This window comes from Halomonas sp. KM072 (genome assembly GCF_050710315.1).
GTDB lineage: Bacteria > Pseudomonadota > Gammaproteobacteria > Pseudomonadales > Halomonadaceae > Vreelandella > Vreelandella hamiltonii.
Genome location: NZ_CP136132.1, coordinates 3,072,493 through 3,129,294 on the forward strand (window position 1 = coordinate 3,072,493; position 56,802 = coordinate 3,129,294).

Genomic DNA, 56,802 nt, shown 5'->3' on the forward strand with positions numbered 1-56,802 from the left:
ATGGCGATCTGCACGTCGTACTTTTCCGCCACGCTCAGGCAGTTATCGATAGAGGCCGGGGTAGTCCCCCAGTCTTCGTGGAGTTTGAGGCCCATGGCACCGGCTTCCAACTGCGCTTCGAGCCCTTCCGGCAGGCTGGCGTTGCCCTTGCCGAGCAGGCCGATGTTCATGGGCAGATCGTCCACCGCCTGGAGCATCTTGCCAATGTGCCACTCACCGGGGGTGCAGGTGGTGGCGTTGGAGCCGGTGGCAGGGCCGGTGCCGCCGCCGAGCATGGTGGTGACGCCGCTCATCAGCGCTTCTTCCACCTGCTGGGGGCAGATGAAGTGGATATGCGCGTCGATGCCGCCTGCAGTGAGAATTTTGCCTTCGCCCGCAATCACTTCGGTGCCGGGGCCAATGACGATCTCGACATCGGGCTGGGTGTCGGGGTTGCCAGCTTTGCCGATGGCGGCGATGCGGCCGTTTTGCAGCCCCACATCGGCTTTGACGATGCCCCACCAGTCCAGAATCAGCGCGTTAGTGATCACGGTGTCCATCACCGAGGCATCCTGGCGCTGGCTTTGGCCCATGCCATCGCGGATCACCTTGCCGCCGCCGAACTTCACTTCTTCACCGTAGTGGGTGGCGTCTTTTTCGACTTGGATCCAGAGTTCGGTGTCGCCTAGGCGCACGCGGTCGCCTACCGTGGGGCCGTACATATCGGCGTAGGCTTGCCGACTGATCTTGTTTACCGATTTCATATTTGCCTCTGCCTCAAGCGTTGAGTCCAGTGCTGGGCGGTCATCGGCTGTGTGACACGCTGTGAATACGTCCTTGTACGCTTGACTGCGCCATCCATGGCGCAGACAGTCACCCAGCCGATGCCCGCCCTACCGACGGTTGTTCTTTATTAATCCGTTGGCTAATCGAGCGGCCCCATCACATCGCCACGGAAGCCGTAGATTTCCCGCTTGCCGACGAACGGTATCAGCGTGACGTCGCGGGTTTGACCGGGCTCGAAGCGGATGGCGGTGCCGGCGGCGACGTCCAGGCGGTAGCCACGGGTTTTATCGCGGTCGAACACCAGCGCCGGATTGGCTTCAGCAAAGTGGTAGTGGGAGCCAAGCTGAATGGGCCGGTCGCCGGTGTTGGCCACCTCCACGCTGATACGCTCGCGACCCGCGCACAGCTCGATATCACCCTCTTGTAACTGATACTGTCCTGGAATCATGGCGCTCTCCTAACGGCAGATGATTAGTTGATCGGCGTGTGGACGGTGACCAGCTTGGTGCCGTCGGGGAAGGTGGCTTCCACCTGTACTTCATCGACCATCTCCGCCACGCCTTCCATCACGTCGTCTCGGGTGAGGATTTCGCGGCCGTAACTCATCAGGTCGGCGACGCTGCGGCCGTCTCGTGCGCCTTCCATGATTTCAAAACTAATCAGCGCCACCGCCTCGGGGTAGTTGAGTTTCAGGCCACGCGCCTTGCGCCGCTCGGCGAGCTGGGCGGCGGTGAACAGCATCAGCTTGTCTTTATCTCTTGGGGTCAGTTCCATGGAGTGTCTCCAGCATCATCGAGGTGTTGCCAATCAGGTTAGCCAAATACGCGGGGTATGCGCATCGCGTTCGATCCAACGGGGCCGCAGTAGGTGCCAGGCCTGCTCACACAGCGCCCAGGCCTCATTTCGGGATGCACCTAAATAGCGCAATAGCAGTACGCCATGGCGAACGGTCACCGCCCAGCGGGAGTTGCTCGGCAGCGCTTCACGCAGTGCTTCAATAGCCGCAGCGGCATCGTCGATGCCCACCGCCCAGAGCGTGGCCTGCACCGTTGCGCCGCCTTGGCCCCAGCGGCCCACAAAGCGTGGGTGCCCGGGGTCGAGCGGCTGGCGTTCAAGCCATAGCGGTTTGCCATCCAGGGTCAAGCGAAAGTGCTGCTCGATGCGCCCGGAGACATAGGGCAACTCGCTTGCTGGGCGGCCGAGGGCCATTACCTCCCAGCCTAAGCAGCGGGCACTGCCCTGTAGAGCTATATGGGTGCGCTGAGTGCCCTTTGAGCCATCGAACGCGATGGTTTCCTGGGGCAGCCACTCCAAGGCGCCGCCCTCTTCGACCGTCAGCTCGGTGTGCTGGGTCCAGGCGACCCCTTGGCTGTCGGCTTTGTAGAGCTTGTTGGCAGCGGGGGTGGTGAGCAGCGCGTGCGCGCCGCGCTCGACATGGGCACGAATGGTCAGCGCATCGCCGCTCACCAGCCCCCCGGGCGGGTGTAGTACGTAAACGTGGCACGCCTCATGGCTGCCCTCTGGATAGAACGGGCGCTGCACCCGTAACGGTCCTTGGTGGCGCGCCTGCGCTAGCCGGGTAACACCATCGCGATGGGCAAAGCGTAGCGCCAGCGAGGCGGCCCAGCGGCGCTCGGCATCGAAACGGTGGCCTGAATCGGCGGCGGGTGGGGCAAGTTCGCTCAGCATCATGGGGCGCTATCGCTTCCTTGTGGATACATCATTGCCTTACGAATGCAAAGAGTGCGCCAAAATGGTGAAGGCGCCGCCATAGCCCTTGCCATAGCCCCTGTCATAGCCCTTGTCTCGGCATAGGCTCTTTGCTGGCAGCCCCTCCCACCAGGGAAACCAGTCGCCTTTTGCACCAAAAAAGCACATAAAAAAGCGCAGCGCTTTAAGTACGCACCAAAAAAAGGCATGCCAAGGCTTGCGCGACACCGTGACGCAATGAGCTAACCGTATTGTGTTCAGCGCGAACCCTGTAAACTGTGCGGGCGTGGCTTGCGGGTACAGCACTCTCACGGCCAGCTTCGTGTCATGCCAAGCTCGTGGCATGACATCATTTGCCCTGACAACGTTCATCAGTGTGGTAGGGATGCATCCATTTCGGTCTGCCGACTCTCTCTGGTATCGCGCAGCGCTTTATCTGGCGTTCGTCGCGATCTACCTGCTGTTTGCCGGGCCGCTGCTCTCCCAACTGCAGGCATCTCACGCGTCAGGTCATGCCCACCATGACGAGCATGCCTTGTGTCTCAGCCACTCCGACCCTACCCCCTCCTCTTCCCACGCACTGGAGCACTGGCACCACCAGTGTGATTACTGCGGTGTCTGGCAGCAGTCACCCTCGGCACCCAACCACCTTCCCGCCATTGGCAGCTGGGCGTTTATCGACGCATCGCCATTGCCAAATACGTTCTACCAGCGGACGGTGGTGTGGCTCGATTACCCCCACGCGTGCCCTCGTGCTCCCCCCTTGCTGCAGGCCAGTTAATTCCATGACTGCGCGGGGCAGGCACGCTTAGTTCCTTGCCCACTTGTTACCCAGTGGTGGCGCCTCCTCAGGGGGGGCGCTGCTCACCGCTATGCAGCGGCTCTGGAGCACTCACATGTCGACTATTTCCGCATCTCCCCCGGCGCGCAAAGCCGCGCTGGATCTGTATCGCGCCGTCTGGCGATGGCACTTCTATGCCGGGCTGCTGGTACTGCCCTTTCTGATCACCCTCTCCCTGACAGGCGCCCTGTACCTGTTTCGTGACGAGCTGGATGCCGTGATTCACGCCGACCTCAAACGCGTAGCAGTACAGGAGGCCACCCAGCCCCCTGCCGCGCAGGTCAGTGCAGCACTGCAGGACTACCCAGGCACGGCGGTGAAATACACGTCCCCCGCCACGCCCGACAGCTCGGCAGAGATCACCGTCAACACGCTGTCTGGCGAACGCCTGGCGGTCTATGTGAACCCTTATACCGCCGAGGTACTGGGCTCGCTGGACGACCGGGGCACGGTGATGTGGACCGTGCGCTACTTGCATAGCTTCAAGTTCTTCGGACAAACCCCGCGCAAGCTGATCGAGATAGCGGCGGGCTGGTCGATCCTGCTGGTCGCTACCGGGATTTACCTCTGGTGGCCACGCCAGGGCAGCGGCGGCGTAGTGAGCGTGCGCGGCAAACCCAAAAGCCGGGTGTTCTGGCGTGATCTGCATGCGGTGCTGGGGATCTTTATCGGTGGGTTTATCGTGTTTCTGGCCATTACCGGCATGCCGTGGTCGGGCGTCTGGGGTGGGCAGGTCAACCAGTGGGCCAATGGCAACAACTTCGGCTACCCCTCGGGGGTGCGCGTGGAAGTGCCCATGTCCAATGCTTACCTGAGCGATCAAGGCACCACCAGCTGGTCGCTGGAGCAGGCCCAGGTGCCGGAGTCCACCCCACCGGCGGCGCCCACGCCCCGCCTTGGGCTGAACAGCATCGTGGCCATTCTGGATGAGCTGGGGCTACAGCAGGGCTATGTCGTCAACCTGCCCACGACGGCAGCAGGGGTCTACACCGGCTCCATCTATCCGGATGACCTGGCCCAACAGCGGGTAATCCATCTCGACCAGTACAGCGGCGAGCCGCTGATCGACATGAGCTACGCCGATTACGGCCCCTTGGGCCGCTGGCTGGAGTTCGGCATCAACGTCCACCTGGGTCAGGAGTTTGGCCTGGCCAATCAGCTGTTCCTGCTGGCCGTCTGCCTGGCCATCATCGTGATGAGCGTGGCGGCAGGTGTGATGTGGTGGAAACGCCGTCCCTCGGGCGCCATGGGCGTACCGCCCCTGCCTGCCGACACGCGGGTGTTCCGCGGGCTCATCGCCCTGCTGGTCATCGGCGGGCTGCTGTTTCCGCTGGTTGGCGCGTCGCTGTTGGTGATGCTGGTCATCGACTGGTGCATCGTGCGGCCGTTGCAGGCCCGGCGTCTCGCTGGCGCTGGCTAGCGAGACGCCCGTTTCCAGCACCTAGTGGGTGTGGGAATGCGAGTGTGTGTGGCCATCCCCGTGGTGGCCACCTTCCGGCGATTCACCTGCCGGGAACACCTCGAGCGTGATGTCCACTGGCTCGGCATGGAGGAACTCCAGTGTCACAGGAATCGCCTGCCCTTCGACGATGGGTGACGCGAGTTCCATGAACATCAGGTGCAGACCACCCGGCGCCAGGGTGACGGTTTCACCGGCCGGAATTTCAATGCCACCAGGCAGGTGTGCCATGCGCATGACATCGCCATCCATCTCCATGGTGTGTATTTCCACCCGCTCGGTCAGCGGGCTGGAAGCACTTACCAGAGTATCGTCGGCATTGCCCTGATTGGTGATCGTCACGAAACCTCCCCCAGCCCCCGCCCCTGGCGGCGTTGCCCGACTCCATGGCTGGCTGACCACCATATCCGGTGCATGCCCAGGAGCCACTTCGTGGTGTTCACCACCGTGGTGCGCCGCAAGCAGAGGGGCTTGCAGCATGATCATGGCACTCGCCAACGCGGTACCCAAGGTCAAACGGCGTATCATTGGATGAACTCCCTGTTTTCAATTGACGCATACCACACGGTTTCGTCCACTGCGTTTTGCCTGATAGAGCGCCTGGTCGGCGCGCTGCATGGAATACTGGTAATCCGGATGGCCGTCGTGCAACGTGAGCCCTACGCTCACGGTAACGCTCAGCAGTGTATCCGCCGTCGCCAGCATCGGCTCTTTGGCCACGGCCTGGCGTAGCCGCTCGGCGAACAGGCGGCTTCCATCCGGGTCCGTATCCACCAGAACAATCAAGAACTCTTCACCGCCCATCCGAAACACGTAATCGCCGCCTCGGGTAGAGCGATCCAGAATGCTGGCGACCTGTTGCAGCACGTTATCGCCCGCATCATGGCCATGGGTATCGTTGATCGACTTGAAGTGATCGATGTCCACCATGAGCAAGGCAAAACACTTCTCCGAGCGCCGAGCCAGCTCGATTTCACGGTTCAGCACCACCGACAGAAACTTACGGTTCAGCAAGCGAGTGAGGCTATCGCGGCCCGCTTCGAGCCCCGAGGCACGATCCAGAATATCGTCCAGCAGCATCAGGATCGTGCGCGCCGCATCCCGAATATGGCTCAGCGCGGCCAGGCGCAGTGCGCTGTCGGCATCCGTCAACTGCGCCATCCATTGGTCGTCTACCAGATGGATATGTCGCGAAATGACGGCAATCTCCGGCGCGCCTTCGAAAGCATGGCACGCCTTGTGCAAATACCACAGGCCAAATTCGGAGCTGGCCAGGCGGGGCAAGGCGCTGGTCTCCTGCTGCGCCGCCACGGCAAACATCAGCGCATTTTCCCAGTTGAGCAGCGCCGCCCGCTGCCGTTCACGCTCATCGCCGATACTCTGGGTGAGCGAAAAAAGCTTGTAGGCTTCTTCGGTGCGCGCATGGCGATTATTGGCCACCGAATAGGCATGGCTCATGATCTCCATGGCCATGTCGATATGGTCAGAGACGTACACGGCCGCCTCGCCCGCCGACAGCGGCGCCTGGATCGAGCGGTTGATCTGTTCGTAAAACACCTGCTTCAGCTGCCGGGCACCGCTCAGCACCAGGTTTACCGGGATGTCGATGCGCGCATGTATCTGGCCTATTTTCTCCTGGTGCTCTACCAGCGCCTCGAGATCCGCGTGCTCGACGGCAAACATGACACTGAGCCAACGCTGCATGGAAGGATGCAAGCGTTTTTCGACCTGCTCGTTGGAGAGAAACAGCGAGGCATGGGGGTCATCCAGCATGACCCGGTAAAAGTGCTCGGCAAACGGCGCCTGGTGGGCATGGGCCAGCTGCTCGACGGCTTGGCGCAGCGCCACCGGCGTACGCTCCAACAGCGTCAGCCACTCGGCAGCCAGCTGATGTTTATCCTTGTAGCGCATACCCCACCCGATGAACTTTGCGGAAAACGACCATGTTACACATAAACAAGGCGAGTCAATACGCACCCAAAGCAGGGTTTTGGGCCTTTTGGTGCGGTTTGTGGCGCTAACTTCATCGTGCACTCACCCAGAGTCAAGCGCTGCCTTGACGCGGAGACCAACCTCGAATATACCATTTGATATAGAGACAACATATCAACAGGAACTCCCGATGACCGCTACCTTCTCCCAATATCAACCCACCAAAGCCGTGGCCTCCGGCTATTGGCAGCAAATTGGCCTGCCTGCGCGAGGGCGTAAACTGCATGAGCTGCTGCATGAGGGGGTGGAGTACCGGGTCTACCCAAGGCTTGCCAAGGTATCTGGTATCGAGCAGAAGGCGCTGGCGCGCTATGTGGATATCCCTTCCGCCACACTGAGCCGCCGCGCCAAGTCAGGCCGCTTCAAGATGGCGGAAAGCGACCGGCTGTATCGCTTTGCCGAGCTTTTCAAAGCGGCGCTGGACCTGTTCGAGGGTGACGCGGAGGGTGCCCGCGCCTGGCTGCTCAAACCCAATGCCGGGCTAGGCGGACGTCGCCCCGTCGAAATGAGCGCCACCTCGGCGGAGTACCAGACGGTGCTGAACCTGATCGGGCGGTTGGAGCACGGGGTTTCGGTATGAGCGAGGTCACCGCTTACCGGTTGGTGAAGCGCAAGTTTCAAGAGAGCGCGTTTGATGGCGAGGGCGCACGGCTTTACGGCGGGCGCTGGAACAGCCCAGGCAATGCCTGTGTGTACGTAGCCAGCTCAGAGTCGTTGGCGCTGCTGGAAATCATGGTGCATCTGGAAAGCTATCGGCTGCTCAATGCCTATGCGCTGCTGCGACTGACGCTGCCCAATCAGAGCATTTTGAGCGTTGGAACGGAAGATTTACCCGAAAACTGGCGGGAAGCGCCAGCACCTGCGGAAACCGCCGACCTGGGCGATGGCTGGCTAGCCTCCGGCCAGAGCCTGGCGCTGGCCCTGCCCAGCGTGGTGGTGCCGAGAGAGCTGAATTACATGCTCAACCCGGCCCACCCCTTGTTCGAGCACGCCGTTGCCAGCGCCGAGGAACTGCCGTTTCAACCCGATCCACGGCTGTAAACCGGGTGTGGATAACTCAAACCGTCAAATGCTGTTTGATCAGCTCGTTGGAGAGTTCGCTGATATCGCCTTTGGCCACCGGGCGGCCGCGGTCCATGATCACGAAGCGGTCGGCGTATTTGCGGGCGAAGGGTAGCTTCTGCTCGACCAGCAGCACCGTCAGGCCGTCCTCTTTGATCAGTTGGCGAATCACCTGACCAATCTGGGCGACGATATTGGGCTGAATGCCCTCGCCGGGCTCGTCCAGAATCAGCAGTTTCGGTTCGATGACCAGCGCGCGGCCAATGGCGAGCTGCTGCTGTTGCCCACCAGACAAATCGCCGCCACGGCGGTGTTTCATCTCCTTGAGCACCGGAAACAGCTCGTAAATGCGCTCGGGAATTTTCTTCAGCCCGTCGCCTCGGGCGGCCAGCCCAGTGCGCAGGTTCTCCTCCACCGTCAGCAGCGGGAAAATCTGCCGCCCCTGGGGCACGAAACCGATGCCCAGGCGCGAACGCGCCTCCACGGCTTTTTTGGTGAGTTCGATCTCGCCATCATTGCCCTGGTAGCGCAGCTGGCCGCTCTTCACCGCCACTTCCCCCATGATGGCTTTCATCAGGGTGGTTTTACCCACCCCGTTGCGGCCCATCACGCAGGTGCACTGCCCGGCGGGCACGTCCAGGTCCAGATCCCACAGGGTGTGGCTTTCGCCGTAGAACTGGTTCAACTTGTCGACGGTCAGCATCAGGCCATCTCCTCCTCGTCCGCGCCCAGGTACACTTCGACCACTTTCGGGTCATTGGAGACCTGATCCATGCTGCCTTCGGCCAGCACGCTGCCCTGGTGCAGCACGGTCACCTTGCGCGCAATCGAGCGTACAAAGCCCATGTCGTGCTCCACCACCACCACCGACTGTTTGCCAGCCAGCCCCGTAAGCAGCTCGGCAGTGCGCTCCATCTCCTGCTCGGTCATCCCGGCCACCGGCTCGTCCACCAGCAGCAGGCGCGGGCGCTGCATCAGCAGCATGCCGATCTCCAGCCACTGCTTCTGGCCGTGGGAGAGAATCCCGGCGGGCTGGAAGCGCAGCGCGGTCAGGCCGATGGTGTCCAGCACGTCGTCGATGCGGTCGCTGATCTCGCTGGTCATGCAGGCGGTCAGCGTGGGAAAGATGCGCTTGTCGGCGGCCATGGCCAGCTCCAGATTGTCGAACACGCTGAGCGCTTCGAACACCGTGGGCTTCTGGAACTTGCGGCCAATGCCGAGGCTGGCGATTTCCGGCTCGTTCATTTGCAGCAGGTTATGGCGGCTGCCGAACCAGACGCTGCCCTGGTTGGGGCGGGTCTTGCCGGTGATGATGTCCATCATGGTGGTTTTACCGGCCCCGTTGGGGCCAATGATGCAGCGCAACTCGCCGTCGTCGATGGTCAGGTTGAGGTTATTGATGGCCTTGAAGCCATCGAAGCTCACCGTCACGTCTTCCATGTACAGAATCGGGCCGTGGCGAACGTCCACCGGCGAGGCTTCCCCCGCCATGAAGTCGAACACTCGGTCGCGTGCTTTCAGCGATTGTATCAGGCTCATGCTGCAGCCTCCGTAGGCGGTTGTTCGGCTTTGCGACGGTGCTTCACGTGACTCAAAAGGCCCGCGACGCCCTTGGGCAGGAAGACCGTGACCAGTACGAACAGCGCGCCCAGGGCAAATAGCCAGGCATCCGGCATGACCCCGGTAAATACCGTTTTGGCGTAGTTGACCAGAATCGCCCCAATGACGGCACCGTACAGCGTGGCTCGCCCACCCAGTGCGACCCAGAGCACGATCTCGATGGAGAACAGCGGCGAGAATTCGCTGGGGTTGATGATGCCTACCTGAGGCACATAAAGCGCCCCCGCCAGGCCCGCCAGCATGGCCGAGACCACGAACACGAAGAGCTGGAAGCGTTCGACCCGGTAGCCGATGAAACGCGTACGCGCTTCGGCATCGCGGGTGGCCACACATACCCGGCCCAGCTTACTGGTGACGATTGCCCGGCAGAGGATATAGCCCAGCGCCAGCGATACGCCGGTGGCGATAAACAGTCCCAAGCGCGTGGCATCGCTACGCAGGTTAAAGCCCAGCAGCTCGCGGAAGTCGGTCAGGCCGTTATTGCCGCCAAAACCCATCTCGTTGCGGAAGAAGGCTAGCATCAAGGCAAACGTGAGCGCCTGGGTAATAATCGAGAGATACACCCCGGTTACCCGCGAGCGGAAGGCCAAAAAGCCGAACACCAGCGCCAGCAGCCCCGGTGCCAGTAGCACCATGGCAAAGGCGAACCAGGCCATATCGAAGCCGTGCCAGTACCAAGGCAGGCTGTCCCAGTTCAGAAACACCATAAAGTCCGGCAGTACCGGGTGGCCATAGGTGCCACGGTCGCCAATCTGGCGCATCAGGTACATGCCCATGGCGTAGCCACCAATGGCGAAGAACGCCCCGTGGCCCAGGCTCAGAATGCCCAGATAGCCCCACACCAGGTCCACCGCCACGGCCAGCAGCGCATAGCTCAGGTACTTGCCGAACAGGTTCACGGTGTAGGCGTTGACATGCAGCGGATGCCCTTGCGGCACTGCCACGTGCAGCACGGTGACCAGCACCAGGGCGGCCAGCAGCACGCCGAGAAAGAGCTGGGTGGCCCGTTCGCCGAACGGGCGGAGCAGCCAGAACCGTTGAGAAGATGATGTCATCATGATGGGTTAGCCCTCTGCAGCCCGGCCCTTCTGCGGGAAGAGTCCACGCGGGCGTTTTTGAATGAACAGGATGATGAACACCAGCACGATGATCTTGGCCAGCACGGCACCCGCCCAGGGCTCCAGCACCTGGTTGATGATGCCCAGTGAAAGCCCCGCCACCAGCGTGCCCCACAGGTTACCCACGCCACCGAACACCACCACCATGAACGAGTCGATGATGTAGTTCTGGCCCAGGTTGGGGCCGACGTTGGTGAGCTGCGACAGCGCCACACCGGCCAGCCCCGCCACGCCGGAACCCAGCGCAAAGGTCATGATGTCCACCCGAGTGGCCCGAATACCCATGGCGCGTGCCATGGCGCGGTTCTGGGTCACGGCGCGCACTTCTAGACCTAAGCGGGTGCGGCGCATAATCAGCATCAGCGCGGCAAACACCACCAGCGCAAAGCCAAGCACGTACATACGGTTGAGGGTCAGCGAGAGCGCGTCATTGATGACCAGCGAGCCGCTCATCCACTCGGGCGTCACCACGGTGCGGTTGAGCGGTGAAATCACCGTGCGCACCAGTTGCTGAAGAATCAGGCTGATGCCGAACGTGGCCAGCAGCGTTTCCAGCGGACGGCCCTTGAGGAACTGGATCACGCCCCGTTCGATGGCAATGCCCACCAGGGCAGCCACCATGAAGCCCGCCGGAATGGAAAGAATCAGCGCCAGCCCCGGCTGGCCCGGCAGCAGTTGCTGCATCATCCAGGTGGTATAGGCGCCCAGCATCATCAGCTCGCCGTGGGCCATGTTGATCACGCCCATGACGCCAAAGGTGATGGCCAGGCCGATGGCCGCCAGCACCAGTACCGACCCCAGGCTCAGGCCAAAGTAGAGCGTTTCGAGGCCACGATTGAGCTTGAGGTTTTGCTCGATGCTGAGGAGCGCCTCTCTGGCCGCGTCGGCGACCACCAGGTCATCGCCATTGGCCGCGCGATTGAGCGCCACACGGGCACGCGGATGCAGGCTGCCACGCAGCGCTTCCACGCCTTCCAGCTGGCCCGCTTCGGTTTGATAAATGGCCAGTGCCTGCGCTAACCGGCGCTGCACCTGGCTATCCTCTTCTTCGGCAATCAGCGCTTCCAGAGGCTCGGCCAGCGTCTCGTCCACTTCGCCCAGCAGACGCTCGGCGGAGGTACGGCGGCGTTCCACGCTGGGGGAGTAGAGGTCGACCACGGCGATGGCGCTGCGCAGTTGGTTGCGCAGGGCGTTGTTGATGCCGATGCGGTTGAGGTCGCGGCGGGACATCTCGCCTAGCGGCTCTTCGGTCAAGGCATCGGCCACGGGCCAGTCACGCCCGGTGTTGTTCAACACCACGACGAAGCGACCCTCGCTGGTGCGCTGCAGGCGGCCATCGAGCAAGGCTTGCAGCCAATCTCGGGCGCGCTCGTCGTCGCTTTGCAAAATGGCCGTAATCGCGTCGCCTTTGGCGCGGAAGTTCTCCACGTCCAGCGCGGTCAACAGCGCGAGTGCGGCTTGGTCATCGGGAGTCGAGGAGCTGCTTTGTGCCTGCGCCGACACGGCGGTGCCGAGTAGCATCAGGCACAGTAGCCCCAAGGAAAGGAAACGCCTCATGGGGTTCTTCCTTTGGTGATCAAATGGGAGAGGTAGCGTGCTCCCCTACTGCGCCATTGCGCTGGCGCAGTAGGGGACGAAAGTTACTCGGCGAGTGCCGCTTCGGCTTCTTCTGCTGCGGTGCTGCCACCGCACGAACCGTTGGCGACGTTGAAGTTGCCGCAGCGCATCGGTGCACGCCAGTCAGCAATCAGGTCGCGAGAGCCCGGCAGGTAATCCGACCACGCATCACCGGCCACGGTGGACGGCGTTTGCCAGACGATGTCGAACTGGCCGTTGTCCTGCACTTCACCGATCAACACCGGCTTGGTGATGTGGTGGTTGGGCATCATGGCGGCATAGCCACCGGAAAGGTTAGGCACGGTCACGCCGATGATCGCATCTTTCACCGCGTCCACATCGGTGGTGCCTGCCTTGCGCACCGCTTCGGCCCACATGTTGAAGCCGATGTAGTGGGCTTCCATGGGGTCGTTGGTGACCGCTTCTTCATCGCCCGTCCAGTCGATCCAGGCGTCGATGAAGTCGTAGTTGGCGTCGGTGTCCACGCTCATGAAGTAGTTCCAGGCGGCCAAGTGGCCCACCAGCGGCCCGGTATCGATACCGGACAGCTCCTGCTCACCCACCGAGAAGGCGATGACGGGAATATCCGCGGCATCGATCCCCTGGTTGGCCAGCTCACGATAGAACGGCACGTTGGCATCGCCATTGATGGTGGAGACCACCGCCGTGGGTTTGCCCTCTTCACCAAAACGACGGATTTCAGAGACGATGTTCTGCCAGTCCGAATGGCCGAACGGGGTGTAGTTGACCATGATGTCTTCTTCGGCCACCCCGTGCTCATCCTTCAGGAAGGCTTCCAGAATCCGGTTGGTGGTACGCGGGTAGACGTAGTCGGTGCCGATCAGCGCGAAACGCTCGATCCCGACTTCGTTGATCAGGTACTCCACCGCAGGAATGGCCTGCTGATTGGGTGCCGCGCCGGTGTAGAAGACGTTCTCGGAAGACTCTTCCCCTTCGTACTGTACCGGGTAGAACAGCAGGCCGTTCAGCTCTTCGAACACCGGCAGTACCGCCTTGCGGGATACCGAGGTCCAGTTACCGAACACCACGTCTACCTCATGCTGGGCCAGCAGCTCGCGGGCGCGCTCGGCAAACAGCGGCCAGTTGGAAGCGGGGTCAACCACCACGGCTTCTAGCTGACGGCCAAGCAGGCCACCGGCTTCGTTCTGCTGCTCGATGAGCATTTCCACGGTGTCTTTCAGGGTCGATTCACTGATGGCCATGGTGCCGGAGAGCGAGTGCAGAATACCGACTTTGATGGGGTCGTCGTCTTGGGCAACCGCTTGCACGCTGGCGCCCATCACAGCGGCGGTGACCAGGGCAGTGGCGAAACGGCTAAGGGTACGTGGGTGTGTCTTGCGCTGCAGTGTGGTCACTTGAACCTCCTTGCGCCCCTTATGGTTGGGGCTCGTGTTTGGGGTATCGCGACCAAGCGTTGTCGTTATTAATGCGACGGGGGCACTTGGTGCGTCCACTCGTGGGTAGCGAGCCATGGCTCGTTATTCACACGTCGCTATTCATTCTGCAAGGGGTGCGCCAGATTAAAGCAAAGACTATTAATAAAAATAGAATCAAATACTTAGCAGTTTTCAAAAAACACTATTTTATGCCGCGCGCACAAATATGACGCAATTAGTAAGCCGTCATGCACGCTTGTTATGCACCAATAGGATGCCTTGCACCACAAGAGGGTATTGTCACCGCCAATAAAAAAGCGCCCTAGGAGACCTAGAGCGCCAAGGAGTAAAGCGTTGGCGTTTAGTTAGCCGCCGCAGCCGCCTTGCTACGCCGCTTTTTAAGCAGCGGCAGGCCCAGGGAGAGCACCGCGATGACTAGTAGCGCCAGCGAGATCGGCTTATCGATAAAGGTGGTCCAGTCGCCACCAGATATCTGCAGCGCCCGGCGCATGGACTCTTCCATAATGTTACCCAGGATCAGCGCCAGAATCAGCGGCGCCGTGGGGAAGCCAAACAGGCGCATGCCCAAGCCCAACAGGCCAAAGCCCAACAGCAGCAGCAGGTCGAAGACGCTAAAGCTCATGCCGTAAACGCCGATCATGCAGAAGATCAGAATCATCGACAGCAGCAGCGGGCGCGGCAGGTCGAGGATTTTAGCGATCAGCGGGATCAGCGGCAGGTTGAGTACCAGCAGGAAGATGTTGCCGATATACATACTGGCAATCACGCCCCAAAACACATCCGGGCGCTGCTCCAGCATCATCGGGCCAGGGGTGACGCCCATTACCAGCAGCGCGCCCAGCAGTACCGCCGTGGTGCCGGAACCCGGTACACCTAGGGTTAAAAGCGGCACGAAAGAGCCGGTACACGCGGCATTGTTGGCCGCTTCCGGCGCGGCCACGCCTTTGATGTTGCCTTGGCCAAAGGTGTCGCCATCTTTCGCTAGGCGCTTCTCCATGCTATAGCCCAGGAAAGAGCCAATGGTGGCGCCCGCCCCCGGCAATACGCCGGTAAAGAAGCCCAGTACGGAGCTGCGGCTGATGGGGCCAGCAATCTTCTTCACTTCGCCACGGCTCAGCTTCAGCGAGCCGATGGCATTGCGCGGAGCTTCCTTGCCACCGCCCCCACGCAGCAGCATGTAGAACACTTCCGCCAGGGCGAAGATACCCAGCGCCACCACCAGAAAGTCGATACCGTCGAGCAGTTGAATCGAGTTGAAGGTAAAGCGCTCGGTACCGGTTTGCATGTCGATCCCCACAATCGAGATCATCACACCCACTACCGCCGCAATCAGGCCTTTTACCAAGGATTTATCCGACAGTGACACCACCGCCGTCAAGCCCAGCACCATCAGTGCAAAGTACTCAGCAGGGCCAAAGCTTACCGCCACTTTGGAGAGCAGCGGTGCCACCAGCATCAAAAAGATCACCGATACCGTACCGCCGATAAACGAGGCATACGCCGCAATGGCCAGTGCCTTACCCGCCATGCCCTGCTTGGCCATCGGGTAGCCGTCAAAGGAGGTTGCCACCGTGCCCGCCACGCCGGGGGCGTTGAGCAGAATGGATGAGGTCGAGCCGCCGAAAATAGCGCCGTAATAGACCCCTGCCATCAGAATCAAACCGGAGGAGGGCTCCATGGCAAAGGTAATCGGAATCATCAGCGCCAGCGCGCTGATCGGCCCTAGGCCTGGCAGCATACCGATAATGGTACCGGCAAACACACCGGCGAAAACGTAAGCGATATTGATTGGCTCAAGCGCGATGCCAAAGCCATACATCAGATTGTTCAAGGCATCCATGGGAGTGTCTCGCGTTAAAACCCGCTAAGCGTGCGTCAGCACGCCCTGCTTAGAACGGCAGTACGCCGGTGGGTAGGTAAACATCCATTACCCGTGTCATGGTCAGGTAAAGGGCCAGCACCACACCCAGCGATGCCGCCAGGTTGACGCCGTGGCGGCGATAGCCGTAGTAGGCGGTTAAACCAACGCTTAAGAGCGTGGAAGCCAAGACAAAGCCCAGCGGCACCAGCAAAAACGCATAGGCGGCGATGGCTAACGAGGTCACGATGACACGCGCCCAGGGGGTGAACAGCAGCGGGCCGTTGGTAGCCTCATGGTCGATCTCATCGGCCCCGGCAATAGCGCTCGGCTTTTCAAAAAATAGCAGCGCCGCCAGCAGCAGCAGAGACACGCCCAATACTTTGGGGAACAGGTCGGAATCCACCGGACGCGGTAAGGGGAACGTCGGGATTTGCCAAGCCATGGCTAAATAAGCAGCCGCCACCAGCGCCAGTACAAGCGCTAGCCACTGGTTGATATTCAATCGGGTCATTGGGATTTCTCCGAAGGAGCCAGCGCGGATGCGCTGGCCCTCGCGGTAACAGACAGAAGATCCCAGCGGCGTGGCGCCACCGGGGAATCTCTAACAGGTGCTGGCGCTTACTGGCGCAGCAGGCCCAGATCGGTCAGCACGCTGCTGAACTGCTCTTGCTGATCGTCCAGGAAGGCACCAAACGTTTCGCTATCCTGGTAGGCATCGATCCAGCCCAGCTGGTCGCTGGCTTCGCGCCATGCGTCGGTTTCGAGCATTTCAGCGAATAGCGTTTCGTAGTACTCCACCGCTTCTTCCGGCATTTCCGGCGCGCCCATCACGCCACGCCAGATATCGAAGGTGTAGTCGTAGCCCTGCTCTTGGTAGGTGGGCACGTCGGCCAAACCGCCGCCCAGACGCTCTTCAGAAGAGACACCCAGCGCGCGCAGCTGGCTGCCTTCGCCAAGCTGGCCCACCGCTTCACCAGCACCACCGATCACCGCTTCAATGTGGCCGCCCATCAGGTTGGTCATGGCATCGCCACCGCCGGAGAACGGGATATAGTTCACTGCCGAGGGCTCCATTCCCGCCGCCGAGGCCAAGCCCGCCATCGAGATGTGGTCCATGGAGCCAGGCGCACTGCCGCCGCCTACGCTCAGGCCGGGGTTGGCTTTGAGTGCTTCGAACAGGTCATCAAGGGTTTGGTATTCGGAATCCGCCGCGACCAGAATAATCGAGTAGTCGGTGTTGATACGCGCAATCGGCGTAAAATCGGTGTGGTCGTAGCGGGAAGCGCCTGCCAGCGGCACCAGAATCATCGGCGGGCTGGTGGCAAACAGTTTGTGGGGGTTGCCGCTATCGCGGGCGACCTGGGCCCACGCCACGGCACCGCCGCCGCCAGGTACGTTGATGGCCGCGAAGCTTTCGTCTGCCAGAGACTCCTGCTGAATCACGCGGGACATGGTGCGTACCAGCGTATCCCAACCGCCGCCGGGGTTGGCGGGGGCGATGAATTCGATGGACTTGCTCGGCGTCCACTCCTGCGCTTGGGCAGCGGTCGTCATGGCCAGGGCCGCCATCGGCAGGGCCAGCACGGCGATGCGCTTCAAGGAAAGCGTAGTCATTGGCGTTCTCCACGTTTTTGTTCAGGCGTTATTGTTCAAACGGTGTTTTGGTGGGCGCGGTTTGTTGTGTGCGCCGAACGAACCAAAAGCACGGCTAACCAGCAGCGCTTGGCACTCGATGATTAGCTTTGTGTGGTTACGCCCTGAACGTTAGAAGAGTGCCACCCTCCTCGACAAGCTTATGGCCATTAACGACATACTGTTCTTTTTGTGCGTTTTGTTCATTTTGTTCACGCAGACATGCTCATAGCGTTTCCAGCCATCCTTTGGCGGCGCTCAATAGCCGATAGCGCCGCTCGGGACGGCCTACATCGCCATAGCCCAGCTCGGCACTGACGGCCTGCTCGGCGACCAAAAACTCCAAATAGCGACGCGCCGTCGAGCGGCTCGCCCCCATGATGCGCGCCACCTGCATGGCCGTGAGCGAATCGGACTCGCAGGCCAGCGCGTCTATGACCCGACGCAGCGTCAAGCGGTCGATACCTTTGGGCAGCGTTCGGCTTGCCGTGCGCGTGGGCTCGCTGGGCGTCATCCGGGACAGCACGTGATCCAGTTCGTCCTGGCTCATTTCCGCGCGATTGGCCAGCGCCTCACGCTCACGGCGAAAGCGGGTCAACATCTGGTTCATGCGGGCCGCTTCAATGGGTTTGATCAGATAATCGAACACGCCGCCGCGCAGCGCTTCGCTGATGGTCTCCACCTCCTTGGCGGCGGTCACCATCACAATATCCACATGAACATGATCCCGTCGGATGGCCCAGAGTAGTTCGAGCCCCTCCACGTCGGGCAAGTAGGCATCGAGCAAAATGAGCTGAATATCGGCGGCGTGCTGGGCCATCAGCGCCTTGGCTTCACTGCCGTTGCGCGCCATGCCGACCACATAGAACCCGTCGCTCTGCTCGATGAAGGCGCGGTGGATATCGGCGATGCGAAAATCGTCTTCGACGACCAAAATGCCGTATTGCGTCGCAGACATGGTGTTTCCTCTTATTCATTAGCGTCGTCATTATTCGTGTCGTTATGAGGGCGCAGGCTCGGTGGCGGCCTCGGCGCATAGCGAGCGGTCCAGCACGGCAATGAAACAGGCGCCCCCCAGCTCGCTCTCTTCCAGGGTGATCGCGCCACCGTGCTGGCGACACAGCCGTTCCACCAGCGCAAGACCGATGCCCCGATGCTTGCCGGTTTTGGTGGAAAATCCTTCGGCAAAAATCGACTCCGCATGCTCGGCGGGCACCCCGGCACCATTATCTTCCACTTCAATAAGTAGCTGCTCGCCCAGGTCGGTGAAAAACAGCCGCACAGTGGGCTGGTCGCCATGAGGGCCGTTGAGCGCGGCGTGGCAGGCGTTATCCAGTAAGTTACCCACCACGCTCATCATGACCTCTTGGCCGGTGGGCGTTAGCGGGCAGGAGAGCGAGCTTTGTTCGTCGATTTCCAGCGCCACACCCAGTTCACGGGCGCGGGTCAGCTTGCCCAGCAGCGTGCCGCTCAGCACCGCATCGGCCACATGGCGCATCAGGAAGTTCATCTGCGCCTGGGCACGCTCGGTTTCCTGATGAATCAGGGCCAGCGCTTCCTCGATGCGCTGCAACTGCAGCAGCCCGGAAATGGTGTAGAGCTTGTTGGAGAACTCGTGGGCCTGGGCGCGCAGCATGTCCACGTCGCGGCTGGCCTGGGTCAGCGCCTGGGAGAGGTCGATGATTTCTCGGCGGCTACGGAAGGTGGCCACGGCGCCTTCGATTTCGCCCTCGTGAATAATGGGCACGCGGTTGACCACCACCGGGTGATCCCCCAGCCACATCTCCTGGTCAAACTCCTGCTCGCCATGCTTCAAGACTTCCAACAGCCGCGAATTGGGCACCACCTCACGGATCGGCTGACCCAACAGCACATGCTCGTCGGGCAGCTCCAGAAAGCGGCGTGCTTGCTGGTTCACCAGGGTAATGTGGCCATCCCGGTTCACCGCCAGAATGCCCTCGTGAATCGATTGCAGGATGGCTTCCTTTTCCATGGCAAGGCGGGCGATTTCGTAGGGTTCGAGGCCGAGAATGATCTTCTTGAGGTGCTGCGACAGCCAATAGGCGCCGGCAAACCCGAGCACGATCATCATGGCCACCAGCATCCAGCCCAGTTTGGTGTAGCGCGCCACGTCCATGTCCACGCGATCGAGCATGAAGCCGACGGAGACCACGCCGATGATGTTGCCCTCTTCGTCCCAAATTGGCGTCTTGCCGCGCATGGCGGTGCCCAGGGTGCCGGTGGCTTCGGACACGTAGGATTGACCATAGATCAGCGCTTGATCATTATCATCCCCCACCATGCGCTCGCCGATGCGCTCGGGCACCGGGTGGGAGTAGCGTATCGACTGGGCGTTGCCCACTACCACGTAGCGCGCGCCCGTTTCCTGGCGCACCCGCTCGGCCAGCGGCTGAATGAAGTGGGAAGGCTCGGGCGTGGAGAAGGCATCGACGATTTGCGGCATGGCCGCTACGGTCTTGGCGACCGCCAGCGCCCGCTCACCCATTTGATAGGTGATGATGTCGGCTTTACGGTAGTTCAGGTAGGTCCCTTGGGCCAGCAGCATACCCGCCAGCAGCAGGCCCACCAGGATCATGACCTGCAAGCGAAAGCTGCGTTTGTACCAGCGTCGCTTGGCGCGCGTGCGACGCCAGCGCTGCAGGTCGGCCAGGGTGCGTGGGCGGGGCTCGGTCATAAGGGAACTCGTGATGCGCAAGAGCGTCATTATGGCACGCACCGCCAGGCGGCGTTAGGCTTTGCGCTTTTTCACCCAGCGGCTTATATACTCCCTGCCCACCGCAACACTCAAGGAGGAGAAGAGTGCGACACCTTTCACGCTACCTGTTACTGGCCAGCTGCCCGCTCTGGGCGGGGGCTGCCGCAGCCAACCCTTTCTATGCGCCCCCGCCGCCCCAGGAAGATGCACCCATCTTCAGCGGCGACGCCGAGCTTGGGTTCAACCAGCTCTCCGGCAATACCGACAGCCGCACGCTGATCGGCAAAACGCTGCTCACCTGGCTGACCGGCGACTTCACCCACTCGTTTCGGGCAGAAGTGCGCAATGTCAGCAAGGATGGCGAGACCAGCGCGGAGCAGTACCTCGTGGCGGGGCGGGAGCGCTATGACTTCAACGGCCCGCATTACCTGTTTGGATTTGCTCGTTGGGAAAAGGACCGCTTTGCGGGCTACGATCAGCAGCTCACCGCCATCGGTGGCTATGGTCGACAGATCGTGGATGGCGAGCGCCACTACCTTTCTCTGGAAGCAGGGCCCGGCTATCGCCATGACCGGCTGCGTGACGATGAGAACGAGCAACTGGGCGTGGCCTACTCGGCGCTGGACTACCGCTGGGAGTTCTCCCAGTTCGCGGATCTGCGCCAGGAAATGTCCGTGGAGTACACCCATGAAAACACCACCTCGCGCTCGCTGTCGGCCCTCACGGCACGCCTGAACTCTCGGCTGTCGTTGCGCCTGTCTCATGAGATCAAGCGCAACTCCCAGCCCCCCGAAGAGGCCAGCGAGCGGACCGACCATACCACCAGCGCGTCGCTTCTCTACCGCTGGTAGCCTGACAGGCTACTGGCGCTGCTGCCCGCGGTGTGCCCAGGCGGTCATGCGCTTTTCCAGCAGCGAGAACAGCTCGTACATCACCATCGCCATGGCGCTGATCACCAGCAATCCGGCGAATACCAAGCCCATGCGCATCTGTGAGCCAGCGCTCATCATCAAGTAGCCAATGCCTTGGTTAGACGCCACGGTTTCCGACACCACCGTGCCCACAAACGCCAGGGTGATGGCGATTTTTAGCGAAGCAAAAAAGTACGGTAGCGAGCGCGGCAGGCCCACCTTGAGCAGCACGTCGATACGCCGCGCACCCAATACGCGCAACACGTCCTCCATTTCCGGCTCCAGCGTCGCCAGCCCCGTCGCCACGTTCACCACGATGGGGAAGAAGCAGATCAGGAAGGCGGTGAGTATTGCGGGCACCGAGCCGATGCCGAACCAGACCACCAGAATGGGCACGAAGGCCACCTTGGGAATGGCGTTGAACCCCACCAGCAGCGGGTAGCAGGCGTTGTACAAAAAGCGCGACGAGCCGATGATGAAGCCCAGCAACAGCCCCACGGCAACGCCGAGGCCAAAGCCAATCAGCGTGGTCCAGAAGGTTTGCCAGGAGTGCTTGCCGATGGGCCCGGCGTAGGTCACCAGCGCCTGAACCGTGTCCAGCGCGCTGGGGAAGATAAAGCTCGGTACGTTAAATAGCCGCACTGTGACTTCCCAGATCATCACCAGCACCACCACCGCGATCCAGGGCGCCAGACGTTCAATCAGTTTGCTATTTACGGTCATAAAAAAATGCCTTAATGGTGCCGACGCAGAGAGTCATCGATCAGGTGCTACGCACTTCGCCAATCTGGGCGCGTAGTTCCTGCACCAGATCAATGAAGGGTTTTTCGTAGGTGGTCTCCAACGCTCGGGGGCGAGGCAGCTCAATGGAGCGACGCTCAATAACGCGACCTGGGCGGCGGCTCATCACATACACCGTATCGGCTAAGAAGGCCGCTTCACGAAGGTCGTGGGTTACCAGCACCACGGTAAACCGTTGGGCTTCCCATAAATCCCGCAGTACGCACCACAGCTCTTCGCGAGTAAAAGCGTCTAGCGCGCCAAAGGGCTCGTCCAACATCAGCAGGCGCGGCTGGTGGATCAGCGCCCGGCAAATGGACGCCCGCTGCTGCATGCCGCCGGAGAGCTGCCAAGGGTATTTATTCTCATGCTCGGCGAGCCCGACGGTTTTCAGCAGTGAGCGCGCCCAGCCCACAAACTCCTCGCGACGCTTACGAAACTGCCGACGGTAGGGCTCAACAATTTCCAGCGGCAGCAGCACGTTATCCAGCGTGGTACGCCAGGGCAGCAGGTTGGCATTCTGAAACGCCATACCGGAGATTTTCAGTGGTCCGGTGACCGGCGCGCCATCCACGCTGACACTCCCTTGGGTAGGTGCGTGCAGGCCCGTGCATAACTTCATAAAGGTGGATTTGCCACACCCTGACGGCCCCACGAAGGCGACGAACTCGCCTTCGTGGATCGACAGGTCGATATCTTCGATGGCGTTGCCCGAGCCGTCGTACGCCAGGCTCACGTCATCGAAGCGGACGAACGCTGCCGACATCACTCCGCCTCCGGCAGCAGCATGCGCTCTTCTACCGGCGGCAGGTAGCGGGAGTCAAAGACCTGATCGGGGGATGGCAACGTGGGCAGATCGTAAGCATCCGCCACCAGTTGAATCGCCTGGCTCAGCCGCTCGTCATCCACACCGCCCACACCATATTCACGGGCATCGGGGGTATCCACCACGCTCTCCAACGCCAGCTTCAGGCGACGCGTTTCCATCTCGACATCGATCAGGCCGTCGCGGTTACGCACGTACTCGATGGCTGCTTCGGGGTCTGCCAGGGTCTCTCCCAGCGCACGGTTGAAGGCGCGCAGGAAGCCCTGCACGGCCTCGGGGTTGGCATCGGCAAAGGCATCACTGACCAGAATCGCGTTGCCGTACAGCGGGACGCCGTAGTCGGGGAACGGCATGATGGTCAGCTCGTCTTCGCTCATGCCGCGCTCTTCCAGGTTCAGCAGGCTGGTGAAGTAGAAGCCGGTGATGGCATCGACATCGCCCCGGGTCAGCAGGGTTTCGCGTAGCGCAGGGTCGACGTTTTGCCATGCCACCGCGTCGGCCTCCAGCCCATTGGCAGCGGCAAAGATGCCCCAGGCGCGATAGCCGGTGTCGAAGGCCGGGGCGGCGATGGTCTTGCCTGCCAGGTCAGCGGGGCTCTCGATGCCGCTCTCCTTGCGCGCAAACACCGCCGCGGGCGTGCCGTCATAAACGATATAGACGCCCTTGATGCCGGGGCCTTCCGGGTTTTCCGCAAGGAATTCGACCAGCGCGTTGAGATCGCCAAAGCCCATCTCATAGGCGCCCGAGGCCACCCGGTTCACCGCCCCTGCAGAGCCGCTTCCCGAATCGATCTGAACCTGCAGACCTTCTTCGGCGAAGTAGCCTTTTTCGGCTGCCATCAGAAACGGCGCTGCCGGGCCTTCGAAGCGCCAGTCCAGCTGGAAGCGAATCGAGGTCGTCTCGGCAGCAGCGCCGAGCGGCATCATCAGCACCGCGCCAAATAGCGCTAGCGGAAACAAAGGGGAGCGGGCAGTACGGAAACGAATCGGCATGGCAGTGAGCACCTTGTATACAAAATTGAAGAGGCTTTGCAGCAACACTGCCATCTTTTGCTTTTTACTTTTTATTCATTAGCTTAGGCACGCAAATGGATCATTCATCGCCCTCAAAAGCGCCAAAATGGTGCGCCACGCATTGGCCGCGCACCATTAGAAAACATTTTTGACCAAGCCGTTAGACTTTGGTCTAGGTCGGCGGTATACTGTGCTCAGTTTCCTGTCCTCGCGCCATTCATTGAATGGCGCTTTTTTTTGCTTTGAAAACCTGGGGCCAGCGGCGTTAAGTCGGCTCCCTCTTGGGTTTATTAAGCTAAAGGTTCTGCTCCCGCTCTTTCCTGCAACCTCCCATTCCAAATAGGTACTCTTCATGAACCAACCTGCCCAACGCGCCGAGGGGCCTTCGCGGTTCTCCCTCGGCGACCCTATCGTGCTGCTGCTCAGCATCGGCTTTATCGTGGCGTTTCTAGGGCTCTCGTTTTACGACATCGAACGAGTCGCCAGCTCGATTAGCGCAGGCTTCGCCTGGACGGCCCTGGTGCTGGGCAGCTATTTCCAACTCCTGCTGATACTGACGTTTTTCATTGCGATGGGCGTGGCGTTGACGCCCGCGGCCAAAGCCAAGATCGGCAATCTCGATGCACCCGAAATGAGCACGTTCAAGTGGCTCTCGATCATTCTGTGTACCCTGCTGGCGGGCGGCGGGGTATTTTTTGCCGCAGGCGAGCCGGTGTACCACTTCGTGGTGACCCCGCCAGCGTTCGATACCGAACCGGGCACCGCCGACGCCGTTGCCGGTGCCTTGGGTCAATCGTTCATGCACTGGGGCTTCATAGCCTGGGCGGTGCTGGGCTCGCTCACCGCCGTGGTACTCGCGCACGCCCACTACGTGAAAGGCCAGCCGCTGCAACCACGCACGCTGCTTTACCCGGTGCTGGGCGAACGCTTGATGCGTGGCCCGCTGGGTAGCGTGGTGGATGCCTGCTGTGTGATTGCCCTGGTGGCGGGCACGGTAGGCCCCATCGGCTTTTTGGCCACGCAGGTGAGCTTTGGCTTGCATGAACTGTTTGGCCTGCCGGAAGGCTACACGGGCCAGCTCATCATCCTGGGTGTCTTGGGCGCCATCTATGTGCTCTCTTCCATGAGCGGCGTCCACAAGGGCATTCAGCTGTTGAGCCGTTTCAACGTGCTGCTAGCGCTGACCATCGGCGCCGTCATCATCGTATTCGGCCCCACACTGTTTTTGGTCAATACCTACCTATCCAGCATGGGCGCCTATATCAGCGAGTTTTTCACCATGGCGACGATGACCGCTGAAACCGCCCCGGCGTGGTGGATGCAGTGGTGGACGGTGTTCTTCTTTGCCTGGTTTATTGGCTATGCGCCGCTGATGGCGATCTTCGTGGCGCGCATTTCACGGGGCCGCAGCATTCGGGAGATGATCGTGGCCGTGGCGGTGCTCGCCCCGATTGCCACCACCGTGTGGTTTACGCTGCTGGGCGGTTCGGGCATCTATTATCAGCTCACCGGCGTGATCGACCTCAGCGGGGCGCTCAACAACTTCCAGTTCGATGTGGCGACGCTGACCGTGGCCCAGGCACTGCCGGGCGGCACCTGGATGGCCATGGCCATCTTGCTGCTGACCACGATTTTTGTGGCCACCACCGGCGACTCCATGAGCTACGCGATTGCCGTTGTCGGTGCGGGACACGATGCCCCCAGCCCCTACATGCGCGCTTTCTGGGGCATTGCGATGGCCCTGATGGCGGCCGTGCTGCTGTACATGGGTGCAGGTCAAATTGGCGCGCTGCAGCAGTTTATCGTGATTACCGCGATCCCGGTGTCGCTGATTCTGCTGCCCTCGCTGTGGAACGGCCCGCAGGCGGCTTACGCCTTGGCGCGTGAACAGGGCATCATCGAGTGACGATGATCGACCACTTCTAACTACAGCCCTTCCAACAGCCGCAGAATCATCTGTGGCTGTTGGTTCACCCGGGTCAGCATCGCGATACCCACCTGCTGAAGCAGTTGGGCGCGAATAAGATTGGAGACTTCTTGCGCGTAGTCGGCGTCTTGAATACGCGACTGGGCAGCGGAGGTGTTAATGATGCTGGTGTTAAGCCCGTCAATGACGCTCTCGAAGCGGTTCTGCACCGCACCTAAATAGCTGCGCTGGCGGTCAACCTGCTTAATGGCTTCATCGACGACATCCATTGGTTTGGGAGTGGCCGAGCCATCATCTAATACGCTGAAATTATCCAACCCCAGCGCCTGACGCCCCATCGCCGAAAAGCTCACGCCAATCACATCCCCAGCGTTGGCCCCTACTTGAATATTGAGCGTTTTATCGCTCTCGATCAGCCTAATACCGTTAAAGTTGCTCTGCTCGGCGACGCGGTCAATCTCTTCCAACCGTTGGTCGATCTCTAACTGAATAGACGCCCGATCTTCTGAGGAATTGGTGCCGTTGAGCGCCTGAACGCTGAGTTCGCGGATGCGCTGAAGGCTGTCGTTGATCAGGTCCAACGAGCCTTCTGCGGTTTGCACCATAGAGATACCGTCGTTGGTATTGCGGATCGCCTGGTTCATACCGCGAATTTGTGCGCCCATGCGATTGGCAATCGCCTGACCTGCCGGATCATCCTTGGCGCTATTAATACGCAGCCCAGACGACAGACGCTCCATGGAGGTCTGCATTGCTTGCTGGCTACTGCGTAGATTATTCATCACCAGTAGCGACGTGATATTAGTCGCAAGGCTGATCACGGGCGTGACCTCGGAAGTGAACGCAAACAGTGCGGAGGTAGCGTGAATATCGGCCTATCTTTAGAAAACGTGAGCCCTGCCCCGTAAAACTTTCCCAGTCGCTACTATTTTTTCAGTTCGGTCTCTTCAGTGCGGCTAGCACTTCGTCCACCGGCCCCCGAACATAGTCGTGATGAAAGTAGCCATCGTCGACCACCTCGCCATCCCAGACCACAATGTCCAAGTCCATGGTCCGGGGGCCAGATTTGATCGGCCCGCGAACACGGCCTAAGCGATGCTCAACCTCTTTTAGGTAGGCTTTAAAGTCGCCCAGCTCAAGCGTAGTGCGCACCACCAGGGCGGCATTTAAGAAGTCTGGCTGCTGCTGAAAGCCTACCGGGGCAGTGCGCACCGCTTCGGAGCGGGCCAGCAGTTCGCACTCACTGCTCAAAATCTCAAGGGCTTTGGCAAAGTGATGCTCTGGCTCAATATTGGTTCCTAGCGAGATAACGCACTCGTGTTGAGCCGACGCGGGCGAGGGAGTTGACGTTACGGGTGACGACCTTAATGACATAACTATATCCCAATATAAGAGGCTGGATGACTAACGGCTGGTGAGCCGATGAACTAGCCCACACCGTTTTAGCGTATAGGCATCAATCGGCGCTCCAACAGAGTAGACGGTTAACCATCCCGTTCAAGCTCTGTACAAGTTATTGACAAACGCTGCGCTCACGCAGAGAGTCTTTTTGATTACCATGACAACGTTAGTTAACAAACACTACCTGCTGCGAGGGATAAAGCAATGGAGACACCTACTGCACTTGTAACTGGCGGCGCCACGCGCCTGGGCCGCTATTTTGCTGAAGCGCTAGCCGATAAGGGCTTTGATATCGCGCTACACGTGAATAGCTCCCGGGGGGAAGCAGAGGAAGTGGCAGACGCAATTCGCGGCAAGGGTCGTGAGTGCGAGATTCTGCCCTGCAACTTTTTAGAGGATTCGCTAGAAGGATTAATCACCCAAGCTAAAACGCGTTTTCCTGGGTTGAACGTGCTGCTCAATAGCGCCTCAGCTTATGAACCAGCGCCGATCGCCCGTACCGATATGGCCATGCTGGAGACTCAGTTTCGAGTCAATATGTTCACCCCGCTGCTACTCACACGCCATTTTGCCGAGGCGGTCGAACACGGTCAGGTGATCAACATCATCGACAACAAAGTGGCCTATCACCAATATCCGTATGCGGCGTACCTGCTCTCCAAGAAAAGCCTAGCTGAGATGACCCGTATGGCGGCGCTGGAGTTTGCTCCGCGCCTACGGATTAACGGTATCGCCCCTGGTGTCGTGCTGCCTGCCTCCCAGCGTACCAGCGACTATATCCAGTGGCGCATCGAAGGCATTCCGGTCAATCACCAAGGCAACCCAGCACACCTTGTACAAGCCCTGCACTATCTGCTGGATAATGCCTTTGTGGCCGGGCAAGTGCTATTTGTAGACGGCGGCGAATCGATCAACCTAGAGGGTCGCCACTCCGAAAACTACCCTGGCGAGCGGCGCGACTGACCCAACGCAATGAGGCCGCCCGAAGGCGGCCTTGTCGTTGATGCATCGAGGATCACACGTCCTCATCGTCAGGCTTGTGGTGCTCAGCCTCTTGCTCACTCGGTGATTTTCCACGACGAGGGCGATGGCGGTCATCCACTTCGAGCTCTGCTCGTTTGGGCTGCCCTGCCGGGCTACCATCGATGGTGAAGTCCTGCTGCATGACACGCAGGTTGGCAGGCGGCGCAGAGCCGGACTTGTCCTGCCCGAAGTACAGGGTGGTATGCGGGAACGGAATCTCGATACCTGCCGAGTCGAAGCGCATCTTGACGAGGCGGTTGTATGCCCGGCCAACGCCCCACTGGTCACCCGGCGTGGTCTTGATGACCACGCGGATATTGACCGAGCTGTCGGCCAGCGAAGTAACACCCGCCACGGTCATGTCTGCCAACAGCTTGTGACTGTGCTCTGTGCTGGCTTTGAGGTCTTCGAAGGCCAGTTGGAGCTGGGCAATGGCATCGTCGATGTTCTCGCGGTAGGCAATGCCGTACTCGCCCAGGTGATTACCGTACTCACGCATGTAGTTGGAGACGGTATCGACACTGGAGAACGGCACAATGTGATAAGTACCGGAGAGGTCGCGGATACCCACCGAGCGAATACTCAAGCGCTCTGCGGTACCGGTAATACCCCCTACGGTCACCACATCGCCGGTATTCATCGCGTTTTCCACCTGAATGAAGACGCCGGTGATGACGTCCTGCACCAGTCTCTGGGCACCGAAACCGATCGCCAGACCCAGCACACCGGCACCGGCAATCAACGGCCCAATGTTGATGCCGATCTCCGACAGCACGATCATGCCGGTAATGGTCACCATGGCAATGGCCAGTGCATTGCGGAACAGGCTAAGCAGCGTCTTGGCACGCGCCGAGGGCTCCCCGTCGCCCGTCTCGGGGTTCAGCTTGTGCTCGATCAGGCTCGCCAGCCCCAGCCATACGCCCAGCGATACGATCAGAATGACCGCCACGCTGATCAGATTGCCCACCAGGTTGGCACCGCGCTCGGAGGCGTACCAGGCGGCGAGATTGAACGCTCCCCAGGCATCCAGCACCACCATGATCACAGCCACGACAATGATGGTGCGCAGCACGCGCAGCGCGTTGGGCACGTAGCTATTCAATCGCACTTCCAAAAGCGGCAGTTTGCGGCGCAGGTCATCGGAGAGTTGAATACGACGACCAATGGTCTGTGTCAGGAACGCAGACAGCAACAGGCCCACGACCACGGCGCCGAGCGTCTTCAACGTCGCAAAAAGGACAAAGGGCAGCGCATCACCCGGACGGGTAAGCGTCAACACAAACACCATTAAGAAATAGATCAGCGCGAACAGGTGCCACGTGCGGGCAAACAGCTGCAGCGACACACGGCTCGCCGTCAGCGTCGAGCGCGCGCTCATTTGATTTAGATTATCGCGCAGGCGCACGCGGTTTTTGAGCACCACGCCCACTGCATAGATGAACGCCAGCAGCATGATCAGCGTGCCGACCGCTTGTCCCAGGGTGGCGGCCACATAGAAGTTGACCAGCGGTACGACGACCATCAGGCCGTATCCCACCATGCCAATCAGGCGCGCCAGCCAGCGGTTCCAATACGAGGCTTCTTGAGCTGAAATCGGTAATAAGCGAAGACCCTCGTAACGCGAGGAGAACAGCATTCGCACACCGGCTTTGAGCAGCTCGATGATCAAGAAGGCATTTAAAAAGAGCGACGCGCGGGTAGAGAGTTCACCGGTCTCCCCCACGGCAAAGGTGGCCACCAAGTTACCGCCAACATACGCCAGGGCGATCAAAAGAATATCGACGACCGCGGCGACCGCGACACACAGCACTAAACGTAGCACCGGCGTCAGTCCCGTGCCCTGCTGTGACCAGCCGCTGATTTTGGTGAACAATGATTTTGCCAACCGGCGGAACACCATAAAAATGGCGAAGGTCGCCACGATCACGATTCCCAGATTGATGGCTGCGTTCATGAAGGCCGCCATGTCGAAGCTGCTGCCCGCGCCTTGGCCGGTGAATATATTGCCGACGATCGCCACAGCCTGCTCGATCTGACCGCCCACATCACCTACTACACGGCTGGTCAACTCTGCCAACTGGCGGGGTAGTGAGACGTCTTCAGGAGAGACATTGCCACCGGCAGCCGCGGCTTCCGGGGAGAGCTCGTCGGCCAGCGCGGGAGGTAGCGCCGATGCCTGATGGCGCAGCAGTTCGATCAGCTCCTGACGGGCTTGCTCGTCTTCCAGCAGATCCGCCAGCGCCGAATACGAGGGCGGCTGCTCGGCACTCGTATTCGACGCTTCATTGTCAGCGCCTAGCGTGGTTTGCGCCATGGCTGGCCCGGCCAGCAAGGCGAACAGCGTCAGCATCCAGACGCCTAGCCAAGGTAGTGAACGTAGTGACGTCACACCATAACCTCCCTTTGGGTGAGTTTTTGCGATCCTGCGACTTGCCAAGAACCTGTCTATGCGTGCCCACACAGACACGTCCACACAGAATAGTGCATCCATCAGGAATGCAAACCTGACATAACATACGCTAGGGTAACATGCCTGACTGTCAGAGACGTTATCGCGGCTGCTTTTGGTGCGCCAACGAAGACTTCCTCGCGCAGTTTTCAGGCAATCGCATAGCAGTGCCTTATTGGCAGTAAGGGGCCAGCCACTGCTGGGCCATGACGATCAACAGCGCATAGCGGGCACCTTTTGCCAGCACAATCCAGAGCAGCGCCCGCCACCAGGCAAGGCGCATGACGCCTGCCAGAACAGTGAGCGGGTCGCCTATGACCGGCAGCCATGACAACAGCAGGCTGAACTCGCCAAAGCGGTGATACCAGCGCTCTGCGCGGGCCAACCCTTGGGGCGATGCGGGGAACCAGCGGCGATCCTGGAACTGGCGCGCATAGCGCCCCATGGCCACGTTGATCATGCTACCCAGCGTATTGCCCACCGTGGCAACCAGCCAAAGCCCCAGCGCGGGCTCACCCAGGCACCAGAGTCTGGCCAGCCACACTTCAGAGCCGCCCGGCAGCAGGGTGGCACTGGCAAGCGCCACCCAAAACAGGCTGAACACGATACGCGCCCTCTAACGTTTAACGGGGCAGCTGGCCGCCCATTTGCAGGGTGATGTCATCCGCCGTGCGGCGCACCAGCGCCCCCAGCGCCAGCAGGCGATCTTCCGGAATGCGCGCCATGGGCCCGGAAACGGAAATGGCCGCCAGGGGAGTGGCGTGCTCGTCGAAAATACACGCGGCCACGCAGTGCAGGCCAATGGCATGCTCTTCACGGTCACAGGCAAAGCCCTGAGCACGAATGGCGGCCATTTCTGCCAACAGCGAATCGACCTGATAGCGCGTGTTTTCCGTGACGCGCGCCAGCTCATACCCACCCGCCAGCAGCGCGTCGCGCTCCTCCTCGCTCATCCAGGCCAGCAGCGCCTTGCCTACCCCAGAGGCGTGCAGCGGTGCCCGCGACCCCAGCCGCGTGATCATGCGCATCATTTGCGGCGATTCGTTTTGAGCCAGGAAGACCGCCGTGGCGCCATCGCGGATACCCAGGTTCGCCGTTTCGCCGGTTTCTGCGGTTAAGCGGCGCAAAAACGGGCGGCTTTTGGCCACCACGTCGCGTGCTTCTAAAAAGCTGTTACCAATTCGGAAGGTTTTGACGTCGATGCGCCACAGGCCCTGCTCGCTCTCTTGGGTGACAAAGCCCTGGCTTTGCAGCGCCTGAAGCAGGCGATGAGTGGTGGAAGGGGCAAGGTCAGCCATTTCCGCCAGCTCTGAAAGCGCAAGGCCCAGCGGGCTAGCGGATAGATATTCGAGCAGCGTGAGGCCGCGTACCAACGATTGGCTATGCCCGCCGCTGGCTTTGGTGGCTCCCGCCGGACGTCCGACTGACCTGCGCTTGACTTCACTCACCTGGCACTCTCCTGACGGCGCTCAATACGTAAAAAGCCAGCAGGATAACGCGCCGCAGGGGGCGCTGTCGCGTTTACGGAAACAAATTCCACCAATGGCTAGCAGCGTGTACTAGCGATGCAGCCAGCGAGGCGCGCGCTTTTCGATAAACGCATCGATGCCTTCTGCCACATCGTCGACCAGGATGATTACGCTTTCTCGCGAGTGCCTTGGCGATGGTTATAGCCCAGCGGATGAGGCTCACCACGGGCTTTGGCCAGCTCAATCTGGCGCTGACGCTCGCGGGCGGCGGCGCGGGTTTTCTCAGGCAGCGAGTCGATACAGTGCGGGCAGCTGATGCCGGGCTCATAGGCCGACGACTGCATGTCTTCCTGAGAGATCGGCATGCGACATGCGTGGCACTGCTCGTGCTCGCCCTCGGTGAGATCATGGCGCACGGTGACGCGGTTATCGAACACGAAGCACTCGCCACGCCACAGCGACTGCTCTTCCGGCACCTTTTCCAGGTAATTGAGCACGCCGCCCTTCAGGTGGTACACCTCTTCGAAGCCCTCTTTCAGCATGAAGCTGGAGGCTTTCTCGCAGCGGATGCCGCCGGTGCAGAACATGGCGACCTTTTTATGCTGCTCCGGGTTGTAGTGCTGGCGCACGTACTCGGGAAACTCGCGAAACGTGGTGGTCTTGGGGTCGACCGCGCCTTCGAAGCTGCCAATCGCGACTTCGTAGTCGTTACGGGTATCGATCACCAGCACTTCCGGGTCGGAGATCACGTCGTTCCAGTTTTCTGGCTCGACGTAAGTGCCCACGGTGTCGTTGGGGTCGATGCCCGGCACGCCCAGCGTCACGATCTCCTTTTTCAGCTTCACCTTGGTGCGGTAGAACGGCGGCTCGTCGCAGAACGACTCTTTATGGTCGATATCACTTAAACGTGGGTCGGCGGTGAGCCATGCCAGCAACGCATCAATGCCTTCGCGGCTACCGGCCACGGTGCCGTTGATGCCCTCTTTGGCCAACAGCAGCGTGCCTTTGACGCCGTTGGCCAGCATGGTCTGGTGCAGCGGCTCGCGCAGCGCTTCGAAATCGTTCAGGGTGACAAATTTGTACAGCGCCGCCACCACGATGGGCGGTGTGGAAGTGGGGGTCGTCATGCAGTGCTCCTGGTAGTCGCCCTCGCAAAGGGCGGACCGGGTCAATAAAGGCGCGCATGATAACAAAAAGCCCGCTGTGGGTGCATCTCGGCGTGTTTGACTCAGATCAACGACACCGCCAATCGTCGATTATTTCGATAACATCATTGAGAAAGCTTCACCCCACGTCACGCGCACTCGGTCGTATAGTGGGCGCCAACATAACTCAGTGATGGGGTACTTTTCATGCAGATTCGTCGTTCCAACGAGCGGGGCTACGCAGACCACGGCTGGCTGCGCTCTTACCACACCTTTTCGTTTGCCAATTACATGGACCCCAACCATATGGGCTTCCGCGCGCTGCGGGTGATCAACGAAGACCGTGTGGCCCCCGGTCACGGCTTTGGCGCCCACCCCCACCGGGATATGGAGATCATCTCCTACGTGCTCGAAGGTGAAATGGAGCACAAGGACAACATGGGCAACGGCGAAGTGATGCGCCCCGGCGATGTGCAGCGCATGTCCGCAGGCACGGGCGTACTGCACAGCGAGTTCAACCACTCTCAAGAAAACGGGCTGCACTTTCTGCAAATCTGGATCGAAACCGCCCAGCGTGGCATTCAGCCCAGCTACGAGCAGAAGCACTTCTCCACCGCCGAGCGGCAGGGCCAGTGGCGCTTGGTGCTCTCCCCAGATGGTCGCGATGGCTCGGTGAGCGTGAATCAGGATGTCAATCTTTACGCCAGCCTGCTAAGCGCCGGGGAGCACCTCACGACACCGCCCTCACGCTACGCATGGCTGCATGTGGTGAAGGGGGCTGTCGAGGTGAACGGCGAACGGCTCACCACCGGCGATGCCGCTGCGTTTACGCCGGATGAGCACGTCGAGCTCACCAGCAGCGACGCCAGCGAAGTGCTGCTGTTCGATCTAGCCTGATAACGTCTTGTTAGGTCATTGATGAAACGCAAAACGGCCCCTGCGGGGCCGTTTTGGTAACAAGCGCTAACTCACTATTTACTTAGCTATTTTGCTTGCTTAGCTATTTTGCGCCGAATAGAGCACGCGAATCTTCAGCGTGTGCTCTACCTGCTTCAATGCCTCCAGCGCCTGCGGGCCGTAGGCCTTGTCGACGTCGATGACCACGTAGCCCACCTTGTCGTTGGTCTGCAGGTACTGGCCGGAGATGTTGATGCCGTTTTCCGACAGCACGCGGTTGATCTGCGACAGCACACCGGGCACGTTGTCGTGGATGTGCAGCAGGCGGTGCTTGTCCGGGTGGGCAGGCAGCGCCACTTCGGGGAAGTTGACCGACGTCACCGTGGTGCCGTTATCCGAGTAGGTGATCAGCTTCTCGGACACTTCGATACCGATGTTCTCCTGCGCTTCCAGCGTCGAGCCGCCGATATGCGGCGTCAGGATCACGTTGTGCAGGCCACGCAGCGGGCTCTGGAACTCTTCATCGTTGCCCTTCGGCTCGACCGGGAAGACGTCGATGGCAGCACCGTTCAGCTTGCCAGCCTTCACGGCGTCGGCCAGCGCTTCGATCTCGACCACGCTGCCACGGGCGGCGTTGATCAGGATAGCACCATCCTTCATGGCAGCGATTTCCTTCGCCCCCATCATCCAGCGGGTAGAGGGCAGGTCCGGCACGTGCAGGCTGACCACGTCCGAACGACCCAGCAACTCCTCCAGGCTGGCGACCTGGCTGGCATTACCCATGCCCAGCTTGGTGATCACATCGTAGTAGATCACGTTGAAGCCCAGTGACTCCGCCAGCACCGACAGCTGAGCGCCAATGCTGCCATAGCCCACGATACCCAGCGTCTTGCCGCGCGCCTCATGGGAGTTCTTGGCCGATTTCAACCAGCCCCCCTGGTGCGCCAGCGCGTTTTTCTCGGGAATGCCACGCAGCAGCATGATGGCTTCCGCCAGCACCAGCTCGGCCACCGAGCGAGTGTTGGAGTACGGCGCATTGAAGACTGCGATACCGCGCTTGAGCGCCGCATCCAGGTCGACCTGATTGGTCCCGATACAGAAACAGCCCACGCTGACCAGTTTCTCGGCGGCATCAAACACGCGCTCCGTCAACTGCGTCCGGGAGCGAATGCCGAGGAAGTGAACATCACGGATCTTCTCGATCAGTGCCTCTTCATCCAGCGATGTAGAGAGAGACTCGATGTTTTCGTAACCCGCGTTGTGAAAATTGTCCACCGCGCTTTGGTGGACGCCCTCGAGTAGCAGGATCTTGATCTTGCTCTTTTCCAGGGACGTTTTGGCCATGGCTGAATCAACCTCTATGGTCGGCGGCAGGCGCCGTGTATCGGTTCACGGAAGGCCCGTATGGTAGCACAGCCCCCGCCTTTCTCGGTGCCTATGGATGATGAAAAGTCTGCGTTTTGAAGATGAGTCCGGCACACGTCGAGGAATCCCGCCAGCGGGAGGCAGACGCCACCCCCTTGCCTCGGTGTATACTGTGCGTTTATTTGACTGGCATCCGGCCACTTTCGCCGCCCGCACCGAGCACAGGGCCCACGACAAACGGTAGGCATTGACCATGAGCACCCCTCCCCAAGATTTTGCTGCCACGGTGACCGAGCTTGAAACCATCGTGGAACGCCTGGAGTCAGGCGAACTCTCATTGGAAGATGCCCTGACCGCCTTCGAGCAGGGCGTGCGGCTCACCCGCGATGCCCAGCAGCGCCTCGACAGTGCCGAGCTGAAAGTGCGCGCGCTCAGCGAAGCCCCCGAAGGCAAGCTGGACGTGGCTCCTTTCCATGCCACACCAGAGCCGTCAGCCGCTCAGGGACACGACGACAGCGAGGAAACGCCCCCATGGTAACGGCCCACGACACACCGCTGGCCACGCTGCGCCGCGCCAGCAACGCCCGCGTCGATGCCACCCTGGCGGCGCTGTTCGAGTCTCGGCCCGCCGTCGAGGCGCGCCTGGAGGCAGCCATGCGCCACGGCCTGCTGGTGGGCGGCAAGCGCCTGCGCCCGCTGCTGGTCTATCTGGCGGGGCGTGCCCTGGGAGCAGAAGACGACGCTCTGGACGCCCCCGCAGCGGCCATCGAGCTGATCCACGCCTACTCGTTGATCCACGACGACCTGCCCGCCATGGATGACGACGACCTGCGTCGTGGCCAGCCCACGGTGCACAAGGCCTACGACGAAGCCACGGCCATTCTGGCAGGCGACGCCCTGCAGGCGCTGGCCTTTGAAGTCATGGCCAGCCGCCCGCACCCGCGCCTGGCTGCGCTGGTATCTACCCTGGCGGTGGCCGCTGGCCGCGATGGCATGGTGGCAGGCCAGGCGCTGGACCTGGCAGCCGTGGGTGGCCATCCCGATGTCGAGGCACTGGCGCACATGCACGCCCACAAGACCGGCGCGCTGATCGTGGCGGCGGTCCGGATGGGTGGGCTGATTGCCGTCGAGGCCGATGACCCACGCCTGGCGGCACTGATTCGCTATGCACGCGCCATTGGTCTAGCCTTCCAGATTCACGACGACATTCTCGACGTCACCGGAGATACCGCCACGCTGGGCAAAACCTCCGGTGCCGATGCTGCCCGCGCCAAGCCCACGTATCCCAGCCTGCTCGGGCTGGCGGGCGCCCAGCAAAAAGCGAACGCATTGATCGACGAGGCCATTGCTGCGCTCGCCCCGCTTGGCGAGCCCGCCGCGCCCCTGGCCGATCTTGCCCATTACATGATCGAGCGCGACCACTAACGATGCCTTTCACAACATACCCATGAAAACATGCCGCCTATGAAGCTGTTCGACGAGATACCCCGCGAGCGCCCGGCGACGCCGCTGCTCGACTCCTTTGACCACCCCGCAGCCCTGCGGGCCATGAGACCTGGCCAGCTGGCGCAGCTGGCCGACGAGCTGCGCGCCTATCTGCTGTATAGCGTCGGTGTCACCGGCGGCCACTTTGGCGCAGGGCTCGGCGTGGTGGAACTCAGCGTGGCCCTGCACCACGCCTTCCACACCCCCAGAGACCGCCTGGTATGGGACGTAGGCCACCAGGCCTACCCCCACAAGATTCTCACCGGCCGCCGTGAAGCCATGCTCGGCATCCGCCAGCACGGCGGCCTGGCCGCGTTCCCCCGCCGCGCCGAATCCGAGTACGACACCTTCGGCGTTGGTCACTCCAGCACCTCGATCTCGGCGGCGCTCGGCATGGCCCTGGCCGCCCAGGCACAAAACGACCCGCGCCGCGTGTGTGCCATCATCGGTGATGGCGCGCTCACCGCGGGCATGGCCTTCGAAGCGCTGGCCCACGCCGGGCACGTCAACGCCAACATGCTGGTGGTGCTGAACGACAACGAGATGTCGATCTCCGAGAACGTCGGCGGTATCGCCACCTATCTGGCGCAGATACTCTCCAGCAAGCCTTACCTGAAAATGCGCGAAGAGGGCAAGAAAGTGCTCTCGCATCTGCCCGGCGCGCTGGAGTTTGCCAAGCGCACCGAAGAGCACATGAAGGGTATGGTGAGCCCCGCAACGCTCTTCGAAGAGATGGGCTTTCACTACGTGGGCCCCATCGACGGCCACGACCTGGACGCGCTGACCCAGACCCTGCGCAACCTGCGTGACCAGAAAGGCCCCCAGTTTCTGCATATCAAGACGGTCAAGGGCAAAGGCTTCCTGCCGGCAGAGGCCGACCAGATCGGCTATCACGCCATCACCAAGCTGGAAAAAGTGCCGACGTCCAGTGCGCCCCCGGTGAAGCCCCCCGCTGCGCCGAAGAAGAAGTACTGCAATGTGTTTGGTGACTGGCTGTGCGACATGGCCGCCGCCGACCCGCGCCTGATGGGCATCACTCCCGCCATGGGCGAGGGCTCGGATCTGATTCGCTTTGCGCAGACCTACCCCGAACGCTATTTCGACGTGGCGATTGCCGAACAGCACGCGGTCACACTGGCCGCAGGCATGGCCTGCGAGGGCATGAAGCCCGTCGTCGCCATCTACTCGACCTTTCTGCAGCGTGGCTACGACCAGTTGATCCACGACGTGGCCGTTCAGGACCTGGATGTCACCTTCGCCATCGACCGAGCAGGCCTGGTGGGAGAAGACGGCCCGACGCACCACGGCAGCATGGACCTGTCGTTCCTGCGCTGCGTGCCCGGCATGGTGATTCTGGCACCCGCCGATGAAGCAGAGTGCCGCGCCATGCTCAGCGCCGCCTATCACCACCCGGGCCCGGCCGCCGTTCGCTACCCCCGTGGCACCGGCCCCGGCGTGGCTATCCCAGACCATCTGGAGCCCATGGCGATTGGCCAGGCCGAGGTTCGTCGCACCAGCACCAGCGACGGCATGCGCATCGCCCTGCTGGCCTTTGGCAGCATCAATGGTGCCGCTGCCGAGGTGGCCGAGAAGCTTAATGCAACGCATATCAACATGCGCTCCATCAAGCCGCTGGATCGCGACGCCGTGCTGCACGCCGCCGACGAGCACGAGCTGCTGGTCACGCTGGAGGAGAACGTGATTGCGGGCGGCGCGGGCAGCGCAGTGAATGAGCTGCTCCACAGCGAAGGCGTTCAGGTCGAAGTCCTGAACCTGGGCTTGCCGGACAGCTTCGTCGAACACGGCACCCCCGCCGAGCTGCTTCGCGACTGCGGACTGGATGCTGCCGGCATCGAAGCAGCCATTCGCTCGCGCCTGCCGTCGCCTTGAGCCTTCTGACTAACTTGTTGAGACCGTTATGCTTTTTTTGATGATTCTGTTTGGTTTGATTGGCCTTGCCAGTGGCGGCCCCGTGGGCCTGCTGGTGGGGGCGGGTCTGGGCTGGTGGTTGGCACGCCAGCTGGGGCGCCGCTTGAATGCCGCCCGCACGCGTTTGCAGGAAGGTTTCCTGGAGTCGATCTTTTCGGTGATGGGCTGCCTTTGCCAGGCCGATGGCAAGGTCACGCCAGGTGAGCTGGGCGTGGCCGAAAAGCTGTTCGATCAGATGCGTTTGCAGGGCGAGCACCGCGCCAAGGCGCGGGCCGCCTTCGAACGGGGCCGTGCCGACGACTTCGACCTGGAGGCCGAGCTGGCCAAGGTCAACCGCCTCACCCAGCGCCAGCCGGTACTGCGCCAAGTGTTTTTACAGGTTCAGTTGAGCGCGATTGCCGCCGATGGCGTGCTGCACCCCGCCGAGCACGAGATGATTCTGCGCGTTGCCCGCGGCGTTGGCTGTAGCGAGGCCGAAGTTCAGCAAATCGAAGCGATGCTGCACGGCGCCGCCGCCAACTCCCAAGGTGCCAGCGAAGAAGCCTTAAAAGATGCTTACCGCGTTCTTGGGGTATCAGAAGACGCCAGCGACGCCGAGATCAAGAAAGCGTATCGTCGCCTGATGAGCCAGAATCACCCGGACAAGCTGGCGGGCAAGGGGCTTCCGGAGAGCATGCGCGAGGTGGCGCAGGCCCGCACCAGCGAGATTGGCAATGCCTACGAGCGCATCCGCGCGGCGCGGGGCCAGTAGCCCCGTGACAGGCGTTCAGGCAGTGGCTACAGTGAAAACTTCACGGTACTGCCTGGAGCCGCCAAATGATCACCCTTTATAGCTTCCCCAACTCCCGCTCGCTGCGTGCCGCCTGGACGCTGGAAGAGCTGGGCCTGGCGTACCAGTGCCACCACGTAGCCCTGGACCAGGGCGCGGGGCAAAGCGCCGAGCATCTTGCTCGCCACCCGGATGGCAAGGTGCCGGTGCTGGAAGATGGCGAGCTAATGCTGTTTGAGTCTGCGCCTATCTGCCGTTATCTCGCCGAGCAGTATGGCGCTGGGCAACTACTGCCTCAAAGCGTTGCCGAGCGCGCCCAGGTCGACCAGTGGCTTAGTTTCATCGTTACCGAGATCGAGCAGCCGCTGTGGCTGCAGGCCAAGCACAAGTTCGCCCTGCCTCAGGACAAGCGCGTGCCTTCAGTGCTACCCACCGCCGCTTGGGAATTCCAGCGAGCCTTGCTCGCGCTCGAGCGCCGCTACCGCGGCCAGGAAAATCTAGTGGGCGATACCTTCACGTTGGCGGATCTGTTCTTAACGCACACGCTCACTTGGGCCACAAGCATGAAACATCGCTTGCCGGAGCCGCTGGTGGCCTATCGCGCCCGCCACGCCAATCGCCCAGCGCTTGCCCGCGCCGCCGAAAAAGAGCAGGCGGCAGCGCAAGGTTAAGCGTTACCCCTTGCGCTCGATATCCACATCGCTGGCCTGGGTGAAGTCATCCAGCACCATCATGTGGCCCAGCTTGCCCGCCTTGGTGGCCAGGTACTGCTCGTTATGCGGGTTGAGGCCGGTGGTGATGGGCTGACGCTCTACCACATTGACCCCATCGCGGGTGAGCGCATCGACCTTGCGGGGGTTGTTGGTCATCAGCTTGAGGGCTGTGACGCCCAGATGCTCGAGCATCGGCACGCAGAGATCGTAACGGCGCATGTCGGCACCGAAGCCGAGCTGCTCGTTGGCCTCCACGGTATCCGCCCCCTGGTCCTGCAAGTGGTAGGCGCGAATCTTGTTGAGCAGGCCAATACCGCGCCCCTCCTGACGCAGGTACAGCAGCACCCCGCGGCCTTCTCTGGCAATGCGCTTGAGGGCTTCCTGCAGCTGGTAGCCACAGTCGCAGCGCATGGAAAACAGCGCATCGCCCGTCAGGCACTCGGAGTGCACCCGCCCCAGCACCGGCGCGCCATCGCTCACATCGCCCAGGGTGAGCGCAATATGGTCTTTCCCCGTGGCATCGTCTTCGAAGCCATGCATGGTGAACGTGGCCCAGGGGGTGGGCAGCCGGGAAGCGGCGATGAAGCGAATGGTCACGGATTACCTCACAGATGAACCAGGCCAGTTATCCACATCAGTGTTGGCAAGTGGGCGCATAGTCTAACAGGAAGTGGCGCAAGCCTCACGATTGGCCGGGGTGCGACGATGTTGGCCAGCCAACAGGCGCCACCGCTGCCCAACTTCACGTACAATTCCTATCGTCGGATGTGCTGACTCCCTTACAATGCGGGCAAATTTTCCAAGAGCAAGTGTTTATGACCACCACACCTTTGCAAAACGACCGTTTTCTTCGCGCGCTGGCTCGCCAGCCCGTTGACCGCACTCCGGTGTGGATGATGCGCCAAGCGGGCCGTTACCTGCCCGAGTACCGCGCCAGCCGCGCCGATGCGGGCAGCTTCATGGACCTGTGCCGCAATCATGACCTGGCCTGTGAAGTCACCCTGCAGCCGCTGGAGCGCTACCCGCTCGACGCTGCGATTCTGTTTTCGGACATTTTGACCATCCCTGATGCCATGGGGCTGGGCCTCTACTTCGAAACCGGCGAAGGCCCCAAATTCAGAAAAACCGTCCGCACGCCGGAAGAAGTCGCCGCGCTGACCGTGCCCAATGCCGAGCGCGACCTGGACTACGTGATGCGGGCGGTCTCGACCATCCGCCGCGAGCTGAACGGCCGCATGCCGCTGATCGGTTTCTCCGGCAGCCCCTGGACGCTGGCAACGTATATGGTTGAAGGCGGTTCCAGCAAAGACTTCCGTCACTTAAAAACCATGCTGTATGACACGCCGGACACCATGCACCAGCTGCTGGACACCCTGGCACAAGCGGTCACCGACTACCTGAATGCCCAGATCCGCGCCGGTGCCCAGGCGGTACAGATTTTTGATACCTGGGGCGGCGCGCTGTCCACACCGGCCTACCTGGAGTTCTCGCTGCGCTACATGGAGCAGATCGTCTCTGGGCTGATCCGCGAGCACGATGGCCGCCGCGTGCCGGTGATCCTGTTCACCAAAAACGGCGGCCAGTGGCTTGAACACATTGCTTGCGCCGGTGCCGACGCGCTGGGTATCGACTGGTCGACCGAGCTTTCTGACGCTCGCGCCCGCGTAGGCCATAAAGTCGCCCTGCAGGGTAATCTGGACCCCAACGTGCTGTTTGCTCGCCCTTCGGCCATTCGCGCCGAAGTGGCTCGCGTACTGGAGAGCTACGGCCACGGTCCGGGCCACGTGTTCAACTTGGGCCACGGCATCAGCCAGTTCACCAACCCTGATCACGTCACCGCCTTTATGGAGGCGCTGCACGACTTGAGCCCGCAGTACCATCAGGGCATTCCGACTCAATCGAACGACTCATGCCCAGGAGCCAAGCAATGAGCGACCTACGCGACGACCAGTGGTTTACCGAAGTCTTTGATAGCCACGGCAGCGCTTTCTCGCTGAAAGTTTCTGCAAAACTGCTGGATGTGCAAAGCCCCTACCAGCACCTGGAAGTGTACGCCACCGAAACCTACGGCAACCTGATGGTGCTGGATGGCTGCGTGATGCTCACCGACCGCGACAACTTCCTGTATCACGAAATGATCGCCCACCCGGCGCTGTTCACCCATCAGGACCCCAAGCGCGTGGTCATCATTGGTGGCGGCGACTGCGGCACCTTGAAAGAAGTGCTGCGCCATCCGGGCGTCGAGAAGGTCACCCAGATCGATATCGACGAGGAAGTCACCAAGGCCGCCGAGCGCTTTTTCCCCGAACTCGTGGAAGCCAACGGCGACCCCCGGGCCGAGCTGCTGTTTGCCGACGGCGTGAAGTGGGTAGACGACGCGGCCGACGAGAGCATCGACGTGCTGATCATCGACTCCACCGATCCGGTCGGCCCTGCCGAAGGCCTGTTCAAGACCGACTTCTTGAAACGCTGCCACCGTATTCTGAAAAGTGGCGGCGTGATGGTTCAGCAGAGCGAGTCGCCGCTTTACCATAGCGGTTCGATCATTCGCGAACTGCGCAACGACATGCGCGAAGCGGGCTTCGACAGCGTGGCCACTTTGCCCTTCCCCCAACCGGTCTACCCCTCTGGCTGGTGGAGCGTGACGTTGGCAGGTAAAGGCACCAGCGTTGAAAGCTTCCGCGAAGAAGCTGCCGCCAGCCACGAAATGCCGCTACAGTACTACACAGCAGAGGCCCATCGTGGAGCCCTGGCGCTGCCGCCCTTTATGCGTAAAGCCTTCGCATAAGCGGGCAGCTACGCTAGGTATCTGGCCGGGCTCTGCCCGGCTTTTTTATGCGTAGGAGTTGCTGCGCTCGACGTTAAGGAATAATAAATGACTACAACGCGTTGGTTAGGATTGGGAATCACTCTATTAGCCCCGACCCTCTGGGTACCTGCCACGGCCATGGCCGATACCCTTGAGGCCATTCAAGAGCGCGACAGCGTGCGCTGCGGCGTTAACGCCGCCCAGCCCGGCTTCTCATCGCTGGACGATAACGACCAATACCGCGGCCTGGACACCGATGTGTGCCGCGCCATTGCCGCTGCCGCGCTAGGTGATGCCAGCAAAGTCAATTTCGTACCGTTAGACTCGGTGGAGCGTTTTGCCGCACTGCAGTCTGGCGAGGTGGACGTGCTCTCCCGCACCACCACCTGGACCTCCAGCCGCGACACCACCCTCGGGATGAACTTCACTGGCGTCAGCTACTACGACGGCCAGGCGTTTATGGTGGCCAGCGACCTCGGCGTACAGAGCGCAAAAGAACTGGATGGGGCGGCTGTTTGCACTCAGTCAGGCACCACCAGCGAACTGAACCTGTCCGACTACTTCAGAATCCACGGCATGACCTACGATGCCGTGGTCTTCGACTCTCCCGAGCAGTCGATTGCCGGGTTCGAAGCAGGCCGCTGCGACGTGCTGAGCTCCGATGCCTCGCAGCTCTACGCCCAGCGCATTCAACTGGCCGACCCCAATATGGCCGTGGTGCTACCGGAGATCATCTCCAAAGAGCCGCTGGGCCCCGCCGTGCGCCAAGGGGATGACCAGTGGTTCAACATCGTGAAGTGGTCGCTATTTGCCATGCTGAATGCCGAAGAGCTGGGCGTCAGTCAAGCCAACGTGGATGAGCAGCTAAGCTCAGAAAATCCCGATGTGATGCGTTTGCTCGGCCAAGATGGTGATTTTGGCGAAGCCATGGGCCTACAGCCGGACTGGGCTTACCAAATCGTCAAACAGGTAGGTAACTACGCGGATATTTATGATCGCAACGTGGGCACAGGCTCTGATTTTAAGATTGCACGAGGCTTAAACGCGCTCTGGAAAGATGGCGGCATTCAGTACGCGCCGCCCATTCGCTAACACGCTAAGCGACTAGCCACCGACCTCCGCCAGCGGCTGCGCACCAAAAAAGCGCATGGCGTAGCTGCTGGCCTACTTTTTTGCACCACTACCTTCGTCAAATCCGCTGATTTTACGTTGAAAAGCGCTGAATTTGACGGCATATCTTTCTTGGCACCTTCCTTGCTAGCTTTTAGGCATGCATCGACATGCATAACGACACTAAATCGAGGAAGGGGAACACACATGGTTAACAAAAAACACCTGGTACTGCTTGCCTCTGCGGGTGCAATTACGCTGGCCGGTATCGCTACCGCGCAAGCGAACACATTAGAAGAAACGCGCTCTCGCGGTGCCGTACAGTGTGGCGTTAGTGATGGCTTGCCAGGTTTTTCCGCGCCGGACGATAGCGGCGAATGGCAAGGTCTCGATGTTGACGTATGCCGTGCCGTGGCCGCCGCCGTACTGGGCGATGCGGACGCCGTTAACTACATTTCCCTGAACGCCGTTGAGCGTTTCACCGCGCTGCAGTCCGGCGAAGTGGATGTCCTTTCTCGTAACACCACCTGGACGACCACCCGTGACACCACGCTAGGCCTAAACTTCACCGGGGTGACCTTCTACGACGGCCAAGGTTTCTTGGTGTCTCGTGACCTGGGTATTTCCAGTGCTTCGGAGCTGGATGGCGCGGCAATTTGTATTCAATCAGGCACCACTACCGAGCTGAACCTGGCGGACTACTTCCGTGCCAACGGCATGGAGTTCGACCCCATCGTTTTCGATACCTCCGAGCAAACGGTAGGCGGCTTCCAGGCTGGCCGCTGTGACGTACTAACCTCTGACACCTCTCAGCTGGCCGCACTGCGCATCCAACTGGACGACCCCGCTTCTGCAATGATTCTGCCCGACGTCATCTCCAAGGAGCCGCTGGGCCCCGTGGTACGTCAGGGTGACGACCTGTGGTTCAACATCGTCAAGTGGTCTCTGTTCGCCATGATCAACGGTGAAGAGTACGGCGTGACCAGCGAGAACGCTGAAGAGATGCTCAGCTCTGAGAACCCGGACGTAGCTCGTCTACTCGGCCAGGACGGCAACTATGGTGAAGGCATGGGTCTTGAAGCCGACTGGGCTTACAACATCCTGAGCCAAGTAGGTAACTACGGTGAAAGCTTCGAACGTAACGTCGGCATGGATTCACCGCTGGAAATCGAACGGGGCGTCAACGCTCTGTGGAACCAGGGCGGCTTCCAGTACGCACCGCCGATTCGCTAAGCGTCTCGCTTGACCCCGGCCCGCCGGCCCTTGCCATCAACACTCAAGGGTATCGGCGGGCCATTTGATTGACCTTCCGTGTAGCGGAGACGCCATCCATGTCCGTAAGACCTAACGCTCGCCCCGTTGGCCAAAAGCCACCGTTCTGGCGAGACCGCGCAAAGCGTGCGCTGATCTTTCAGTTTTTACTCATTGCTGCCGTTATTGCGTTTCTGTTCTATACCGTCGGTAATGTTCAAGACAACCTATCCTCTCGCGGGATCACTACCGGGTTCGGTTTTCTTAACAACACCGCAGGCTTCGGGATCGTTCAGAGTCTGATCGACTACTCCTCCCAAAGCACCTATGGCCGCACCTTCTTCGTGGGCCTGCTGAATACGCTGCTGGTGGGTGGGTTGGGCGTTATTGCCGCCACCATCATTGGCTTTATCGTCGGTATCGCTCGTCTATCGCCCAACTGGCTGATCGCCAAGCTAGCCGCCGCGTATATCGAAACCTTTCGTAACATTCCGCTGCTGCTGCAGATTTTCTTTTGGTACTTTGCCGTGCTGCGGGCGCTCCCCAGCGCTCGAGAAAGCCTTGCGTTCGGCGAGGCCGTGTTTCTTAACGTACGCGGGCTTTATCTACCTGAGCCGCTATTCGAATCGGGCTTTGGGCTGATTCCCGTGACCTTTGTGATCGCCATTGTGGCCAGCATTGCGCTGGTGATTTGGGCGAAGCGCCGCCAGGAAGGCACGGGGCAGCGAATTCCTGCCTACTGGATCTCCTTGGCGCTGATTTTTGGCTTGCCGCTGTTGGTTATGTTGGTGACTGGCGTGCCCGTCACTTGGGAAATGCCCGAACTGCGTGGCTTTAACTTCCGCGGCGGTATTACGGTGATTCCCGAGTTCCTGGCGCTATGGTTTGCACTATCGATCTACACCGCCTCGTTCATCGCCGAGATCGTGCGCTCAGGCATACAGGCCATTTCTCATGGCCAAACCGAAGCGGCACAGGCCCTGAGTCTGCCGCGCAACCTGGTGCTGCGCCTCGTCATCATTCCTCAAGCGTTGCGGGTCATTATTCCCCCGCTGACCAGCCAGTACCTCAACCTGATCAAGAACTCGTCGCTGGCCACCGCCATTGGCTATCCGGACCTCGTGTCGGTGTTTGCGGGCACCACGCTGAACCAGACAGGCCAAGCCATCGAGGTCATTGCGATGACTATGGCGGTGTATCTGACCATCAGTCTGCTGGTCTCCATGTTCATGAACTGGTTCAACGCCCGTGTGGCGCTGGTTGAACGCTAGGCCGTTGGCGAGGACATTCCCATGATTCACAACCGAACGATGATCGAGCCAAAGCCGGCGCCCAGCAGTTCCGTGGGCCCTGTGGCATGGCTACGCAGCAACCTGTTCAACGGCCCGATCAACACGATCTTTACTCTGATCGGCCTGTATATTCTCTACCTGCTCGTGGTTCCCACGGTGCAATGGGCGTTTATCAACGCCGACTGGGTAGGCACCTCCCGCGAAGACTGCTCCCGGGAAGGCGCCTGCTGGGTGTTCATCAACGCACGCTTCACCCAGTTCATCTACGGCTTGTACCCGCGCTCGGAAATCTGGCGTGCCAATATCGTCTTTGCCGGGTTCTTCACCCTGATTGCCTGGCTGGCGATTCCACGCCTGCCCTTCAAGCGCTGGGTGGCCGTGTTTGCGCTGGTCGGCTTCCCCGTGATCGCCTACGTGCTGCTGCATGGCGGCTATTTCGACCTGCCGCGTGTGCCGACCCATCGCTGGGGCGGCCTGATGCTGACCCTGCTGCTGGCCACCGTGGGCATGGTAGGCGCGCTGCCGATCGGTATCGTGCTGGCCCTGGGGCGGCGTTCGAACATGCCCATCGTCAAGAGCTTCTGCGTCATCTTTATCGAGTTCTGGCGTGGCGTGCCGCTGATCACGGTGCTGTTCATGGCCTCGGTGATGCTGCCGCTGTTCATGCCTACCGGGGTCAGCGTGGACCGTCTGGTACGCGCCCTGATCGGCCTGACGCTGTTCCAGAGCGCCTACATGGCCGAAGTCATTCGCGGTGGTTTGCAGGCCATTCCCAAAGGGCAGGAAGAAGCCGCCGCGGCCCTCGGCATGACCTACTGGAAGCGCATGGGTCTGATCGTACTGCCTCAGGCTCTGAAAATGATGATTCCTGGTATCGTGAACACGTTCATTTCGTTGTTCAAAGACACTACCCTGGTCATGATCATCGGGCTATTCGATCTGCTGGGGATCGTGCAAGCGGCACTGGCCGACTCGCGCTGGTTAGGCTTCTCGTTGGAAGGTTACGTGTTTGCCGCCTTCATGTTCTGGATCTTCTGTTTCAGCATGTCGCGCTACAGTCAGTACCTAGAACGCAAGCTGCATACCGGCCACAGGCGTTAACGCCGCTTTTATCAACGATTTTTTAGCAGGATAGTGACATGACACAAGCAGCTTCCCATAACCCTGGCACCGGTACTTCGGATCTGATGGTCGAAATGCGCGGCGTCAACAAGTGGTACGGCGATTTCCACGTACTTCGCGATATCTACTTGGAAGTGAAACGCGGCGAGCGGATCGTCATTTGCGGGCCTTCTGGCTCGGGCAAATCCACCATGATCCGCTGCATCAACCACCTGGAAGAGCATCAGAAAGGCGAGATTGTGGTAGGCGGCGTACCGCTCACCCAAGACGTCAAGCGCATCGAGCAAGTTCGCCGTAGCGTCGGCATGGTGTTCCAGCACTTCAACCTGTTCCCTCACCTCACGGTGCTGGAGAACTGCTGTATCGCCCCTATGTGGGTACAGAAAAAGCCGCGCAAAGAAGCCGAAGAGCAGGCCATGCGCTACCTGCAGCGGGTACGCATCGCCGAACAGGCGAAGAAATATCCCGGCCAGCTTTCCGGTGGTCAGCAGCAGCGGGTCGCCATTGCCCGCTCGCTGTGCATGCACCCGGACGTCATGCTGTTCGATGAGCCCACCTCGGCCCTTGACCCGGAAATGATCAAGGAAGTACTGGACGTCATGATCGAACTGGCCGAAGAGGGCATGACCATGCTCTGCGTGACCCACGAGATGGGCTTCGCCAAGACCGTGGCCGACCGCGTGATCTTCATGGACCAGGGGCAGATCATCGAAGAGAACGCGCCTGAGCCGTTCTTCAACAACCCGCAGTCCGAGCGCACCCAGCTCTTCCTGAGCCAGATTCTGGGGCATTGATTCGACTGCCAGCACGTCAAATGCGTAACGTGGGCCTCTGCTGAGGCCCATTTTCATGGCCCTTCTGAATACCCCACATCACACCAGAGAGTCATCATGGAAAAACTGTTCATCGACCGCGCCCCACAGCCCATTGCCCCGTTCTCTCACGCCTGCCGCGTGGGCGACCTGGTGTTCATCACCGGCCAGATGCCGACCGTGCCGGAAACCAACGAAATGCTGCTAGGCACCTTTACCGAACAAACCCACCGAGTCATGCAGAACCTGGCCATCGTCCTGGAAGAGGTAGGCAGCAGCTTCGAGTACGTGGTGCAGTCACGGGTTTTCATTACCAACATGGGCCACTTCGATGAAGTGAACCAGGTCTACGCCAGCTACTTCGAGAAACCGCTCCCCACCCGTACCTGCATCGGCGTCACCGGCCTGGCAGGCGGTGCCGACGTGGAAGTCGACATGATTGCCTGGATTCCCCCCAAGGAAGGCGCCTAACCGCCTACCAGCGTGATGCTGGCCGGGGCCAGCGCGAGCTGCTCACGGTGCTGGGTCAATGGCTTGCCTGCCAGCGCCGTGAGCAGGATCTGCAGCGGGTCGCCATGGCTCACCACCAGCACCGTTTCCCCTTGCCAGCGCTGCTCCAGTGCTTCCAGCGTTGCGCACATGCGCGCTGCCACGCTGGTGAGCGGCTCTACCTGCCACTGCCGATGCGCGGCACTCTGGGCATCCTGCGCCCATACCTCGGGGTAATGGCTATCTGCCTGGCCTTCCAGCTCGCCAAAATGGCGCTCTCGCAAGCGCTCGTCGATGGCCATGCCCAACCCGAAGGCGCTGGCCACTCGGGCGGCGGTTCGAGTCGTGCGTAAAAAGTCCGAATGCACCACCTGGGTGGGCACCGGCCAACGCCAGTCCACCAGTGCATCGTCCAACTGCCGTTCGCCTTCGGGCGACAATCCATAGGCGTCTATTCCGCGCTCGGGGGTGCTGATGATTCGCCCCTGCGCGTTGGCCTGGCTGTGGCCATGGCGCATGAGTAAATAGCGATTTCGCCAATGATAATTTGTGCGCAGTAAGTCCATTGTCATCTCTCAAAAACCGTATTTGACCAAACACCGAACGATTGCCATGGTTAAAGGGTAATCAACGACATGGAGGACGTACGACGATGACCACCTATATCGTGGTAGCTGACGCCGCCCGCGCACGTATTTTTACCCGTGACGCGCTCAATCTCGCCGAGCAAGAGAGCTTGGTACACGCAGCCGGCAGGCTGCATGAAGGTGACTTGATCACTGACCGCCGCGGGGCTGATGTCCATGAATCAACGTCAACGTCGTCGCGCTCATCTGGCGAAGAGGGGGCTGCCTCTCAGCATGAGAACGAGCTGTTTGCTAAAGAGGTCGCCCAACGCCTGTATAGCGCCCGCGTGAGTAACAGCCTGGAAAAACTGATTATCGTCGCGCCGCCCAAGTTTTTAGGGCTACTGCGAGAAAAGCTTGATCACCCTACCCAAAAGCTTGTGACGCACACGCTCTCAAAAGATCTTAGCAAGGCGTCGATGGCAGATATTCAAAGCGCCGTGAGTGATCTGCGCTAATCAAATCAACACTTTCTTACTCTTTTATTAAAGGAATGGTGGCTCTCGCCGATAGCTAACGTCGAACTCTAGTGTACGTGGCACCCGCGTACTAATTCCAAACGACGTTGAGAGCGACCATGTTTTCATCTCTGCGAGCCCGCATACTGCTAGCCGCACTCACTGCCACCACCCTTGCCTTGATCGTCAACGGTGTTGCCAGCTACTACACAGTCCAGCAGCACAATACCCAACAGGTAGCCCACAACCTAGACGCTGTAGTACGTGGTAACAGTAGCGCCCTACATGAGTGGATGGCATCCCGTAGCACCATGCTGAACGGCATGGAGGAAGCTATCTCCAGCAATGACCCACGTATTGCCTTGCGTCAGTTGACCACCTCTGGCGATTTTATGGCAACCTACCTGAGCTTGGCTGATAGCGGAGAGACCATTTTTTTCAACGGCTGGGAGCCACCCGCCGATTTTGACCCACGAGAGCGACCTTGGTACCAAGCCGCCGCTGCCGCGCAGGATACTATTGTCACCGCGCCGTATGTCGATGCCCAAAGCGGCGACTTAGTGGTGACCTTTGCCCGCCCGTTTTACCAAAATAACCAACTTCAGGCGGTAGTAGGTGCTGACGTCAATATTCGCGATATGATCGCGATCGTGCAAGACATCTCGCCTACTCCTTCAAGTTTTGGCTTTCTGACTACCGGCGATGGATCGCTAATCGCCCATCCCAACAGCGAGCTAGCGCTAGAGCCCACCACTGTTTTAAGCGATGAATTAAACGCCGCCTATATCGAGCAACTTGCTAACACCAAGCAGCCACAGCAGATGCAGTTAGAAGGAAGCAGTAAATTACTGCTGAGCCGCCCAATAGGCGGCAATAGCGACTGGCAGCTTGTGGTAGCACTGGATGAAGCGGAGGCCACCGCAGGACTACGCGCCATTGCCACCACATCTATTGTTACCCTATTGATCGTTGCAGCCATTACCGCTGTGGTATTTGGGCTGCTGCTGTCGCTATTGTTGCGCCGCCTGCTGGGGGTGCGCAACGCGATGGATAACATCGCCTCCGGCGAGGGCGACCTCACCCAGCGCCTGCCAGAAGAAGGCAACGACGAAGTCACTCAAATCGCTAGCGCCTTTAACCGCTTTGTTAACAAAATGGAGCGCGTCTTAATCGATGTGCGCACCAGCAGCGAATCGGTGCACCACGCCGCTAACGAGATTGCCATGGGCGGCCAAGACCTCTCCCGCCGTACCGACAACGCGGCGTCTAGCCTGCAGCAAACCTCCGCATCGGTAGAGCAAATCACCAGCACCGTGCAGCATACGGCGGCCTCAGCACAGGAAGCCAACAAGCTCTCCCACGCGGCCACCGAAGTCGCGAAAGAGGGCGGTCAGATGGTGTCGAACGTGGTCACCACCATGGAAGATATTTCCGACGCCTCCAACAAGATTGGCGAGATCGTCACGCTGATGAACAGCATTGCCTTCCAGACCAACCTGCTGGCGCTCAACGCCTCGGTAGAAGCAGCGCGGGCTGGCGAGCATGGCCGAGGCTTTGCCGTGGTAGCGGATGAGGTGCGCAAACTGGCGGGCCGCAGCAGCGACGCTGCCAACGATATCCAGAAGCTGATTGAAGATTCACAAACCAAGGTGAATAACGGCACCTCGTTGGTACGCAATGCGGGTAGCACGATGAAGGATATCGTGGACCACATCACCCGCGTAACCGACGTACTGGAAGAGATCAACGCTGCAACCAGCGAGCAAAGCGATGGCATCAAACAGGTCAATATTGCGGTGGCAGAACTAGACCGCATGACCCAAGAGAACGCCGCAATGGTCGAAGAGTCCACCACCGCCGCCGAGCAGTTGAAAGAGCAGGCGGATCGCCTGACCGGCACGATCAGCAGTTTCAAACTCTCTAACGCGGCATCACCCGCACTGCAAGCGCCGCAGGATCGCTTACCGCGCACGTCAGAGACCTTCTAAACGTCTCGTCTGCCACTCCTCCATGGCCGCCGCAGCGCTCGCGGTGGCGGCCATGTCATGCGTTAACCATGAATCTTTGTTCTACTGGTTCAAGGATGGCACTCGATACGCTCTTCCGCCTCTTGCTAAAACAGGACCGCCCCTCTATGCACTTTCGCTCCCTTCGCTCTCTCGTTTTGGCGTTGGCAGGCCCTTGCCTGCTCGCTGTGGTTGCCGCGCTGGTGGTGTATAACCTAATCGCGGCCGCCCGCACCCAAGAAACCGTTGAACAGCACACCCAAACGCTCATGCAGAGCGCACTGGACGCGCGGCTCGATGCCATTGCAGAGGCAGAGGGTGAGCGGATTCAACGCGAGCTGGACAAGGCCATGACCCTGGCCAGCCAGCTCGCCACCACCAACGCCCTCATGGGCGTGGAAGATGCCGAAGGCCAGCGCGCGCTCTACCTGAGCCGCCGTCAGCTTTCCAACTTGGTACGGCAGACAGTTGCCGACAACCCCGCGCTGCTGGATGCGTTCATCGGCTGGGAGCCCAATGCCTTTGGGGACGACGCCCGCTTTGCTGGCGACGAGCGCTACGGCCACGATGGCAGTGGCCGCTTCATGCCCTGGTGGTACCGCACTGGGGATGGCTCGCTCGAGGTCTTACCACTAGGCGACACCATGGAGAGCGAAACCCGCCTCGCCAGCGGCGTGCGTGAAGGAGAGTATTACCTCTGCCCGCGCGAAACGCTCGCCCCCTGTGTGATCGACCCCGCCGCCTACGATTACGACGGCGAAACACAGCTGGTCACTTCGTTCAACGCACCGATTTTGGTGAACGGCGAATTTCGCGGCGTAGCCGGGGTCGACCTCTCGCTGAACTTCATTCAAACGCTGCTGCGCGACGCCAACGCCGCGCTGTATGACGGCGCAGGCCGTATGGCGTTGGTCGCCGGGCGCGGCGGCTTGGTGGCGGACACCAACGGCGAAGAGGCTCTGGGCCTGCCTGCCAGCAACGCGCTGAGCGACACGGCGCTTGACGGCATTGCCGAAGCCACGTCACAAGGCAGCCTCTACAGCAGCATGACTAACGGCATGTTTCAGCGCTATCAGCCACTGACCATTGGCGATACGGAGCAGCCGTGGATACTAGTGCTACAGCTGCCCGAGTCCGTCGTGCTCGCCGAACTCAACGCGCTGCAGAACGTTTTGAGCGATCAGCGCCAGCAAAACACCCTAGGGATGACGCTAGTGGGGCTGCTGCTGGCGGCCATCGGCATCGCCGCTCTGTGGTGGATTGGTGGGCGTATTGCGCGTCCGCTCAAACGCTTAGCGAACAGAATGGAAGAGATCGCCTCGGGACACGGCGATCTCACTCAGCGCCTGCCTGTGCATGGCCGAGATGAGAGCGCCGCTGTGGCCGAGCAGTTCAACGCCTTTGCCGAAAAAATTCAGGCCATTCTGCTGGACGTACGGCGCAGCAGCGAGGCCGTGAACCACGCGGCCAACGAGATCACCCAAGGCGGCCATGACCTGTCACGGCGTACCGAGCAAGCCGCTGCTAGCCTGCAAGAAACCTCGGCAGCGATGGAAGAGATCAGCAGCACCGTCAGCCACACCACCCACGCCTCCCAAGAAGCCAGCGGGCTGTCCAACACCGCCTCGCAGCTGGCTTCCCATACCGACACGGCGTTTGTTCAGGTGGTCTCGACTATGGACGACATCCGCGCGACCTCGTCAGAGATTCAGAGCATCGTTAGCGTGATCGACGGCATTGCCTTCCAAACCAACCTGCTAGCACTCAACGCCTCAGTAGAAGCAGCGCGGGCTGGCGAACACGGGCGCGGCTTTGCCGTGGTGGCCGATGAAGTACGCAAGCTCGCCTCGCGCAGCAGCGACGCCGCCAAGGACATTCGCCAGCGCATTGATGCGTCTGCCGACAAGGTCGAAAGCGGCACGCAAATGGTACGCGACGCCGAAGCCGCCATGCACGAGCTGGCCGATAGCGTGACGCGCGTCACCCAAATGCTCGGCGATATCAGTACGGCAGCCAGTGAGCAGAACGACGGCATCAACCAAGTCAGCGTCGCGGTGACCGACCTGGATCAGATGACCCAGCAAAACGCCGCCCTGGTGCAAGAGTCCACCACCGCTGCAGAGCAGCTCAAAGACCAAGCGGACAAGCTGGCCGCGCTAGTGGGTGGCTTTACGCTAGAGGCGTCGCAGCACCAAGCTAAGGCGCTGCCAAGCCCTGAAAAGGCCAAGGTGTAACCGCTAGGGAATCGGCGGCAGCGGAATATCGTCACTGCGCTTGGCCCCGGCGGTCATTTCGCGGCAGAGCCTTAAAAACTCCCGCACGCCGGTGGTCAGGTACTTGTGGCGATGCCAGATAAAGGTGAACTGGCGCTTTAGATCCAACTCCGGCGTGGGCAGCGGCACCAGGCTACCCCGCCGGAAGGCATCGCGCAGCGCCAGCCGCGAAACGCAGCCAATGCCAAGGCCCGACTCCACCGCGCGTTTAATGCCCTCGGTATGTTCCAGTTCCAATAGCGTATTGAACCGGCTGCGACGGTGGCGGGCAGCATGCTCCAGCGTCATACGCGTACCGGAGCCCTCCTCGCGCATGATCCAATCTTCCCGCAGCAGCTGATCCAGCTCCAGATGCTCTCGCCCTGCCAACGGGTGGCGAGGCGAGCAGAACACGCACAGCTCATCCTCGACCCAGGGCTGGCTGATGATCATATCGTCATCGCACTGCCCTTCGATCAGCCCCAGGTCCAGCGAATGCTGGCGCACCCCCTCGATGATATGCCGCGTATTGCGCACCGCCAGCCGCACGCGACTGCCGGGGTAACGCTGCATGAAATCACTGATCAACAGGGTGGCCAGATAGTTGCCGATGGTCAGGGTGGCACCTACGTCCAGAGCCCCTACCCCCTGCTGGCCGCGCAGCAGCTCCTCCACTTCTTCGGCTCGGTCCAGCAGCGCCACAGCCTTGGGGAGCAGCTGGAACCCCAGCGCGTTGAGTTTCAGCCGTTTGCCAATGCGGTCCAATAGCTGGCAGTCGAACTGGCGTTCCAGCTCGGCCAGCGCCGTACTGGTCGCCGACTGGGACATGGCCAGCGCCCTCGCCGCCTGGGAAACGCTTTCGTGCTGGGCAACGGCGACGAAGACTTCCAACTGGCGCAACGTGTAATGCATGACCAGGCCCCTCCAGAAAAAGTGCTGCTCAACGAATGCTATATCGATTTTAAAGATATACGTTATCAAGATAATTTGCTTAACAGATATATCACCCTTTATCTAGAATGAGCGCATCCTATAAAGCTATTTTTTATTCTTTTTTAGAATATGGCGAGCAAGGCTTAGGCCACGCAGCCACAGAGGAGTCAGCATGAGCAAGTTTGCCCTGGAAGAAGTGCTAAGCGTTCACCACTGGAACGACACGCTGTTCAGCTTCCGCACGACACGTGAGCGCAGCCTGCGCTTCAAGAACGGCCAATTCGTGATGATCGGCCTGGAAGTGGCGGGCAAACCCCTGATGCGTGCCTACTCCATCGCCAGCCCCAACTACGAAGATCATCTCGAGTTCTTCAGTATCAAGGTGCCGGATGGCCCGCTGACCTCACGCTTGCAGCACCTGAAGGTGGGCGACCAGATCATGGTCAGCCGCAAGCCGACCGGTACGCTGGTATGCGACGACCTGCTGCCCGGACGCAATCTCTATATGCTCTCCACCGGCACGGGCCTGGCGCCGTTTATGAGCCTGATCCAGGACCCGGAAGTCTACGAGCGCTTTGAAAAAGTGGTGCTGGTACATGGCGTGCGTGAAGTCTCCGAGCTGGCCTACGCCGACTTCATCACCAAGGAGCTGCCCGCCCACGAGTACCTGGGTGAAGAAGTCGCCGAAAAGCTGGTGTACTACCCCACGGTCACCCGTGAAGAGTTCCACACCATGGGCCGCCTGACCGACCACATTCGCAGCGGCAAGCTGTTTGCCGACACTGGCCTGCCGCCCATCGACCCGCGTCAGGACCGCGCCATGATCTGCGGTAGCCCCGCCATGCTGGACGACACCAGCGCACTGCTCGATGAGCTGGGGCTGAACATCTCCCCGCGTATGGGCGAGCCGGGCGACTACGTCATCGAACGCGCCTTCGTAGAGAAGTAAGCCTCGTTCGAAGGGTGAAAGGTGAAGGATGAATAGAAAATCGTAGCCCGTGTCATCGTCGCCTTATGCATTAAGCCCCTGTGGATATTATCCACAGGGGCTTTGTCGATTCAGCGCGACTCACTGTTCACGCCTTACCATTCACCGTGGTTAGACAGCGTCTTTGCCGGTTTCGCCGGTACGGATACGAATCACCTGCTCCAACGGCATCACGAAGATCTTGCCATCGCCGATCTTGCCCGTATTGGCCACCTGGGTGATCGCATCGATGACCTGCTCGGCCATATCGTCGTCCACGGCCACTTCCAGCTTCACCTTGGGCAGGAAATCCACCACGTATTCCGCCCCACGATACAGCTCTGTGTGGCCTTTCTGGCGACCAAAGCCTTTCACTTCCGTCACCGTAATACCCTGCACGCCGATATCGGAAAGCGACTCACGTACGTCATCAAGCTTGAACGGCTTGATAATGGCTGAGATTAATTTCATGACCACATCCTCTGGTTATGCAACGGTTGTCTTGACCGGAAACACGGCGGCGCGATGTCGATACCCCTCACGCCCATTGCACCTAGCATACACCCGCCAGCCCAGAGAATAAAAAGCCCTTGTGCCTGGCACGTACATGCGGGCAAGCCTGACCCGTTCCCTACGGCAAAAGGCCTCCCACGAGGGAGGCCTTGAGTAGCAGTGCCGCTTGCGATGGCACAGAGCTTATTTCTTGACGCCAAACTCGGGATAGGCTTCCAAACCGCACTCAGCGATATCGACGCCTTCATA

At 60.5% G+C, this 56,802-nt stretch carries 57 protein-coding genes (2 of these 57 cut by a window edge); 25 read left to right on the plus strand and 32 right to left on the minus strand.

Annotated features, from left to right (window positions below; genetic code table 11):
• The 5 genes from ureC to RVM26_RS14520 form a co-directional block, all read right to left on the minus strand.
• Positions 1-743: the 5' portion of an urease subunit alpha gene (gene ureC, locus RVM26_RS14500; protein WP_498939387.1), read on the minus strand. Its footprint begins 973 nt before the window's first position; the window shows 743 of its 1,716 coding nt (coding positions 1-743); its start codon is at positions 741-743; its stop codon lies beyond the left edge, outside the window.
• 161 nt (positions 744-904) lie between these two features.
• The gene (locus RVM26_RS14505; RefSeq protein ID WP_498939389.1) at positions 905-1,213 is read right to left on the minus strand and encodes an urease subunit beta; all 309 of its coding nucleotides are present in this window, start codon (positions 1,211-1,213) and stop codon (positions 905-907) included.
• Between the two features lie 23 nt (positions 1,214-1,236).
• Positions 1,237-1,539 (minus strand): urease subunit gamma, encoded by a 303-nt coding sequence (ureA, locus tag RVM26_RS14510; RefSeq protein WP_016915359.1) that lies wholly within the window; start codon positions 1,537-1,539, stop codon positions 1,237-1,239.
• 33 nt (positions 1,540-1,572) lie between these two features.
• On the minus strand, positions 1,573-2,457 hold the full coding sequence (locus RVM26_RS14515; protein ID WP_498939391.1) for an urease accessory protein UreD: 885 nt from the start codon (positions 2,455-2,457) through the stop codon (positions 1,573-1,575).
• A 36-nt stretch (positions 2,458-2,493) separates the two neighbouring features.
• Positions 2,494-2,787, minus strand: coding sequence for a hypothetical protein (locus RVM26_RS14520; protein ID WP_498939393.1), 294 nt, complete (start codon positions 2,785-2,787; stop codon positions 2,494-2,496).
• 31 nt (positions 2,788-2,818) lie between these two features.
• On the opposite strand from RVM26_RS14520, the gene RVM26_RS14525 reads away from it, so the two are divergent.
• Complete coding sequence (locus tag RVM26_RS14525; RefSeq protein ID WP_498939395.1) at positions 2,819-3,256, plus strand: DUF2946 family protein; 438 nt, start codon at positions 2,819-2,821, stop codon at positions 3,254-3,256.
• 115 nt (positions 3,257-3,371) lie between these two features.
• Positions 3,372-4,736: a PepSY-associated TM helix domain-containing protein gene (locus RVM26_RS14530; RefSeq protein WP_498939397.1), complete on the plus strand. Its 1,365-nt coding sequence runs from the start codon at positions 3,372-3,374 to the stop codon at positions 4,734-4,736.
• A 21-nt stretch (positions 4,737-4,757) separates the two neighbouring features.
• Here RVM26_RS14530 and RVM26_RS14535 read toward each other — a convergent pair whose 3' ends face one another.
• Together RVM26_RS14535 and RVM26_RS14540 are read right to left on the minus strand one after the other, a co-directional pair.
• Entirely contained in the window at positions 4,758-5,303 is a 546-nt protein-coding gene (locus tag RVM26_RS14535) for a copper chaperone PCu(A)C (RefSeq protein WP_498939399.1), read from the minus strand.
• Between the two features lie 18 nt (positions 5,304-5,321).
• Entirely contained in the window at positions 5,322-6,686 is a 1,365-nt protein-coding gene (locus tag RVM26_RS14540) for a diguanylate cyclase (protein WP_498939400.1), read from the minus strand.
• A gap of 211 nt (positions 6,687-6,897) precedes the next feature.
• On the opposite strand from RVM26_RS14540, the gene RVM26_RS14545 reads away from it, so the two are divergent.
• Entirely contained in the window at positions 6,898-7,347 is a 450-nt protein-coding gene (locus tag RVM26_RS14545) for an Xre family toxin-antitoxin system antitoxin (protein WP_016915365.1), read from the plus strand.
• Entirely contained in the window at positions 7,344-7,808 is a 465-nt protein-coding gene (locus RVM26_RS14550) for an RES family NAD+ phosphorylase (RefSeq protein WP_498939402.1), read from the plus strand. The genes RVM26_RS14545 and RVM26_RS14550 overlap by 4 nt, the downstream gene beginning before the upstream one ends.
• 16 nt (positions 7,809-7,824) lie before the next feature.
• Here RVM26_RS14550 and urtE read toward each other — a convergent pair whose 3' ends face one another.
• The 10 genes from urtE to RVM26_RS14600 all read right to left on the minus strand — a co-directional run bounded on the left by urtE (position 7,825) and on the right by RVM26_RS14600 (position 19,790).
• The gene (gene urtE / locus RVM26_RS14555) at positions 7,825-8,532 is read right to left on the minus strand and encodes an ABC transporter ATP-binding protein (protein WP_498939404.1); all 708 of its coding nucleotides are present in this window, start codon (positions 8,530-8,532) and stop codon (positions 7,825-7,827) included.
• Positions 8,532-9,368: an ABC transporter ATP-binding protein gene (gene urtD, locus RVM26_RS14560; protein ID WP_498939406.1), complete on the minus strand. Its 837-nt coding sequence runs from the start codon at positions 9,366-9,368 to the stop codon at positions 8,532-8,534. Before urtD ends, urtE begins: the two co-directional genes overlap by 1 nt.
• Entirely contained in the window at positions 9,365-10,507 is a 1,143-nt protein-coding gene (gene urtC, locus RVM26_RS14565; protein ID WP_498939407.1) for an urea ABC transporter permease subunit UrtC, read from the minus strand. Before urtC ends, urtD begins: the two co-directional genes overlap by 4 nt.
• 6 nt (positions 10,508-10,513) lie before the next feature.
• The gene (urtB, locus tag RVM26_RS14570; RefSeq protein WP_498939409.1) at positions 10,514-12,124 is read right to left on the minus strand and encodes an ABC transporter permease; all 1,611 of its coding nucleotides are present in this window, start codon (positions 12,122-12,124) and stop codon (positions 10,514-10,516) included.
• An 83-nt stretch (positions 12,125-12,207) separates the two neighbouring features.
• Positions 12,208-13,560 carry an urea ABC transporter substrate-binding protein gene (urtA, locus tag RVM26_RS14575; RefSeq protein WP_498939411.1) on the minus strand — a complete coding sequence of 451 codons (1,353 nt, stop codon included), beginning with the start codon at positions 13,558-13,560 and terminating at the stop codon, positions 12,208-12,210.
• A gap of 382 nt (positions 13,561-13,942) precedes the next feature.
• Positions 13,943-15,442: a tripartite tricarboxylate transporter permease gene (locus RVM26_RS14580; protein ID WP_498939413.1), complete on the minus strand. Its 1,500-nt coding sequence runs from the start codon at positions 15,440-15,442 to the stop codon at positions 13,943-13,945.
• 49 nt (positions 15,443-15,491) lie between these two features.
• Complete coding sequence (locus RVM26_RS14585; RefSeq protein ID WP_498939415.1) at positions 15,492-15,974, minus strand: tripartite tricarboxylate transporter TctB family protein; 483 nt, start codon at positions 15,972-15,974, stop codon at positions 15,492-15,494.
• Positions 15,975-16,081: 107 nt separating this feature from the next.
• On the minus strand, positions 16,082-17,077 hold the full coding sequence (locus RVM26_RS14590) for a tripartite tricarboxylate transporter substrate binding protein (RefSeq protein WP_062359190.1): 996 nt from the start codon (positions 17,075-17,077) through the stop codon (positions 16,082-16,084).
• Positions 17,078-17,321: 244 nt separating this feature from the next.
• Positions 17,322-18,053 (minus strand): response regulator, encoded by a 732-nt coding sequence (locus tag RVM26_RS14595; RefSeq protein WP_287804809.1) that lies wholly within the window; start codon positions 18,051-18,053, stop codon positions 17,322-17,324.
• A 42-nt stretch (positions 18,054-18,095) separates the two neighbouring features.
• The gene (locus RVM26_RS14600) at positions 18,096-19,790 is read right to left on the minus strand and encodes a sensor histidine kinase (protein ID WP_498939418.1); all 1,695 of its coding nucleotides are present in this window, start codon (positions 19,788-19,790) and stop codon (positions 18,096-18,098) included.
• A gap of 125 nt (positions 19,791-19,915) precedes the next feature.
• Here RVM26_RS14600 and RVM26_RS14605 point away from each other — a divergent pair, with 125 nt between their 5' ends.
• Positions 19,916-20,662 carry a DUF481 domain-containing protein gene (locus RVM26_RS14605; protein WP_039178631.1) on the plus strand — a complete coding sequence of 249 codons (747 nt, stop codon included), beginning with the start codon at positions 19,916-19,918 and terminating at the stop codon, positions 20,660-20,662.
• A gap of 9 nt (positions 20,663-20,671) precedes the next feature.
• Here RVM26_RS14605 and RVM26_RS14610 read toward each other — a convergent pair whose 3' ends face one another.
• From RVM26_RS14610 to RVM26_RS14620, 3 genes are read right to left on the minus strand one after another with little or no spacing between them, the layout of a single operon-like run.
• Complete coding sequence (locus RVM26_RS14610; RefSeq protein ID WP_498939420.1) at positions 20,672-21,445, minus strand: ABC transporter permease; 774 nt, start codon at positions 21,443-21,445, stop codon at positions 20,672-20,674.
• 40 nt (positions 21,446-21,485) lie between these two features.
• On the minus strand, positions 21,486-22,268 hold the full coding sequence (locus tag RVM26_RS14615) for an ABC transporter ATP-binding protein (RefSeq protein ID WP_498939422.1): 783 nt from the start codon (positions 22,266-22,268) through the stop codon (positions 21,486-21,488).
• Positions 22,268-23,320, minus strand: coding sequence for an ABC transporter substrate-binding protein (locus RVM26_RS14620; RefSeq protein ID WP_240525290.1), 1,053 nt, complete (start codon positions 23,318-23,320; stop codon positions 22,268-22,270). Before RVM26_RS14620 ends, RVM26_RS14615 begins: the two co-directional genes overlap by 1 nt.
• A 373-nt stretch (positions 23,321-23,693) precedes the next feature.
• On the opposite strand from RVM26_RS14620, the gene RVM26_RS14625 reads away from it, so the two are divergent.
• On the plus strand, positions 23,694-25,247 hold the full coding sequence (locus RVM26_RS14625; protein ID WP_498939424.1) for a BCCT family transporter: 1,554 nt from the start codon (positions 23,694-23,696) through the stop codon (positions 25,245-25,247).
• A gap of 20 nt (positions 25,248-25,267) precedes the next feature.
• On the opposite strand, the gene RVM26_RS14630 is transcribed toward RVM26_RS14625, so the two are convergent.
• A complete protein-coding gene (locus RVM26_RS14630; RefSeq protein ID WP_498939426.1) occupies positions 25,268-26,089 on the minus strand; it encodes a flagellin family protein in 822 nt (273 codons plus the stop codon).
• Between the two features lie 112 nt (positions 26,090-26,201).
• Positions 26,202-26,642 (minus strand): 2-amino-4-hydroxy-6-hydroxymethyldihydropteridine diphosphokinase, encoded by a 441-nt coding sequence (gene folK, locus RVM26_RS14635; RefSeq protein ID WP_498939428.1) that lies wholly within the window; start codon positions 26,640-26,642, stop codon positions 26,202-26,204.
• Positions 26,643-26,873: 231 nt separating this feature from the next.
• Between folK and RVM26_RS14640 the strand changes: the two genes are divergently transcribed.
• Entirely contained in the window at positions 26,874-27,632 is a 759-nt protein-coding gene (locus RVM26_RS14640; RefSeq protein ID WP_498939430.1) for a Rossmann-fold NAD(P)-binding domain-containing protein, read from the plus strand.
• Between the two features lie 52 nt (positions 27,633-27,684).
• On the opposite strand, the gene ybiO is transcribed toward RVM26_RS14640, so the two are convergent.
• From ybiO to trhO, 4 genes are all read right to left on the minus strand, one after another.
• The gene (gene ybiO / locus RVM26_RS14645; RefSeq protein ID WP_287804819.1) at positions 27,685-30,081 is read right to left on the minus strand and encodes a mechanosensitive channel protein; all 2,397 of its coding nucleotides are present in this window, start codon (positions 30,079-30,081) and stop codon (positions 27,685-27,687) included.
• Positions 30,082-30,313: 232 nt separating this feature from the next.
• Complete coding sequence (locus tag RVM26_RS14650) at positions 30,314-30,745, minus strand: YqaA family protein (RefSeq protein ID WP_016915386.1); 432 nt, start codon at positions 30,743-30,745, stop codon at positions 30,314-30,316.
• A gap of 19 nt (positions 30,746-30,764) precedes the next feature.
• Entirely contained in the window at positions 30,765-31,589 is an 825-nt protein-coding gene (locus RVM26_RS14655; RefSeq protein WP_287804821.1) for an IclR family transcriptional regulator domain-containing protein, read from the minus strand.
• A 188-nt stretch (positions 31,590-31,777) separates the two neighbouring features.
• Entirely contained in the window at positions 31,778-32,737 is a 960-nt protein-coding gene (trhO, locus tag RVM26_RS14660; RefSeq protein WP_287804823.1) for an oxygen-dependent tRNA uridine(34) hydroxylase TrhO, read from the minus strand.
• A gap of 225 nt (positions 32,738-32,962) precedes the next feature.
• Here trhO and RVM26_RS14665 point away from each other — a divergent pair, with 225 nt between their 5' ends.
• Positions 32,963-33,652: a pirin family protein gene (locus RVM26_RS14665; RefSeq protein ID WP_287804825.1), complete on the plus strand. Its 690-nt coding sequence runs from the start codon at positions 32,963-32,965 to the stop codon at positions 33,650-33,652.
• Between the two features lie 99 nt (positions 33,653-33,751).
• On the opposite strand, the gene serA is transcribed toward RVM26_RS14665, so the two are convergent.
• On the minus strand, positions 33,752-34,996 hold the full coding sequence (gene serA / locus RVM26_RS14670; protein ID WP_081193412.1) for a phosphoglycerate dehydrogenase: 1,245 nt from the start codon (positions 34,994-34,996) through the stop codon (positions 33,752-33,754).
• A 274-nt stretch (positions 34,997-35,270) separates the two neighbouring features.
• On the opposite strand from serA, the gene RVM26_RS14675 reads away from it, so the two are divergent.
• The 5 genes from RVM26_RS14675 to RVM26_RS14695 all read left to right on the plus strand — a co-directional run bounded on the left by RVM26_RS14675 (position 35,271) and on the right by RVM26_RS14695 (position 39,871).
• Positions 35,271-35,555 carry an exodeoxyribonuclease VII small subunit gene (locus RVM26_RS14675; RefSeq protein ID WP_016915392.1) on the plus strand — a complete coding sequence of 95 codons (285 nt, stop codon included), beginning with the start codon at positions 35,271-35,273 and terminating at the stop codon, positions 35,553-35,555.
• On the plus strand, positions 35,549-36,442 hold the full coding sequence (locus RVM26_RS14680) for a farnesyl diphosphate synthase (RefSeq protein ID WP_189463615.1): 894 nt from the start codon (positions 35,549-35,551) through the stop codon (positions 36,440-36,442). The genes RVM26_RS14675 and RVM26_RS14680 overlap by 7 nt, the downstream gene beginning before the upstream one ends.
• A 39-nt stretch (positions 36,443-36,481) precedes the next feature.
• Positions 36,482-38,392: a 1-deoxy-D-xylulose-5-phosphate synthase gene (dxs, locus tag RVM26_RS14685; RefSeq protein WP_287804863.1), complete on the plus strand. Its 1,911-nt coding sequence runs from the start codon at positions 36,482-36,484 to the stop codon at positions 38,390-38,392.
• Between the two features lie 28 nt (positions 38,393-38,420).
• On the plus strand, positions 38,421-39,182 hold the full coding sequence (djlA, locus tag RVM26_RS14690; protein WP_287804830.1) for a co-chaperone DjlA: 762 nt from the start codon (positions 38,421-38,423) through the stop codon (positions 39,180-39,182).
• Between the two features lie 65 nt (positions 39,183-39,247).
• Complete coding sequence (locus tag RVM26_RS14695; protein WP_498939434.1) at positions 39,248-39,871, plus strand: glutathione S-transferase family protein; 624 nt, start codon at positions 39,248-39,250, stop codon at positions 39,869-39,871.
• 3 nt (positions 39,872-39,874) lie between these two features.
• Here the strand turns inward: RVM26_RS14695 and ribA are convergent, their stop codons facing one another.
• Positions 39,875-40,510 carry a GTP cyclohydrolase II gene (gene ribA, locus RVM26_RS14700; protein WP_498939436.1) on the minus strand — a complete coding sequence of 212 codons (636 nt, stop codon included), beginning with the start codon at positions 40,508-40,510 and terminating at the stop codon, positions 39,875-39,877.
• Between the two features lie 218 nt (positions 40,511-40,728).
• On the opposite strand from ribA, the gene hemE reads away from it, so the two are divergent.
• The 8 genes from hemE (at position 40,729) to RVM26_RS14740 (ending at position 48,780) form a co-directional block, all read left to right on the plus strand.
• Positions 40,729-41,844, plus strand: coding sequence for a uroporphyrinogen decarboxylase (gene hemE / locus RVM26_RS14705; RefSeq protein WP_289108695.1), 1,116 nt, complete (start codon positions 40,729-40,731; stop codon positions 41,842-41,844).
• Positions 41,841-42,701 (plus strand): polyamine aminopropyltransferase, encoded by an 861-nt coding sequence (gene speE / locus RVM26_RS14710; RefSeq protein ID WP_287804836.1) that lies wholly within the window; start codon positions 41,841-41,843, stop codon positions 42,699-42,701. Before hemE ends, speE begins: the two co-directional genes overlap by 4 nt.
• Before the next feature lie 87 nt (positions 42,702-42,788).
• Entirely contained in the window at positions 42,789-43,814 is a 1,026-nt protein-coding gene (locus RVM26_RS14715) for an amino acid ABC transporter substrate-binding protein (RefSeq protein ID WP_287804838.1), read from the plus strand.
• A gap of 225 nt (positions 43,815-44,039) precedes the next feature.
• Positions 44,040-45,065 (plus strand): amino acid ABC transporter substrate-binding protein, encoded by a 1,026-nt coding sequence (locus RVM26_RS14720; protein ID WP_427774787.1) that lies wholly within the window; start codon positions 44,040-44,042, stop codon positions 45,063-45,065.
• A 98-nt stretch (positions 45,066-45,163) separates the two neighbouring features.
• Complete coding sequence (locus RVM26_RS14725) at positions 45,164-46,354, plus strand: amino acid ABC transporter permease (RefSeq protein ID WP_427774785.1); 1,191 nt, start codon at positions 45,164-45,166, stop codon at positions 46,352-46,354.
• 21 nt (positions 46,355-46,375) lie between these two features.
• Complete coding sequence (locus tag RVM26_RS14730; RefSeq protein ID WP_498939439.1) at positions 46,376-47,476, plus strand: amino acid ABC transporter permease; 1,101 nt, start codon at positions 46,376-46,378, stop codon at positions 47,474-47,476.
• 86 nt (positions 47,477-47,562) lie between these two features.
• Positions 47,563-48,291: an amino acid ABC transporter ATP-binding protein gene (locus RVM26_RS14735; RefSeq protein ID WP_498941774.1), complete on the plus strand. Its 729-nt coding sequence runs from the start codon at positions 47,563-47,565 to the stop codon at positions 48,289-48,291.
• Between the two features lie 96 nt (positions 48,292-48,387).
• Positions 48,388-48,780, plus strand: a complete 393-nt coding sequence (locus tag RVM26_RS14740; RefSeq protein WP_039178691.1) for a RidA family protein — start codon at positions 48,388-48,390, stop codon at positions 48,778-48,780.
• Here the strand turns inward: RVM26_RS14740 and RVM26_RS14745 are convergent.
• Complete coding sequence (locus tag RVM26_RS14745; RefSeq protein WP_498939441.1) at positions 48,777-49,370, minus strand: histidine phosphatase family protein; 594 nt, start codon at positions 49,368-49,370, stop codon at positions 48,777-48,779. The genes RVM26_RS14740 and RVM26_RS14745 overlap by 4 nt on opposite strands.
• Positions 49,371-49,450: 80 nt before the next feature.
• Here RVM26_RS14745 and RVM26_RS14750 point away from each other — a divergent pair, with 80 nt between their 5' ends.
• The 3 genes from RVM26_RS14750 to RVM26_RS14760 all read left to right on the plus strand — a co-directional run bounded on the left by RVM26_RS14750 (position 49,451) and on the right by RVM26_RS14760 (position 54,122).
• Entirely contained in the window at positions 49,451-49,882 is a 432-nt protein-coding gene (locus tag RVM26_RS14750) for a host attachment protein (RefSeq protein ID WP_498939442.1), read from the plus strand.
• A 119-nt stretch (positions 49,883-50,001) separates the two neighbouring features.
• A complete protein-coding gene (locus tag RVM26_RS14755) occupies positions 50,002-51,870 on the plus strand; it encodes a methyl-accepting chemotaxis protein (protein WP_287804847.1) in 1,869 nt (622 codons plus the stop codon).
• A gap of 146 nt (positions 51,871-52,016) precedes the next feature.
• The gene (locus RVM26_RS14760) at positions 52,017-54,122 is read left to right on the plus strand and encodes a methyl-accepting chemotaxis protein (protein WP_498939444.1); all 2,106 of its coding nucleotides are present in this window, start codon (positions 52,017-52,019) and stop codon (positions 54,120-54,122) included.
• A 3-nt stretch (positions 54,123-54,125) separates the two neighbouring features.
• Here RVM26_RS14760 and RVM26_RS14765 read toward each other — a convergent pair whose 3' ends face one another.
• Positions 54,126-55,052 carry a LysR family transcriptional regulator gene (locus tag RVM26_RS14765; protein ID WP_058579768.1) on the minus strand — a complete coding sequence of 309 codons (927 nt, stop codon included), beginning with the start codon at positions 55,050-55,052 and terminating at the stop codon, positions 54,126-54,128.
• 193 nt (positions 55,053-55,245) lie between these two features.
• Here RVM26_RS14765 and RVM26_RS14770 point away from each other — a divergent pair, with 193 nt between their 5' ends.
• Positions 55,246-56,022 carry a ferredoxin--NADP reductase gene (locus tag RVM26_RS14770; protein WP_287804852.1) on the plus strand — a complete coding sequence of 259 codons (777 nt, stop codon included), beginning with the start codon at positions 55,246-55,248 and terminating at the stop codon, positions 56,020-56,022.
• Between the two features lie 150 nt (positions 56,023-56,172).
• On the opposite strand, the gene glnK is transcribed toward RVM26_RS14770, so the two are convergent.
• Positions 56,173-56,511 (minus strand): P-II family nitrogen regulator, encoded by a 339-nt coding sequence (glnK, locus tag RVM26_RS14775; RefSeq protein WP_009098335.1) that lies wholly within the window; start codon positions 56,509-56,511, stop codon positions 56,173-56,175.
• A 225-nt stretch (positions 56,512-56,736) separates the two neighbouring features.
• On the minus strand, positions 56,737-56,802 hold the 3' portion of the coding sequence (locus tag RVM26_RS14780) for an ammonium transporter (RefSeq protein ID WP_498939446.1). 1,182 nt of this gene lie beyond the right edge of the window; the window shows 66 of its 1,248 coding nt (coding positions 1,183-1,248); its start codon lies beyond the right edge, outside the window; its stop codon occupies positions 56,737-56,739.

Coding starts and splice junctions, on each gene's coding strand:
- RVM26_RS14525 (WP_498939395.1), top strand. CDS start 2,819: ATGACATCATTTGCCCTGACAACGTTCATCAGTGTGGTAGGGATGCAT.
- RVM26_RS14505 (WP_498939389.1), bottom strand. CDS start 1,213: ATGATTCCAGGACAGTATCAGTTACAAGAGGGTGATATCGAGCTGTGC.
- RVM26_RS14725 (WP_427774785.1), top strand. CDS start 45,164: ATGTCCGTAAGACCTAACGCTCGCCCCGTTGGCCAAAAGCCACCGTTC.
- RVM26_RS14720 (WP_427774787.1), top strand. CDS start 44,040: ATGGTTAACAAAAAACACCTGGTACTGCTTGCCTCTGCGGGTGCAATT.
- speE (WP_287804836.1), top strand. CDS start 41,841: ATGAGCGACCTACGCGACGACCAGTGGTTTACCGAAGTCTTTGATAGC.
- RVM26_RS14620 (WP_240525290.1), bottom strand. CDS start 23,320: ATGCCGATTCGTTTCCGTACTGCCCGCTCCCCTTTGTTTCCGCTAGCG.
- RVM26_RS14755 (WP_287804847.1), top strand. CDS start 50,002: ATGTTTTCATCTCTGCGAGCCCGCATACTGCTAGCCGCACTCACTGCC.
- RVM26_RS14750 (WP_498939442.1), top strand. CDS start 49,451: ATGACCACCTATATCGTGGTAGCTGACGCCGCCCGCGCACGTATTTTT.
- glnK (WP_009098335.1), bottom strand. CDS start 56,511: ATGAAATTAATCTCAGCCATTATCAAGCCGTTCAAGCTTGATGACGTA.
- urtC (WP_498939407.1), bottom strand. CDS start 10,507: ATGATGACATCATCTTCTCAACGGTTCTGGCTGCTCCGCCCGTTCGGC.
- RVM26_RS14595 (WP_287804809.1), bottom strand. CDS start 18,053: ATGTCTGCGACGCAATACGGCATTTTGGTCGTCGAAGACGATTTTCGC.
- dxs (WP_287804863.1), top strand. CDS start 36,482: ATGAAGCTGTTCGACGAGATACCCCGCGAGCGCCCGGCGACGCCGCTG.
- trhO (WP_287804823.1), bottom strand. CDS start 32,737: ATGACGACCCCCACTTCCACACCGCCCATCGTGGTGGCGGCGCTGTAC.
- RVM26_RS14740 (WP_039178691.1), top strand. CDS start 48,388: ATGGAAAAACTGTTCATCGACCGCGCCCCACAGCCCATTGCCCCGTTC.
- urtE (WP_498939404.1), bottom strand. CDS start 8,532: ATGCTGACCGTCGACAAGTTGAACCAGTTCTACGGCGAAAGCCACACC.
- RVM26_RS14580 (WP_498939413.1), bottom strand. CDS start 15,442: ATGGATGCCTTGAACAATCTGATGTATGGCTTTGGCATCGCGCTTGAG.
- urtB (WP_498939409.1), bottom strand. CDS start 12,124: ATGAGGCGTTTCCTTTCCTTGGGGCTACTGTGCCTGATGCTACTCGGC.
- urtD (WP_498939406.1), bottom strand. CDS start 9,368: ATGAGCCTGATACAATCGCTGAAAGCACGCGACCGAGTGTTCGACTTC.
- RVM26_RS14610 (WP_498939420.1), bottom strand. CDS start 21,445: ATGACCGTAAATAGCAAACTGATTGAACGTCTGGCGCCCTGGATCGCG.
- RVM26_RS14600 (WP_498939418.1), bottom strand. CDS start 19,790: ATGACCGAGCCCCGCCCACGCACCCTGGCCGACCTGCAGCGCTGGCGT.
- RVM26_RS14770 (WP_287804852.1), top strand. CDS start 55,246: ATGAGCAAGTTTGCCCTGGAAGAAGTGCTAAGCGTTCACCACTGGAAC.
- folK (WP_498939428.1), bottom strand. CDS start 26,642: ATGTCATTAAGGTCGTCACCCGTAACGTCAACTCCCTCGCCCGCGTCG.
- RVM26_RS14745 (WP_498939441.1), bottom strand. CDS start 49,370: ATGACAATGGACTTACTGCGCACAAATTATCATTGGCGAAATCGCTAT.
- RVM26_RS14625 (WP_498939424.1), top strand. CDS start 23,694: ATGAACCAACCTGCCCAACGCGCCGAGGGGCCTTCGCGGTTCTCCCTC.
- RVM26_RS14640 (WP_498939430.1), top strand. CDS start 26,874: ATGGAGACACCTACTGCACTTGTAACTGGCGGCGCCACGCGCCTGGGC.
- RVM26_RS14550 (WP_498939402.1), top strand. CDS start 7,344: ATGAGCGAGGTCACCGCTTACCGGTTGGTGAAGCGCAAGTTTCAAGAG.
- RVM26_RS14715 (WP_287804838.1), top strand. CDS start 42,789: ATGACTACAACGCGTTGGTTAGGATTGGGAATCACTCTATTAGCCCCG.
- hemE (WP_289108695.1), top strand. CDS start 40,729: ATGACCACCACACCTTTGCAAAACGACCGTTTTCTTCGCGCGCTGGCT.
- serA (WP_081193412.1), bottom strand. CDS start 34,996: ATGGCCAAAACGTCCCTGGAAAAGAGCAAGATCAAGATCCTGCTACTC.
- djlA (WP_287804830.1), top strand. CDS start 38,421: ATGCTTTTTTTGATGATTCTGTTTGGTTTGATTGGCCTTGCCAGTGGC.
- ureA (WP_016915359.1), bottom strand. CDS start 1,539: ATGGAACTGACCCCAAGAGATAAAGACAAGCTGATGCTGTTCACCGCC.
- RVM26_RS14590 (WP_062359190.1), bottom strand. CDS start 17,077: ATGACTACGCTTTCCTTGAAGCGCATCGCCGTGCTGGCCCTGCCGATG.
- RVM26_RS14680 (WP_189463615.1), top strand. CDS start 35,549: ATGGTAACGGCCCACGACACACCGCTGGCCACGCTGCGCCGCGCCAGC.
- RVM26_RS14545 (WP_016915365.1), top strand. CDS start 6,898: ATGACCGCTACCTTCTCCCAATATCAACCCACCAAAGCCGTGGCCTCC.
- RVM26_RS14765 (WP_058579768.1), bottom strand. CDS start 55,052: ATGCATTACACGTTGCGCCAGTTGGAAGTCTTCGTCGCCGTTGCCCAG.
- RVM26_RS14730 (WP_498939439.1), top strand. CDS start 46,376: ATGATTCACAACCGAACGATGATCGAGCCAAAGCCGGCGCCCAGCAGT.
- RVM26_RS14760 (WP_498939444.1), top strand. CDS start 52,017: ATGCACTTTCGCTCCCTTCGCTCTCTCGTTTTGGCGTTGGCAGGCCCT.
- RVM26_RS14515 (WP_498939391.1), bottom strand. CDS start 2,457: ATGATGCTGAGCGAACTTGCCCCACCCGCCGCCGATTCAGGCCACCGT.
- RVM26_RS14665 (WP_287804825.1), top strand. CDS start 32,963: ATGCAGATTCGTCGTTCCAACGAGCGGGGCTACGCAGACCACGGCTGG.
- RVM26_RS14735 (WP_498941774.1), top strand. CDS start 47,563: ATGGTCGAAATGCGCGGCGTCAACAAGTGGTACGGCGATTTCCACGTA.
- RVM26_RS14675 (WP_016915392.1), top strand. CDS start 35,271: ATGAGCACCCCTCCCCAAGATTTTGCTGCCACGGTGACCGAGCTTGAA.
- RVM26_RS14530 (WP_498939397.1), top strand. CDS start 3,372: ATGTCGACTATTTCCGCATCTCCCCCGGCGCGCAAAGCCGCGCTGGAT.
- RVM26_RS14615 (WP_498939422.1), bottom strand. CDS start 22,268: ATGTCGGCAGCGTTCGTCCGCTTCGATGACGTGAGCCTGGCGTACGAC.
- RVM26_RS14540 (WP_498939400.1), bottom strand. CDS start 6,686: ATGCGCTACAAGGATAAACATCAGCTGGCTGCCGAGTGGCTGACGCTG.
- RVM26_RS14695 (WP_498939434.1), top strand. CDS start 39,248: ATGATCACCCTTTATAGCTTCCCCAACTCCCGCTCGCTGCGTGCCGCC.
- RVM26_RS14535 (WP_498939399.1), bottom strand. CDS start 5,303: ATGATACGCCGTTTGACCTTGGGTACCGCGTTGGCGAGTGCCATGATC.
- RVM26_RS14585 (WP_498939415.1), bottom strand. CDS start 15,974: ATGACCCGATTGAATATCAACCAGTGGCTAGCGCTTGTACTGGCGCTG.